At 66.8% G+C, this 57298-nt stretch carries 55 protein-coding genes (2 of these 55 only partly in view); 20 read left to right on the top strand and 35 right to left on the bottom strand.

The window, feature by feature from the left end; genetic code table 11:
- The 3 genes from ACIHA7_RS21330 to ACIHA7_RS21320 all read right to left on the bottom strand — a co-directional run.
- Positions 1-13: the 5' portion of a hypothetical protein gene (locus ACIHA7_RS21330; RefSeq protein ID WP_397292143.1), read on the bottom strand. The gene continues 602 nt to the left of window position 1, outside the view; the window shows 13 of its 615 coding nt (coding positions 1-13); the start codon lies at positions 11-13; the stop codon falls past the left edge of the window.
- Between the two features lie 44 nt (positions 14-57).
- Positions 58-519 carry a hypothetical protein gene (locus ACIHA7_RS21325; RefSeq protein WP_397292139.1) on the bottom strand — a complete coding sequence of 154 codons (462 nt, stop codon included), beginning with the start codon at positions 517-519 and terminating at the stop codon, positions 58-60.
- A gap of 150 nt (positions 520-669) precedes the next feature.
- Entirely contained in the window at positions 670-1536 is an 867-nt protein-coding gene (locus ACIHA7_RS21320) for a MetQ/NlpA family ABC transporter substrate-binding protein (RefSeq protein WP_397292134.1), read from the bottom strand.
- A gap of 132 nt (positions 1537-1668) precedes the next feature.
- On the opposite strand from ACIHA7_RS21320, the gene ACIHA7_RS21315 reads away from it, so the two are divergent.
- Genes ACIHA7_RS21315 through ACIHA7_RS21305 form a run of 3 tightly spaced genes read left to right on the top strand, consistent with a single transcriptional unit; the run spans position 1669 to position 4246 of the window.
- Positions 1669-2544: a MetQ/NlpA family ABC transporter substrate-binding protein gene (locus tag ACIHA7_RS21315; protein ID WP_397292128.1), complete on the top strand. Its 876-nt coding sequence runs from the start codon at positions 1669-1671 to the stop codon at positions 2542-2544.
- On the top strand, positions 2541-3572 hold the full coding sequence (locus ACIHA7_RS21310) for a methionine ABC transporter ATP-binding protein (RefSeq protein ID WP_397292124.1): 1032 nt from the start codon (positions 2541-2543) through the stop codon (positions 3570-3572). The genes ACIHA7_RS21315 and ACIHA7_RS21310 overlap by 4 nt, the downstream gene beginning before the upstream one ends.
- Positions 3573-3583: 11 nt before the next feature.
- Complete coding sequence (locus ACIHA7_RS21305) at positions 3584-4246, top strand: methionine ABC transporter permease (protein WP_397292120.1); 663 nt, start codon at positions 3584-3586, stop codon at positions 4244-4246.
- Between the two features lie 49 nt (positions 4247-4295).
- On the opposite strand, the gene ACIHA7_RS21300 is transcribed toward ACIHA7_RS21305, so the two are convergent.
- The 17 genes from ACIHA7_RS21300 to ACIHA7_RS21220 all read right to left on the bottom strand — a co-directional run bounded on the left by ACIHA7_RS21300 (position 4296) and on the right by ACIHA7_RS21220 (position 21468).
- A complete protein-coding gene (locus tag ACIHA7_RS21300) occupies positions 4296-4736 on the bottom strand; it encodes a DUF4189 domain-containing protein (protein ID WP_397292116.1) in 441 nt (146 codons plus the stop codon).
- A gap of 126 nt (positions 4737-4862) precedes the next feature.
- Complete coding sequence (locus tag ACIHA7_RS21295) at positions 4863-5249, bottom strand: DUF4189 domain-containing protein (protein ID WP_397292112.1); 387 nt, start codon at positions 5247-5249, stop codon at positions 4863-4865.
- A 194-nt stretch (positions 5250-5443) separates the two neighbouring features.
- A complete protein-coding gene (locus ACIHA7_RS21290) occupies positions 5444-6229 on the bottom strand; it encodes an ESX secretion-associated protein EspG (protein WP_397292108.1) in 786 nt (261 codons plus the stop codon).
- Positions 6216-7547 carry a hypothetical protein gene (locus tag ACIHA7_RS21285; RefSeq protein ID WP_397292105.1) on the bottom strand — a complete coding sequence of 444 codons (1332 nt, stop codon included), beginning with the start codon at positions 7545-7547 and terminating at the stop codon, positions 6216-6218. The genes ACIHA7_RS21290 and ACIHA7_RS21285 overlap by 14 nt, the downstream gene beginning before the upstream one ends.
- A complete protein-coding gene (locus tag ACIHA7_RS21280; RefSeq protein WP_397292101.1) occupies positions 7544-7918 on the bottom strand; it encodes a hypothetical protein in 375 nt (124 codons plus the stop codon). The genes ACIHA7_RS21285 and ACIHA7_RS21280 overlap by 4 nt, the downstream gene beginning before the upstream one ends.
- Positions 7919-7933: 15 nt before the next feature.
- A complete protein-coding gene (locus tag ACIHA7_RS21275; protein ID WP_397293116.1) occupies positions 7934-8461 on the bottom strand; it encodes a DUF3558 domain-containing protein in 528 nt (175 codons plus the stop codon).
- Positions 8462-10051: 1590 nt separating this feature from the next.
- Entirely contained in the window at positions 10052-12514 is a 2463-nt protein-coding gene (locus ACIHA7_RS21270) for a hypothetical protein (RefSeq protein ID WP_397292098.1), read from the bottom strand.
- Positions 12507-12773, bottom strand: coding sequence for a hypothetical protein (locus tag ACIHA7_RS21265; RefSeq protein WP_397292095.1), 267 nt, complete (start codon positions 12771-12773; stop codon positions 12507-12509). Before ACIHA7_RS21265 ends, ACIHA7_RS21270 begins: the two co-directional genes overlap by 8 nt.
- A gap of 194 nt (positions 12774-12967) precedes the next feature.
- Positions 12968-13336, bottom strand: a complete 369-nt coding sequence (locus ACIHA7_RS21260) for a metal-sulfur cluster assembly factor (protein WP_397292093.1) — start codon at positions 13334-13336, stop codon at positions 12968-12970.
- The gene (gene sufU, locus ACIHA7_RS21255; RefSeq protein WP_397292090.1) at positions 13333-13800 is read right to left on the bottom strand and encodes a Fe-S cluster assembly sulfur transfer protein SufU; all 468 of its coding nucleotides are present in this window, start codon (positions 13798-13800) and stop codon (positions 13333-13335) included. The genes ACIHA7_RS21260 and sufU overlap by 4 nt, the downstream gene beginning before the upstream one ends.
- A 3-nt stretch (positions 13801-13803) precedes the next feature.
- On the bottom strand, positions 13804-15057 hold the full coding sequence (locus tag ACIHA7_RS21250) for a cysteine desulfurase (protein WP_397292088.1): 1254 nt from the start codon (positions 15055-15057) through the stop codon (positions 13804-13806).
- A 2-nt stretch (positions 15058-15059) separates the two neighbouring features.
- A complete protein-coding gene (gene sufC, locus ACIHA7_RS21245) occupies positions 15060-15836 on the bottom strand; it encodes a Fe-S cluster assembly ATPase SufC (RefSeq protein ID WP_397292086.1) in 777 nt (258 codons plus the stop codon).
- A gap of 36 nt (positions 15837-15872) precedes the next feature.
- Entirely contained in the window at positions 15873-17081 is a 1209-nt protein-coding gene (gene sufD, locus ACIHA7_RS21240; RefSeq protein WP_397292084.1) for a Fe-S cluster assembly protein SufD, read from the bottom strand.
- Positions 17081-18517: a Fe-S cluster assembly protein SufB gene (gene sufB / locus ACIHA7_RS21235; protein ID WP_397292082.1), complete on the bottom strand. Its 1437-nt coding sequence runs from the start codon at positions 18515-18517 to the stop codon at positions 17081-17083. Before sufB ends, sufD begins: the two co-directional genes overlap by 1 nt.
- The gene (locus ACIHA7_RS21230) at positions 18514-19317 is read right to left on the bottom strand and encodes a helix-turn-helix transcriptional regulator (protein WP_397292079.1); all 804 of its coding nucleotides are present in this window, start codon (positions 19315-19317) and stop codon (positions 18514-18516) included. The genes sufB and ACIHA7_RS21230 overlap by 4 nt, the downstream gene beginning before the upstream one ends.
- Positions 19318-19671: 354 nt before the next feature.
- Positions 19672-20691 (bottom strand): zinc-binding dehydrogenase, encoded by a 1020-nt coding sequence (locus ACIHA7_RS21225; RefSeq protein WP_397292074.1) that lies wholly within the window; start codon positions 20689-20691, stop codon positions 19672-19674.
- A 27-nt stretch (positions 20692-20718) separates the two neighbouring features.
- Positions 20719-21468 (bottom strand): TetR/AcrR family transcriptional regulator, encoded by a 750-nt coding sequence (locus tag ACIHA7_RS21220; RefSeq protein WP_397292071.1) that lies wholly within the window; start codon positions 21466-21468, stop codon positions 20719-20721.
- 105 nt (positions 21469-21573) lie between these two features.
- On the opposite strand from ACIHA7_RS21220, the gene mptB reads away from it, so the two are divergent.
- The 5 genes from mptB to pip all read left to right on the top strand — a co-directional run bounded on the left by mptB (position 21574) and on the right by pip (position 27324).
- A complete protein-coding gene (gene mptB / locus ACIHA7_RS21215) occupies positions 21574-23256 on the top strand; it encodes a polyprenol phosphomannose-dependent alpha 1,6 mannosyltransferase MptB (protein WP_397292067.1) in 1683 nt (560 codons plus the stop codon).
- Positions 23253-24182: an ABC transporter ATP-binding protein gene (locus ACIHA7_RS21210; RefSeq protein ID WP_397292064.1), complete on the top strand. Its 930-nt coding sequence runs from the start codon at positions 23253-23255 to the stop codon at positions 24180-24182. Before mptB ends, ACIHA7_RS21210 begins: the two co-directional genes overlap by 4 nt.
- Positions 24179-24970, top strand: a complete 792-nt coding sequence (locus ACIHA7_RS21205; protein WP_397292060.1) for an ABC transporter permease — start codon at positions 24179-24181, stop codon at positions 24968-24970. Before ACIHA7_RS21210 ends, ACIHA7_RS21205 begins: the two co-directional genes overlap by 4 nt.
- A gap of 166 nt (positions 24971-25136) precedes the next feature.
- Positions 25137-26096, top strand: coding sequence for a heme A synthase (locus tag ACIHA7_RS21200; RefSeq protein ID WP_397292056.1), 960 nt, complete (start codon positions 25137-25139; stop codon positions 26094-26096).
- 241 nt (positions 26097-26337) lie between these two features.
- Positions 26338-27324, top strand: coding sequence for a prolyl aminopeptidase (gene pip, locus ACIHA7_RS21195; RefSeq protein WP_397292052.1), 987 nt, complete (start codon positions 26338-26340; stop codon positions 27322-27324).
- A gap of 11 nt (positions 27325-27335) precedes the next feature.
- Here the strand turns inward: pip and ACIHA7_RS21190 are convergent, their stop codons facing one another.
- The 11 genes from ACIHA7_RS21190 to ACIHA7_RS21140 are packed head-to-tail and all read right to left on the bottom strand — an operon-like array spanning position 27336 to position 37129.
- On the bottom strand, positions 27336-27947 hold the full coding sequence (locus tag ACIHA7_RS21190; protein WP_397292048.1) for a TetR/AcrR family transcriptional regulator: 612 nt from the start codon (positions 27945-27947) through the stop codon (positions 27336-27338).
- A complete protein-coding gene (locus tag ACIHA7_RS21185; RefSeq protein WP_397292043.1) occupies positions 27944-28618 on the bottom strand; it encodes a TetR/AcrR family transcriptional regulator in 675 nt (224 codons plus the stop codon). Before ACIHA7_RS21185 ends, ACIHA7_RS21190 begins: the two co-directional genes overlap by 4 nt.
- A gap of 45 nt (positions 28619-28663) precedes the next feature.
- A complete protein-coding gene (locus ACIHA7_RS21180) occupies positions 28664-29254 on the bottom strand; it encodes a hypothetical protein (RefSeq protein ID WP_397292039.1) in 591 nt (196 codons plus the stop codon).
- A gap of 15 nt (positions 29255-29269) precedes the next feature.
- Positions 29270-30214, bottom strand: a complete 945-nt coding sequence (locus ACIHA7_RS21175) for an MlaD family protein (RefSeq protein WP_397292036.1) — start codon at positions 30212-30214, stop codon at positions 29270-29272.
- Complete coding sequence (locus tag ACIHA7_RS21170) at positions 30211-31230, bottom strand: MlaD family protein (RefSeq protein ID WP_397292034.1); 1020 nt, start codon at positions 31228-31230, stop codon at positions 30211-30213. Before ACIHA7_RS21170 ends, ACIHA7_RS21175 begins: the two co-directional genes overlap by 4 nt.
- Entirely contained in the window at positions 31227-32276 is a 1050-nt protein-coding gene (locus ACIHA7_RS21165) for an MCE family protein (RefSeq protein ID WP_397292031.1), read from the bottom strand. Before ACIHA7_RS21165 ends, ACIHA7_RS21170 begins: the two co-directional genes overlap by 4 nt.
- Complete coding sequence (locus ACIHA7_RS21160) at positions 32276-33322, bottom strand: MlaD family protein (RefSeq protein WP_397292029.1); 1047 nt, start codon at positions 33320-33322, stop codon at positions 32276-32278. The genes ACIHA7_RS21165 and ACIHA7_RS21160 overlap by 1 nt, the downstream gene beginning before the upstream one ends.
- Positions 33319-34326 carry an MlaD family protein gene (locus tag ACIHA7_RS21155; RefSeq protein WP_397292027.1) on the bottom strand — a complete coding sequence of 336 codons (1008 nt, stop codon included), beginning with the start codon at positions 34324-34326 and terminating at the stop codon, positions 33319-33321. The genes ACIHA7_RS21160 and ACIHA7_RS21155 overlap by 4 nt, the downstream gene beginning before the upstream one ends.
- On the bottom strand, positions 34323-35351 hold the full coding sequence (locus tag ACIHA7_RS21150) for an MlaD family protein (RefSeq protein ID WP_397292025.1): 1029 nt from the start codon (positions 35349-35351) through the stop codon (positions 34323-34325). Before ACIHA7_RS21150 ends, ACIHA7_RS21155 begins: the two co-directional genes overlap by 4 nt.
- 3 nt (positions 35352-35354) lie before the next feature.
- Entirely contained in the window at positions 35355-36224 is an 870-nt protein-coding gene (locus ACIHA7_RS21145; RefSeq protein ID WP_397292023.1) for an MlaE family ABC transporter permease, read from the bottom strand.
- Positions 36224-37129, bottom strand: a complete 906-nt coding sequence (locus ACIHA7_RS21140) for an MlaE family ABC transporter permease (RefSeq protein WP_397293115.1) — start codon at positions 37127-37129, stop codon at positions 36224-36226. The genes ACIHA7_RS21145 and ACIHA7_RS21140 overlap by 1 nt, the downstream gene beginning before the upstream one ends.
- A 126-nt stretch (positions 37130-37255) precedes the next feature.
- On the opposite strand from ACIHA7_RS21140, the gene ACIHA7_RS21135 reads away from it, so the two are divergent.
- The 4 genes from ACIHA7_RS21135 (at position 37256) to ACIHA7_RS21120 (ending at position 42464) form a co-directional block, all read left to right on the top strand.
- Positions 37256-38167: a 2-hydroxyacid dehydrogenase gene (locus ACIHA7_RS21135; protein WP_397292021.1), complete on the top strand. Its 912-nt coding sequence runs from the start codon at positions 37256-37258 to the stop codon at positions 38165-38167.
- 140 nt (positions 38168-38307) lie between these two features.
- A complete protein-coding gene (locus ACIHA7_RS21130; protein ID WP_397292018.1) occupies positions 38308-39012 on the top strand; it encodes a TetR/AcrR family transcriptional regulator in 705 nt (234 codons plus the stop codon).
- Positions 39012-41624: a PEP/pyruvate-binding domain-containing protein gene (locus tag ACIHA7_RS21125; protein ID WP_397292014.1), complete on the top strand. Its 2613-nt coding sequence runs from the start codon at positions 39012-39014 to the stop codon at positions 41622-41624. The genes ACIHA7_RS21130 and ACIHA7_RS21125 overlap by 1 nt, the downstream gene beginning before the upstream one ends.
- A gap of 12 nt (positions 41625-41636) precedes the next feature.
- Positions 41637-42464, top strand: coding sequence for an alpha/beta hydrolase (locus ACIHA7_RS21120; RefSeq protein WP_397292010.1), 828 nt, complete (start codon positions 41637-41639; stop codon positions 42462-42464).
- Here ACIHA7_RS21120 and ACIHA7_RS21115 read toward each other — a convergent pair.
- Positions 42461-43255, bottom strand: a complete 795-nt coding sequence (locus tag ACIHA7_RS21115; protein WP_397292006.1) for a transporter substrate-binding domain-containing protein — start codon at positions 43253-43255, stop codon at positions 42461-42463. The genes ACIHA7_RS21120 and ACIHA7_RS21115 overlap by 4 nt on opposite strands.
- Positions 43256-43258: 3 nt before the next feature.
- Positions 43259-43609 carry a hypothetical protein gene (locus tag ACIHA7_RS21110; protein ID WP_397292003.1) on the bottom strand — a complete coding sequence of 117 codons (351 nt, stop codon included), beginning with the start codon at positions 43607-43609 and terminating at the stop codon, positions 43259-43261.
- Positions 43610-43714: 105 nt separating this feature from the next.
- Between ACIHA7_RS21110 and ACIHA7_RS21105 the strand changes: the two genes are divergently transcribed.
- Complete coding sequence (locus tag ACIHA7_RS21105; protein WP_397291999.1) at positions 43715-44686, top strand: quinone oxidoreductase family protein; 972 nt, start codon at positions 43715-43717, stop codon at positions 44684-44686.
- A 6-nt stretch (positions 44687-44692) separates the two neighbouring features.
- On the opposite strand, the gene ACIHA7_RS21100 is transcribed toward ACIHA7_RS21105, so the two are convergent.
- Positions 44693-45289, bottom strand: a complete 597-nt coding sequence (locus ACIHA7_RS21100) for a TetR/AcrR family transcriptional regulator (protein ID WP_397293114.1) — start codon at positions 45287-45289, stop codon at positions 44693-44695.
- Between the two features lie 87 nt (positions 45290-45376).
- On the opposite strand from ACIHA7_RS21100, the gene ACIHA7_RS21095 reads away from it, so the two are divergent.
- Positions 45377-46798, top strand: a complete 1422-nt coding sequence (locus ACIHA7_RS21095) for an FAD-dependent monooxygenase (protein WP_397291995.1) — start codon at positions 45377-45379, stop codon at positions 46796-46798.
- Positions 46799-46805: 7 nt separating this feature from the next.
- On the opposite strand, the gene ACIHA7_RS21090 is transcribed toward ACIHA7_RS21095, so the two are convergent.
- Positions 46806-47828: a heme o synthase gene (locus ACIHA7_RS21090; RefSeq protein ID WP_397291991.1), complete on the bottom strand. Its 1023-nt coding sequence runs from the start codon at positions 47826-47828 to the stop codon at positions 46806-46808.
- Between the two features lie 384 nt (positions 47829-48212).
- On the opposite strand from ACIHA7_RS21090, the gene tkt reads away from it, so the two are divergent.
- The 6 genes from tkt to ACIHA7_RS21060 all read left to right on the top strand — a co-directional run.
- The gene (gene tkt / locus ACIHA7_RS21085) at positions 48213-50372 is read left to right on the top strand and encodes a transketolase (protein WP_397291987.1); all 2160 of its coding nucleotides are present in this window, start codon (positions 48213-48215) and stop codon (positions 50370-50372) included.
- Positions 50373-50378: 6 nt separating this feature from the next.
- Positions 50379-51512: a transaldolase gene (gene tal / locus ACIHA7_RS21080; protein WP_397291983.1), complete on the top strand. Its 1134-nt coding sequence runs from the start codon at positions 50379-50381 to the stop codon at positions 51510-51512.
- Positions 51513-51517: 5 nt separating this feature from the next.
- The gene (zwf, locus tag ACIHA7_RS21075; RefSeq protein ID WP_397291978.1) at positions 51518-53077 is read left to right on the top strand and encodes a glucose-6-phosphate dehydrogenase; all 1560 of its coding nucleotides are present in this window, start codon (positions 51518-51520) and stop codon (positions 53075-53077) included.
- Positions 53074-53982, top strand: a complete 909-nt coding sequence (gene opcA, locus ACIHA7_RS21070; protein ID WP_397291974.1) for a glucose-6-phosphate dehydrogenase assembly protein OpcA — start codon at positions 53074-53076, stop codon at positions 53980-53982. Before zwf ends, opcA begins: the two co-directional genes overlap by 4 nt.
- The gene (gene pgl, locus ACIHA7_RS21065) at positions 53975-54724 is read left to right on the top strand and encodes a 6-phosphogluconolactonase (protein WP_397291970.1); all 750 of its coding nucleotides are present in this window, start codon (positions 53975-53977) and stop codon (positions 54722-54724) included. Before opcA ends, pgl begins: the two co-directional genes overlap by 8 nt.
- A 631-nt stretch (positions 54725-55355) precedes the next feature.
- Positions 55356-57298: the 5' portion of a thiamine pyrophosphate-dependent enzyme gene (locus ACIHA7_RS21060; RefSeq protein WP_397291967.1), read on the top strand. It continues 499 nt past the right edge of the window; the window shows 1943 of its 2442 coding nt (coding positions 1-1943); it begins with the start codon at positions 55356-55358; the stop codon falls past the right edge of the window.

The following is a 57298-nucleotide window of genomic DNA, read 5'->3' as shown; positions in this document are numbered from 1 at the left end:
TCTGCTCGTCCACACCGGCATCATTGCCGGTGTGGACGCGTCATGCAGAGGTTTCGGCTACGGCTGGGCCGCGTCCTCGGGGATCGGGATCCCGAGGTAGGTGATGATTGCCTCAATGCCTCGCTTCAATCCCGATACATCGTGTTCGAGGCCCGTCACCCGCTTCTGGGTGTCGAGAACAATCGGTTTCAGGGCAGACATGTCCCCTTTAAGACTCGAGACATCGCACCCGACGGTTGTGAACTCTTCTCGGACTTCCTGCTGGAAGGTTCCCATTCCCTCCTGGAACGCATCCATCCCTATGCCGATAGCACGGTTTTCATGGCGCAATGTCCGGAAGTCGCCCCGCAATAGGTAACCATCTTGCTTCATCTTTTTGACTGAACGATGGATCTTCTTCACCTTCCCCTTGGTCTTATAGATGGCGTCCTCGTACGCGAGCCGATCCTCGTTCAGCACTTCATGCTTCTTCTCCAAAGTGCACACACGCACATCCAGCGCTGGCAGTGTCAATGTCACGTAGAGCCCCCTGTCTTCTCGAATGGAAGCCCAAGTGTAGGTCCGAGTACCGACAGAAAACCACTCGGAAAAGGGGGCCAGAGAACGCATTTGAGCGACACGCCCGCGAATCGCCGATCTCTCGCTTTTTTGGAACGTTCGCAACTGGAACTACCTACGAAACTTGGCTTCCAATTCCGCCGCAGCGCCCTGCAGATCGGCCGGATCGTTATTCTTGAAGATCCCTTCGTACCCGGTCTCCGCACGCACCGCCGCCTCGACCTCCGGATCGTGGTACAGCCGAGCCAGTTTCAGCAGCGTCGGGTTGTCCTTGTCGGCGCCGCGTGCGGCGAAGATGTTGATGTACTGCTTCAGTTCCGGGCGTTCCGGGTCGTCGGTGTAGATCGTTTCGTTCTTCGTCAAACCGGCGGGCCTGGCGAAGGTGTCATCGACGAAGGCGGCGTCGACGCTGCTGAGAGACTGCGCGGTCAGCGTGGGGTCGATGGCGGTCAGCCGCACCTTCGACGCCGCGGTGTCCACGTCTTCCAGCTTCGAGTCCCAGCCTGCGTTGCCCCGCAACACGATCAGACCGGCCGCGGCCAGCGACAGCAGCGGCCGAACCTGATTGGCCGGGTTGTTGCTCAAGGCGATCTGGCCGCCCTGCGGGATGTCGGCGACCGACTTGTGCTTGCGCGAATACAGCGCCAGCGGGAAGATCTCGGTCGCCCCGATCGGCACCAAGGTGTCGTTGTTGCGGGCGTTGTAGTTGGCCAGGTACCGCACATGCTGGAACTTGTTGAGATCGATGCGGCGTTGCGCGAGGGCGGAGTTGGGCTGGTTGTAGTCGGTGAAGTTGACGTACTCGACGGCGATGCCCTGTTCGGCGGCCTTCTTCTTGTATACGTCCCAGTGCGGCAGTGCGACGTCGTTCACACCGATGCGGATCACGTCGTCGCGGTGTTCGATGCCACAGGAAACCGAGGCGACGGCCAGGGCGGACAGGATCGGGATCAGCAGTAACCGGTGCTTCAAGCGCATTGCGAGCAACCTAGATGCTCGGCCGATTCTTCGGAATGGTTTCGCTCATCACAATTCGAACCGTTGTCTCTCCCGCTGCCGGATCGCTTGGATTACCGGGTTCATATAGCGACAAGCATTTCGGGAGCACGAGTGAAATTCCATCGGGTACTGGCGATCCCGGTCCTGGTAGCCACCGCGGCCCTCACCCTTACGGCGTGCGGTTCTGACGACAAGGCCTCCGACGACACGGTAGTGCGGATCGGCACCACCGACAAGGACAAAGCCTGGGACGTTTTCGAGCAGCGGGCCAAGGACAAGGGCATCACGCTGAAGATCACCAACTTCTCCGACTACAAACAGCCGAATCTCGCGCTCGCGCAGAAGCAGATCGATGTGAATCTGTTCCAGCACCTGCAGTTTCTCGGCGCCTACAACGTCGCGAACAGCGACACCCTGACGCCCATCGGATCCACCTACATCGTGCCGCTCGGCCTGTATTCGAAGAAGCACAAGACCCTCGCGGATCTGCCGCAGGGTGCGGAGATCGCGATCCCGAACGACCCGACCAACCAGGCGCGGGCACTGTTCGTGTTGCAGGCGGCCGGCCTGCTGAAGCTCTCCTCGACCACCAACTCCCCCACCCCCGCCGACATCGACAAGGGTGCGTCCAAGGTCAAGGTGACCGCCGTCGACGCCGCGCAGACCGCGCTCTCACTCGCCTCGGTCGACGGCTCGATAGTCAACAACACCTTCCTCGATCGTTCCGGCATCGACCCCAATTCGGCGCTGTACAAGGATGATCCGAAGAATCCGGCGGCCGAGCCGTACATCAACGCGCTGGTGACCAGGGCCGAGGACAAGAACAATCCGAAGCTGTTGCAGCTGGTCGAGCTCTGGCACGATCCCGAGGTGCAGCAGGCGCACCACGAGGTGACCAAGGGCACCGCCGTCGAGGTGCGCCGCACGGGCCCCGAGCTGGAACAGATTCTGCAGCGGGTGCAGCAGTCCATCCGCGACGGCAAGTGAGCACGCCGGCTGCCGTCGAGTTCCGTTCGGTCACCAAGGTTTTCGGTAAAGGCGCGGACGCCCGAGTCGCGCTGGACGATATCGATCTGCGGATCGAGCAGGGCGAAATCTTCGGTGTGATCGGCTATTCCGGCGCGGGCAAGAGCACGCTGGTCCGGTTGATCAACGCGTTGGAGAAACCGACCAGCGGCACCATCGAGATCTCCGGCACCCCCATCACCGGCGTGCGGGAGCGCGAGGTGCGCAGGCTGCGCCGCGACATCGGCATGGTGTTCCAGCAGTTCAACCTGTTCCGATCACGCACGGCCGCAGGCAATATCGAGTATCCGCTCGAGGTGGCGGGATGGAAGCGGGCCGAGCGTAAGGCGCGAGTGGCGGAACTGCTGGAGTTCGTCGGGTTGTCCGACAAAGCCCGCAGCTATCCCGACCAGCTCTCCGGTGGGCAGAAGCAGCGGGTCGGCATCGCCCGCGCCCTGGCGACTTCGCCGTCGCTGCTGCTCGCGGACGAGTCGACCTCGGCGCTGGATCCCGAGACCACCGGCGAGGTGCTGCGGCTGCTGAAGAAGATCAACCGGGAGCTCGGCGTCACCATCGTGGTGATCACCCACGAGATGGACGTCATCCGCGCGGTGGCCGACCGGGTCGCCGTGCTCGCCGAGGGCCGGATCGTCGAACTCGCCAGCACCTTCGAGGTTTTCGCGACCCCGCAGGCGGCGCCGACGCGGTCTTTCGTCGCCACCGTGCTGCACAACCGGCCGTCCGAGGAGGAACAGCGCAGGCTCAGCGAACTGCACGGCGGCAGGCTCGTCACGGTCGACATCGACGACCGGCGCGGCATCGATGCGGCGCTGGCCACCGCCGCCGCGGCCGATGTCCGGTTCGAGGTGGTGTACGGCGGCGTGAGCACGTTGCAGGACAAGACCTTCGGCAGCGTCACGCTGGTGCTGCACGGGGCCGACGAGGCGATCGACAAGGTGATCGACGAGCTCGATCGTCCACCGTTGCTCGAAAAGATCCCTACGGACTGAAAGGAGTACCGATGCAGACGGATTGGGACAAACTCCGGCCGGTCCTGAACGAGGCGATCGGCACCACCATCTACCTGGTGCTGGTCGCGTTCGTGGTCGGCGGCCTGATCGGACTCTTCCTCGGCACCATGCTCTACACCACCCGCAAGGGTGGTCTGCTGGCGAACGCGCCGATCAACCTGCTACTCAACGTGATAGTGAACGTGGTGCGGCCGATCCCGTTCATCATTCTGCTCGCGGCGCTCGGCCCGGTGACGCTGCAGGTGATCGGCACCACCATCGGCACCGAGGCCGCGGCGTTCGTGATGGTTGTCGCCGCCTCGTTCGGCATCGCCAGGATCGTGGAGCAGAACTTGGTGACGGTCGACCCCGGAGTGATCGAGGCGGCCAGGGCGGTCGGCGCCGGTCCGCTGCGAATCATCGTGACGCTGTTGATCCCCGAGGCGCTCGGACCGCTGATCCTCGGCTACACCTTCGTGGTGATCGGGATCGTCGACATGTCGGCGATGGCGGGCACGGTCGGTGGCGGCGGTCTCGGCGATTTCGCGTTGGTCTACGGTTATCAGCGATTCGATTGGCAGGTCACCCTTGTCGCGACTCTGGTCATCATCGCAGGGGTGCAGGGCATCCAGTTCGCCGGCAACTGGTTGGCTCGAAAGGCCCTGCGTCGCTGAACAGTCGCTGGATGTCCGGACCCACCGTCCGGACATCCAGCGGCAGGGCCTATTCGGCGTTGGCGGTGCAGTGGGTGGTGCCCGCGATCCGCGCCGTATTCGGTGCGGAGCTGCCGAAATTCAGTGGCGGCGGACCGAATGCGGCGATGGCCGCCCGCTCCGCCTCGGCCCGGGTGGCGCCCGTGCCGCCGATATAGCGACCGTCACGCTCCGCGATGGCGCCGCATCCGTTGACGAACCGCACAATGATCGTGCAGTTCGTCGCACCGTCCGCGCGGCAGTCCGCCAGCGCGGCCGCGTCGGCCTCCGCCCAGTTCGGGTAGTCCCACGCCGTCGAGACCGACGCACCACCCGACGTCACCGAGATCGCCTTCGACCCGTAGTACGAACCATCCGAGTTGGGCTCGGCGGTGGCCGATCCCGCACTCGCCGCGACGAAAGCCGCGGCGGCGAACAGGCGGAGGGCAGCCTTGCCCGATAGAGACATCATGATCCTCCCCGAGAAGAAATAGTTTCGGCTCAGAGCATGCGGCATCGCGTCCGGTCTGTCCAAATCTTCGACGATCTGCGAGCGCCTGAAATATTCAGGCGCACAGAGCCATTCGAAATGAAACCGTCAGCTCGCGTTCTTCGTGCACGAGGACACGGCGATGCTCGCCGCCCGGGGCGAGGCGCTACCGAGATCGGGGAACGGCGGCGCACTCTCACCGAGCTTGGCGATAGCCAACCGCTCCGCCTCGGCCCGGGTCGGCGCCGAGTCCGCCGCGAACTGCCCATCGGCGCCCCGGGCCACCGCCGCACACCCATTCGAGAAGCGCACCATGATCTTGCAGTCCCACACCGCGCAATCCCGGATCGCCGCCGCATCCGCCGCCACGCGCGACGGATGATCGACCGCCTCGACGACTTTGCCGGCTCCCGGCGAAACAGCCAGCGTGCCATAGTAATTGCCCGCGGCATGCGCCGAGCCGGCGACGGTGAGCGCTGCGGCGGATGTCAGCACCGCACCCAGCGCAGCCCTATTCAGAAGTGACACAGTATCCCCGTTTCAAGAAAGTTGACGCGACGCTGATCATCGCCGAGCGCAGGCGCAGTGTCCAGTATTTCGTTGCGGCCCTTGGGGTTCGCCGTACCGGAGCACGTGATGCCCGAACTCGTAGCCCGGCACCCGCTATTCGGTAATCTCAGCCGCGCCGACTACCGTGGCTGCCGCAGCGATTCGTCGTGCTCACGGTCCTCGCGGTAGTAACGCTGCGTGAGCGCGGCCAGGCGATTGATCTCCGCCACCATGGCATCGCCGTCCATCGGGCGGGCGACGATCGGGTCACCGGTTCTGACGTAGTAGCGGCCGTCCGGGTAGTCCATCCACCAGAAGGCGCGACCGAACGTCGGACGCGAGTCGACGGCGGCTCCCGGCAACACCGTGATCTCACCGAGCCCGAGGCGTTCGCGCTTGAACAGCCGATCCAGTTGCTCGGTAAGGCCGAGCCGGTCCGACGACCGCATCGTCCGCTCCCGATCCGCCGCCACCTCGGCCCGGCGCACGTCGATCGGCGCTTCAGTGCCCGCCGGCATATTCGGCAACGCGGCGACGAGTCGCGTTGCCGCACTGCTGGCAGGACCATATCGCATGACCACATCGGCCCCGGTGTCGGCCGCCCGCCCAGGAAGCTGCGTGAGAGTGGTCGCCGCCGCGCCGTTGACCGCAGCGTGAAAACGTAGCGTCCGCGTCAGATCCGGGCCGTCGAACCCCTTCACCTCGACCCGCACCTCCGGCTCTAGCAGCACCCCCAGCGCACGTTCCAACTCCAGCGAATGCCTGCCGAGCAGCGCGTCGACCGCGGCTTCCCGCTGCCGCACGAGATCATCGAAATCGACTGCCTCCGGGCGGAACTGCAGCGGGTAAGGCAGCCGGTCCCGGCCGTAGGCGGACAGCAGTAGTTGGAACTCGAGACCGCTGAAGCGCCAATTATCCACTGTCACCGCCGATTACCGGCGGAACCGCCTTCGGAAGCGAGTCCAAGCCGGTGACCTCTTCGCCGTTTTCCCTGGTGATCAGATAATCCTTGGTGCCGGACGTCTGCTCCTCATCCTTACGCTGCCCCGCCGCACCCGGCGCCATGCCGCCCGGCGCGCCCGCCGTCCCCGGTCGCGCACTGCTCGTATTAGATGCGGCGGCGGCTGCCGGTGTGACGCCGGGTTGCTGCGGCACGCCGGGAATGCTGCGTCCTGGATTCGGTTGCGCGGTCGGAGTGCCGGGCACCCCAGTGGGGCGACCCGAGGTCGTGCCAGGTGAGCCTGGATTCGGGCGTGTCGGCGAGGTCGGCGTCCCCGTACCCGTCGGTGACGGGGTCGTGGTGCCCGGCACGTTGGTCGTCGGGTTCGTACCGGTGGGCGCCTGAGTAGCCGGGTTCGCCTGCGTCGCAGCGGGATTAGCCGCAGGCGAAGTCGTCGAAGCCGGCGTCGTCGAGTCCGGATTCACACCGGCCGGTTGCGTGCCCGGCGTCGGATCACCGGCTTCCGAAGGTTGATTGGTCGGCTGTCCACTCGGTGCCTTGTCGCTCGGCGCTGCGCTGGGGTCGCCGTTGGAATCCGTTCCCTGCGGTCCGGACGTCATCGGACCGGACGACGGCGTAACCGTCCCCGGCGAGTTGCTCACCAGGGTCGGCGCGGGCGGAATAATCGGCACACCGTGATCAGTCTGATTCGCCACCTGCCAATACACCGACTGCAGAATGCGTTTGGCCTCTTCCCTGGCCTCCTCGGCGGAGTAGTCGCCCGCCTTCATCACGCCATCCTGCGGAAGAGTCTTGCCTTTCGGATCAGGTGCCTCGGCGACCCCGGGCATCAGCGTCTGCGTTTGATGCAGACCGGTATACATCTCTGTTAGCTTGAAATACAGCAGATGCGCTGCGGTAGTGAGCTGCCCTGCGCCTTCGCTGTATCTTTGAACCGCCTCAGCGGCCTTGCTCGCAGCTTGCCCGGACCACCCGCCGGCGATGGTCCGTTGCACGCTCGCATTGAACGTATCGGTCGTATCCCGAAAAGCTGTACCAATCTTGAACCACGCCTCGGCCGCCTGCAGAACGTTACCCGGCTTCATCGCCGCCACCCGCTGAACCAAATCCTCCAGCGGCAGCGTCTCGAACAGCGCAAGATCCTCATTCGTGATCTTCGGCGGCTCGAACCCCCCGCTGAACTGCTCGTTCCCGATGTTCGCCACCGTATAGATCGCCGCACGATCCTTGTTCCACTGCTCCTGCGCGGCAATGATCCTGGCGCGATACTCGTCGTAGGTCATGACGGGAAGTCGATTCCGGTGAGGTTGTCGGCGTTGGATTGGTCGACGGAGTGGTAGTTCTCGATGGCTTTGGCGAAGACTTGCTTCATGAGCATCACTTCATCGATGTGCTCTTTGATGCGGGTCTGGATCGAGTCCTCCCCAGTCGAGCCTTTGAGCAAGAATTTTTCTTGCAACACCTCACCAGAAGGGAATCCACCAAATCCAGTGACATAGCGGACCTCTCGTGTCATCTCCAGGATCTTCTCGAGGTTCGCCAAGTTCCGGTCGCAATCTTGCGCCAGGTCGCTACCGACAGCAGGATCCAGGACTAGCTCGCCCGCGTTGGCGGAGTTGAGCAGCCCCTGCCAGTGCGATGAGTTCTCAGTCATGATGCCCCCTAGCAACTATGGCAAATACTTAGCCAGATCAGTGGCGTGCCTTAAAGCCACGGTGCAGGGCTCTTCTTGACGCGGTTCGCTATACCGGCCGAGCGCGTCGAAGGCGACGGTTCCTCCAGGAACCTCGACAGCAACCGTGCAGCCGAGGCGCTCCGGATCGCCCGCTTGCCCAAACTGGAGCGCAGGCCGATTTCCAATTGTCACGGACTTGAAATCGTTAAAATCCTTCCGCTCCCGTACATCTTTCAACGACGGAGTTCCGCTCAGGATGCCAAGGCTGTACCACCCTGCCTGCGCACGCCAACGGCATACTTTCCATCCGTCGAACTCGACTCCCGCGGCCCCCGTCCTCTTGCTGTCCGGGTCTAACCCGGTCGCTCGCAAAGCATCCGACGAGAGGGAGCAAGGGTCCCAGGGGGCAGCGTCCTTGGCAGGCGACATCTGTGCCGACGTACCAGCGCCGACCGACGTGCTCGGAGCACCAGCACTGGTAGGCGTCCCATTCGAACTGTCCTGACAACCAGCCAGCACCATCACAACGCCAACCGCAAGCCCCACGGCACGGCCAACATGCCCCCTGCTCGTCATCGCACCCTTCCCAAACCAGAGTTCAACACTGGAATGTCCCAGTTGAGCCTGGACGATCTGGACTCCCCCGCGACCTGCCCAAACCTTACCGTCCACCGACAACCACCCGCAACGGCCACCGACCGCCTAGTCACCACCTTCGACCGTGGCCAAAAAGACAGCACGAGGCCGCTGGGGCAAAACAGGTCAAGGCCCGGCGAGTCAACCAGCGCCCTCCGGCGCGAATGCCACCTACCAGTTCCCATTCTCGAATGACGAGCTCGACCAGACGTTCCCACGACACTCGTCCGGCGACGATGGCCTACCACCATCGAGTTGTTCGCTCGAACACAGCACCCGCCAGCTGCTCCGCGATAGCCAGCAATGATCGAGGCCGACGCCCGCGCCGCTGGCGTCGGTCTCAGCCGAATACCGAGCTCCCGGTGCTGACACCCGTCCCACACAGGTCGCGAAACCCGGGTCGGGCAAGGACCGGGCATCAAACGCCCCGAACTGTAGCAGGAGGTAAGATCTTTGGATTACGTATATCTACTGCAACATTATTATGAGCTACCGAACGGTGCCGAGAGACTGCAAACGATCGGTGCGTATGGAACCGAGGCCGACGCGCAACTTGCGATCGAGCGAGCGTCGATCCTGCCCGGATTTTGTGATCGCCCTGATGACTTTCATATCCTACGTCACCCACTGAACAAAGACCATTGGACGGAAGGATTCTTCACCGCATGAATCAAATTCGAAGCCGACAGGAGCATTCCATCGATTTCGTGTACCTCGTCAATCACGAGTACAGTCTCAATGAAGACGAAGTCGAAGTGAAGAGGATCGGCATATACGCATCGAAGAGGGGGCGGAGGCAGCGATAACGCGACTTCGTTTGCAACCGGGATTCCGTGATCTTCCGGAATCATTCGTTGTTCACCGTTATGAAATAGGTAAAGACTACCTGGTCGACGGTTTTGATCCTACCCTAGAAGACCAGATCGCCCCTTGACCCGGTGAGGAGCGCCGGGGTTACACCTCCCGCTCAGACGCCTGGCGGGAGGAGGGGCACCAGGTCTGCGGCCACAGCGCTGAGCGTAGGGCAGGCTTCTATAGGAATTTTGGGCGTAAGCTCGAATGCTAGCGTTCCCCCAGCGATTTCCATATCCAGATCGCAAAACCTCGTCTCGAGCGGTCGCGATTGTATCTTTGCAGCCCGACCAGCAATCCGTACAGACTGAACGGTGTGCGGCGCTAGCCGAGCAACCTCACTCAAGGGCGCATTGCTGATCAATATGGCAAAGTCATAGTCCCGTCCACGATAGACACATCCCCAATATATGTAGCCGTCGATAAGATTATCCAAGGACTTGGGCTCGGTGCCGAGGTTATGTTCGGAAAGAAACTCCCGTGGCATCTGGCGACACGGATTGAATACCTCTTCGTACAAATATTTCGTCGAGCCGGTGTCGACAGGTTTCTCTTCGTTACCGCAGCCGACCACCACCGAACATAACAAAGCAAGACACGTACATCCCCGCAGAACCCTACCGTTCACTTCGAAGACTCCGGGTGCTGGCCGGTAACCAGGTAGGTCATATCACCCGGCCGTTGGGCTGTACCGACAACTGACGTGAAGGCGTGTTCGTTGGCGTAGTTGTGAGTGAAGTCGAGAAGATTCCGGTCACTGAGAAACTGATTTAGCGTGGACTGCCGCGGCGTGCCGATGAAGGGGGCCACATCGAGCGGCCTTCCGTCGGCTCCCACAAACTCTGCCGGCAGTTGCCCATTGGCATGCAAGGTAGTGAACAACTGCTGGATAATCTGCTGGTTCGCTTCGCCTGTCGCCTGGGAGGGATTCGGGTAGGCGGGATACTCCTTCTCGGGTTCAGGATTGAACTTTTCCATTGCCGCGTCGTAACCTGCATCCTTGGCAACCTCGAGCACTTGGTTACCGATCACGCTGACCGGCGTGCGTCCAGGTACCTCCAGGTTGTCCAAAGTGAGCGATTTTACAATATCGCCCACCTTCTGTCGCATTTCGTAGGTATCTTGTTTCTCCTTGAACGCGTCATCGCTGACTTTTTCCGCTTGATAGGTGAGCGCGTTTACCGACGCGTTGGTGATTCGACCATCCAGGTTTGCCAGGTCGGGCGCATTGATACTCAACCACTTCTGAGGGTCGCCAGCACCTTCTGTGACTGCGCGCTGCAACATATCAGCCTCGTATGCTTGTCTAGCAAATTCGAGATTGAAACGTCCACCCTCGGACTGGCTGGACAGAAATAGCAGCCGGTCTGCATCCAGCCGCTCCAAACGGACGTTGGGCTGATCGCCAGGAACCAATGGATCGTCCACGATTCCCGTTTCCCTCGTCAGCGGATTTACGAAGGTCTCCACATTGTTCGCCAGCACGTGCGAAAGCCCCTCTGCAAGCTTCGGATTGGTGACAAATGCTTTTGCATTGTCTTCGAAGACCGTGCTGCCGTCACCTTCCTTCAGCGTCGATCGCCCCGAATTCTCATCCTGCTCCTCCGGCGCGAACACATTCGGCAACTCCGCCAACGCCTGCTTTGCCAGCACCCCATCCTGCCCCGGCTTATCAGTCCCGTCCGCGATCCACTCATACAGCCCCGCAGCAGTCTTACCCTCGTCAGCCCACTCGTGCTGGAAGATCGACGCCGTGAACTTGTCCCGGTCGAAGGGCTCTGGGTTGTAGCGATCACCCCCTGCCCCGAAGGACAGGTCGGCTGGAATGTCCTGGCCGGTAACGGGATCCCTCCCCGTCAACAGTGCATAGCTGGATTCGGTGTTGCGAGTGCTCGTTTCGAGGAACTGCCGGCTCGCGCTCTCCACCTTGTCGAGGTCGCCTTCGTTGAAACCGGGTGGATAACCATTCCAGTCCCTGTTGCCGAATTCCACGTACTCGGCGAGGCTGGCGCTCTGCCTGCCCAGTTCGATTCCCATGGTCTGGCCGGGCTCGTAACCGGGATTGGCTTGGGTCAGCAGTTCGGCGAGTGCGGCTTGTTGGAGCAGCTGATCACGGACGGGAAGCTGCCCGTCGATGACCAAGTCGTCGCGCTCCTCGAAGCGACCGGAGATCAGCTCACGTAGCCCGTCTGGAAGATTGGCGTACGACCCCTTTTTATCACCGGAGCCGATGCGCTCGTTCGATACGACCATCAGCGAGTTGGCGAGGTTGTCTCGTTTCTGCGCCGCGACGGGGTCGCCGGCTTGTTCGCGGGCAGCGAGGCGTTCGTTCAACGCGAGGATGCCGTCCTTGCCGGCTTCCTGGTAAAGCGCCTTGTAGTAGTCCTGCACGCTGGCGGGGACTGTGCTGACCTCTTCACCGGCGGCTAGTCGCCGCAATTCGTCGGGGCTGAGTACGTGTTCGGGCATGTCGCCCGCGATCTGGTCGAGCAACGCCATATCCCTGGTGCGAGCCGCTTCCGACAGCGCCTTGCCGTCTTGGCGGCCGAAACGGGAGGCCTGGTTGTCGGCGTCGGCGACGTCGAGACTCGAGCCGAGCAGGTCGCCGGCCGACCTGATTTCCAGTGCTTGGTCGCCGACCTGTTTGGCCAGGTTCTCGACGGCGTCGCGGAACGGGAAGAACGCACCGTTGAGGGATTCCTGGTACGCGCGAATGACGTCGGCTTCGACGCCTTCTTTGTCCAGCACCTTCCAGGCATCGTCGACGATCAGCTGGGCTGCGCGCGCATCGTTCAACCGTGCCAGCAGAGTGGCGTGATACGCCGCTACCGTGCTGGCGCCGTTGGTCGCGATATCGATCAGCTCATCGATCTCGTATCCGAGCTTCTTACCTTGCTCGTGATCCTGACCGACCCGGTTGTACGCGGCGTCGTAGGCGACACCCTGCCAGTCCTGACGGACTTCGTCGAAGTGGCGGCGGGCGAAATCCAGTCGCTCCATCATGAGTGTCCGCGACTGACCGAGCTGGGTGACCCATGCGGTCAGTGCGCCGAGATCCCATCGTTCGACCTCACTGGGGCTAAGCACGGTGCACGTCCATGCCGTGCAGCAGGTCGGCGAATTGGGTGTCGGTGACCTGGAGGTTGTTGGCCGCGTCCGTGGATTTGGTCGCGACGTCGCGCATGCGTTCGGCGACGCGCAGATACGCGCCCTCGACGAACTCGGCCGCCAATTCGATGGCACGGGGAATGTCCGACCCGGGCAGGGCGGCGTTCAACCCCGCGGCCCCGGTGCGGACGTCGATATTGTCGATCTCGGTGCCCACGCGCGCCAGTTTGTCTGCCATGGCACGGATCTGGTCTACGTCAGCTTTTAACAACCCCCGACCCCTCTGCTCAGCGAACTGGGTTGGATCGTAACAGGATTGGGGTACAGCCAGACCTAACGGAGCTCGGTCCGACAGTGACAGAAACGGCCGCCTCGATGACGGCCCCTTTTTCCAAGAGCGTCTCGATCGGCGGCCGTCCGTAAATCGTACGGTCAGACGGTGAATCCAAGAGCGCGGAGCTGCTCGCGACCATCTTCGGTGATCTTGTCCGGACCCCACGGCGGCATCCACACCCAGTTGATCTTGAGATCGTCGACGAGTCCGCTGCGGACCAGCGCGTTGCGGGACTGGTCTTCGATGACGTCGGTGAGGGGGCAGGCGGCGGAGGTGAGGGTCATGTCCAGGATGGCGACCTCGTCCTGCACGGACAGGCCGTAGACCAGGCCCAGGTCGACGACGTTGATGCCGAGTTCGGGGTCGACGACGTCACGCATCGCCTCCTCGAGGTCCTCCAGGCGCTTGATGTCTTCGGCCGACAGCTCGACCTGTTCGGCTGCCTCGGTTGCCGGTGTGTCTGTCATGGCTGGTCCCCATTCTTGGATTCTTCTGCCGAGGTTATCCGGACCACCGCGTCTTTGAACGCCATCCACCCGAGCAATGCGCATTTGACCCGCGCGGGGTATTTGGAGACGCCGGCGAAGGCGATACCGTCGCCGATCATGTCCTCGTCGCCCTCGATGGTGCCGCGGCTTGAGATCATCTCGTTGTAGGAGTCGACCACCTTCAGCGCCTGCTGCACGGGCAGGCCGATCACCTGGTCGGCGAGGACCGAGGTGGCGGCCTGGCTGATCGAGCAGCCCTGGCCGTCGTAGGAGACGTCGGCGACGTCGCCCTTGTCGTCGAGCTGGACGCGCAGGGTGACCTCGTCGCCGCAGGTCGGGTTCACGTGGTGCACTTCGGCACCGAACGGCTCCCGCAGCCCGCGGTGGTGCGGGTGCTTGTAGTGGTCCAGGATCACTTCCTGGTACATCTGCTCCATGCGCATGTCTTATGCAACTCCGAAGAAGCTCTGAGCCTTCCGCACGGCCGCGACCAGTGCGTCGACCTCGTCGAGGGTGTTGTATGCGGCGAACGAGGCACGAGCGGTGGCCGGCACGCCCAATCGGCGCATCAGCGGCCACGCACAGTGGTGGCCGACGCGCACCGCGACACCTTCGTCGTCGAGAATCTGCCCGACGTCGTGGGCGTGAATCCCGTCCACCACGAACGACACCGCGCCACCGCGGTCCACGTTGTCGGTGGGCCCGACGATCCGAACGCCGTCGATCGCACCCAAACCGGCGAGCGCGGCCTCGACCAGTGTGTGTTCGTGGTCCGCGACGACTTGCATGCCGAGCGCTTGGAGATACCGCACGGCCGCACCGAGCCCGACCACCTGCGAGGTCATCGGCACGCCGGCCTCGAACCGCTGCGGCGGGGCGGCGTAGGTGCTGCCCTCCATGGTGACGGTCTCGATCATCGAGCCACCGGTGATGAACGGCGGCGTCTCCGCGAGGATCGCGCGACGGCCGTACAGCACGCCGACACCGGACGGGCCGAACATCTTGTGTCCGGAGAAGGCGGCGAAATCGACGCCGAGCGCACGGAAGTCCACCGGCATGTGCGGCACCGACTGGCAGGCGTCGAGCACGGTCAGCGCGCCGACCGCCGTTGCGCGGCGCACGATTTCGGCGACATCGGTAATCGCGCCGGTCACGTTGGACTGGTGAGTGAACGCGACAACTTTTGTGGCAGGCGACAATTCGAGCGAGTCGAGGTCGATCCGGCCGTCGTCGGTCACGCCGTACCACTTGAGCGTCGCGCCGGTGCGGCGCGCGAGCTCCTGCCACGGAACGAGGTTCGCGTGGTGTTCGAGCTCGGTGATGACGATCTCGTCGCCCGGGCCCACGTGGTACGGGAACCGGTCGTCGGCGAACGAGTAGGTCACCAGGTTCAGCGACTCGGTCGCGTTTTTGGTGAACACGATCTCGTCGGCGTCCACCCCGACGAACCGGCCGATGACGGCGCGCGCGTCCTCGTAGGCGTCGGTCGCCTCCTCGGCGAGCTGGTGCGCGCCGCGGTGTACCGCCGAGTTGTGCGTGGTCAGGAACTCGCGTTCCGCGTCGAGCACGGCGAGGGGTCGCTGCGAGGTGGCGCCGGAGTCCAGGTACACCAACGGTTTCCCGTCCCGAACCGTGCGGCTCAGGATCGGGAAGTCGGCCCGGACGCGGGCCACGTCGAGTGCGGGGACCGTGGCGGTCATAGTCAGGCTCCTGCGGTCGCAGACTGAGTGAAACGGACGTAGCCGTTGGCGTCGAGTTCGTCGGCGAGCTCCGAGCCGCCCTCGGCGACGATGCGGCCCGCTACGAAGACGTGCACGAATTCCGGCTGGATGTAGCGCAGGATGCGGGTGTAGTGCGTGATCAGCAGCACGCCACCGTTCTCCCGCTCCTTGTAGCGGTTCACACCCCCGGAGACGATGCGCAGCGCGTCGACGTCCAGCCCGGAGTCGGTCTCGTCCAGGATGGCGATCTTCGGCTTGAGCAGGCCGAGCTGCAGGATCTCGTGCCGCTTCTTCTCGCCGCCGGAGAAGCCTTCGTTGACGTTGCGCTCGGCGAAGGCGGGGTCGATCTCCAGCTCGGCCATCGACTCCTTGACTTCCTTGACCCAGTGCCGCAGCTTGGGCGCCTCGCCGCGCACGGCGGTGGCGGCGGTCCGCAGGAAGTTGGAGGTCGAGACGCCGGGGACCTCGACCGGGTACTGCATGGCCAGGAACAGGCCCGCGCGCGCCCGCTCGTCGACCGACATCGCGAGGACGTCCTCGCCGTCAAGGGTGATCGAGCCGGAGGTCACCGTGTACTTGGGGTGGCCGGCGATCGCGTACGACAGGGTCGACTTGCCGGAGCCGTTGGGGCCCATGATGGCGTGCGTCTCACCGGATTTGATGGTGAGGTTCACGCCCTTCAGGATCTTGATGGGCTCGCCGGACTCGTCCGGGTTGGCGACCTCGACGTGCAGGTCCTTGATCTCCAGGGTGGTCATCGAATTCGAGTTCCTTTGTGGGGGTAAGTGATGGGTTCAGACGCCGACAGCGGCGAGTTCGGCCTCGATGGCCGACTCCAGCCGCTCCCGGATCTCCGGGACCGCGATCTTCTGGATGATCTCCTGGAAGAAGCCGCGCACTACGAGGCGTCGCGCCACGTCCTCCGGAATGCCACGGGCACGCAGGTAGAACAGCTGCTCGTCGTCGAAGCGTCCGGTCGCCGAGGCGTGTCCGGCGCCGGCGATCTCGCCGGTCTCGATCTCCAGATTCGGCACCGAGTCGGCGCGGGCGCCGTCGGTGAGCACCAGGTTGCGGTTCACCTCGAAGGTGTCGGTGCCTTCGGCGGCGGCACGGATCAGCACGTCGCCGACCCATACGGTGCGCGCGTCACCCTTCGGGGAGTCCGGATCGCCTTGCAGCGCACCCTTATACAGCACGTTCGACTTGCAGTTCGGCTGCGAGTGGTCGACGAGCAGCCGCTGCTCGAAGTGCTGCCCCGCGTCGGCGAAGTAGAGTCCGAGCAGTTCGGCGTCGCCGCCGGGGCCCGCGTAGCGGACGGTTCCGGTGAGGCGAACCAGGTCGCCGCCGAGGGTGACGGCGATGTGGCGCAGCGTGGCGTCGCGGCCGAGCAGCGCGTGGTGCGCGGTGGCGTTCACCGTGTCGTCGGCCCAGTCCTGGACCGCGACGACGGTGAGCTTCGCGCTGTCCCCGAGCACGAACTCCACGTTCTCGGCGTAGGTTCCGCTGCCGCGCTGGTCGATGACCACGGTGGCGGCGGCGAAGTTGCCGAGCCGGATCTGCAGGTGGCCGTAGGCGGTCTTGCCCTCGCCGGGGCCGGTGACCGTGACGACGACCGGTTCGGCGACCTCGGTCTCCGCGCCAACCGACACCACGGTGGCCGACTCGAAGCCCGAGTACGCCTGCGCCGCAACACGATCCGCGGGCGTGCCCGCGGTCCCGAGGCGTGCGTCGTCGCGCCCGACGGTCTCCACCTGGATACCCTCGACCGAGCTGACCGCTACCGTGGCTTGCCCGTCACGCACCGCGGAACCGTCGTGCAGACCGCGCAAACGGCGCAGCGGCGTGAACCGCCACTCCTCGTCCCGGCCGGATGGAATCTCGAAGGCGTTCACATCGAACGAGGTGAACACCTCGCCCTTGTTGATCGCGGCGCCCGCGCCGGGGTTCTGAATCGGCTTCGAGGGGTTCTCGCCCTCGACCGCGCCAATGACACCTGTCGCCATCAGCCGACGGCTCCTTCCATCTGCAGCTCGATGAGCCGGTTCAGTTCCAACGCGTACTCCATCGGCAGTTCCTTGGCGATGGGCTCGACGAAGCCGCGCACCACCATGGCCATGGCCTCGTCCTCGGTCATGCCGCGGCTCATCAGGTAGAACAGCTGGTCTTCGGAGACCTTCGAGACGGTCGCCTCGTGCCCCATCGTCACGTCGTCCTCGCGGATGTCGACGTAGGGGTAGGTGTCCGAGCGGCTGATCGTATCGACGAGCAGCGCATCGCATTTCACGGTCGACTTCGAGCCGTGCGCGCCCTTGTTCACCTGAACCAGGCCGCGGTAGGAGGCCCGGCCACCGCCGCGCGCCACCGACTTGCTGATGATGTTCGAGGAGGTGTGCGGCGCCAGGTGCAGCATCTTCGCGCCGGTGTCCTGGTGCTGCCCCTCGCCGGCGAACGCCACCGAGAGCACCTCGCCGCGGGCGTACTCGCCGGTCATCCAGACCGCCGGGTACTTCATGGTGACCTTGGAGCCGATGTTGCCGTCGACCCACTCCATGGTCGCGCCCGCCTCCGCCTTGGCCCGCTTGGTGACCAGGTTGTAGACGTTGTTCGACCAGTTCTGGATGGTGGTGTAGCGGCAGCGGCCGCCCTTCTTCACGATGATCTCGACCACCGCGGAGTGCAGCGAGTCGGACTTGTAGATCGGCGCGGTGCAGCCCTCGACGTAGTGCACGTAGGCGTTCTCGTCGACGATGATCAGGGTCCGCTCGAACTGGCCCATGTTCTCGGTGTTGATCCGGAAGTAGGCCTGCAGCGGAATGTCGACGTGCACGCCCGGCGGCACGTAGATGAACGAGCCACCCGACCATACGGCGGTGTTCAGCGCGGAGAACTTGTTGTCGCCCGCGGGGATCACCGAGCCGAAGTACTGCTGGAAGATCTCCGGGTGCTCCTTCAACGCCGTGTCGGTGTCGAGGAAGATGACGCCCTGCTTCTCCAGATCCTCACGGATGGAGTGGTAGACGACCTCGGACTCGTACTGCGCCGCGACACCGGAGACCAAGCGCTGCTTCTCCGCCTCAGGGATGCCGAGCTTGTCGTAGGTGTTCTTGATGTCTTCGGGCAGGTCGTCCCAGGTGGCTGCCTGCTTCTCGCTGGAGCGCACGAAGTACTTGATGTTGTCGAAGTCGATGCCGTCGAGGTTGGAGCCCCAGTTCGGCATCGGCTTGCGATCGAAGATGCGCAGGGCCTTGAGGCGGATGTCGAGCATCCAGTCCGGCTCACTCTTCTTGGCCGAGATGTCGCGGACAACCGCCTCGGACAGGCCTCGTTGCGCGCTGGCTCCGGCCACATCCGAATCGGCCCAGCCGTAGCCGTATTTACCCAGTGACGCGATGGTCTCTTCCTGAGTGAGCGGCTGCACCTGGTCGGTGGTTGTCGTCATTCGGCACTCCTTCCGGAGTCGTTCGTTCGAATTGCTGCGGGCTGTGCAGCGTTTTCTGGTGAAGTTTTTTTGGTGATCGGTAGTACGAGCAGCGGCACGTGCGTGGTGCACGCGCAGTCGCCGTTGGCGATCGTGGCCAGGCGCTGCACGTGGGTGCCGAGCAGGTCACGGAACGCCTCGAGCTCCGCCTCGCACAACTGCGGGAACTCCTCCGCGACGTGTGCGACCGGGCAGTGGTGCTGGCAGATCTGCACGCCGGTGCCCACCTTGCGGGTGGAGGCGGCGAATCCGGCGTCGGTGAACGCGTCCGCGATCTCCTCGGCCTTGGCCTCGGTGCGCTGCGGCGTGTGCTCCTCGACCGGTGCGATCCCGGCCACGATAGTCCTGGCCCGTTTCCTGGCGAACTCGGTGATGGCCTGTTCGCCGCCGATCTCGCCGAGCTGGCGGATCGCCGCGCCTGCCAGATCGTCGTAGGCGTGACCCAGCTGGCCGCGGCCCGCGGCGGTGAGCTGGTACTGCTTGGCGGGACGACCGCGACCCTTCTGCTGCCACGGCGCGGACCGGCTGGCCCGAGCCTGACCGGAGTCGATCAGGGCGTCGAGGTGGCGCCGCACACCGGCCGGGGCGAGCCCCAGCGTTGTTCCGATGGCCGTCGCGGTGATCGGACCCTCCGCCAGCAGCAGCTGAACGATGGCCGCCCGAGTGTGCCCCTCCGCGACGGTCGTGGACGCAGCAGACGACCCGGTACCGGCCTTACGACCAGCCCTTTCGTCTTCGCTCCGCAAACCCACGGTTTTCACAACATCAGTGTGGCGGAATTCGTTCCCGAAATCTAATAAGGGTGCCCTGAGTTCTCGGGCCTCGTGACCTGCGTAGACCGCCGATCACGGGTGCGGGCCAGCGCGATGCGCGGTGCCGAGATGTTGCGAATCGGGCGTACCTCAGGTCCATATTTAAGCTGAGTCTTCACACGGCCGAAAATATGGCGTCTGACCTGCGGAATCACCGCACACCCCGCGAACGCCGCAGCACGCGAGTAGTTCGCTTCGCACCAACCGGTCCCCGATGGGCCGCACGCTCCGATGATCTTCTCGGCACGCATCAGGTCCAGTGTGTTACATCACATATGTCGATCCGACTATCCCGCCGAACCTTCAGCGGACGGCAACGAGCTTCATCGGCGTCTCCACCAGAGCCGCCACCGCCTCGTCCCAGTTTGCTGTCCGGGTGGTGACCAGCGACGGGTCGAACCGTCCAGCGGCGACCAACTCCAGCACCTCGGGGATCACCGGACGGACATGTGCGCGCCCGGTGTGGAACGTGCAGCAGCGCGAATACATCTGAAAGATCGGCAGCGGCACCTCGGTGAGCTGGACGCTGACGCTGGTGCACCAGCCGTCGTAGGTGGTGGCGTCGATCGCGGCCCGCAGCGCCGTGGCACCGCCCGCGGATTCGACCGTGATCGGGAACCGGCCGACGCGGGCATCGCGTGGACCTTCGATCGCCTCGGCCCCCAACGACTTCGCGATCTCCAACCGCTCGACGGAGTTGTCCAGGTAGACGACCCGGGCAGCGTGCAGCGCGACCGCCAGTCCCGCGGCGTACAAGCCGATGGATGGCGCCGCGGGGCCACCGATGACCAGCACCTCGGCACCGGGATGGTCGGCGAGCTGCGGGCCGACGGCCCGATAACCGTCCGGGATGTTGTCGCTGGCACTGGCGACGGCGACCGGATCGACACCGGGTGGCAGCGGAACGAGCATGGCGTCCGCATGCGGGATCAGCGTGAGGTCGGCCCAGAGCCCGCCCCAGTCCAGGCCGCCGAGCTGGCCGAGCCCGAAGGTGGACAGCGGCGGATGGCTGGTGCAGTTGCCGGTGCGCCCGCGCAGGCAGGCGGCGCATGTGCCGCAGGAGATCTGGAACGGCACCACCACTCGATCGCCCACCGCGACGGCACGCACGTCGTCCCCGATCGCGACCACCTCGGCGACCCCTTCGTGCCCGAAGGGGTACGGGCCGGGCAGCGGAAAGGTGCCGCGGAGCACGGCCGGATCGATATCGCAGGTGGCCAGGGCGATCGGGCGGACCAGCGCCTGATCCGGCTGCGTGAGCACGGGTTCCGGGTGCTCCTCCCAGCGCAGTTCGCCGGGACCGGTCAACATCAGACGCTGCACCCCTCCAGTGTCGATAGAACGTTCTTTCTAGTCAATGCCCGGCGCGGGATTTTGTTGCTCGGCAACGACTTCCGGAATATTTTCGGTCGCCGCCGCCGCGGCCACCACGCTCGCGTCGATGTCCGGTTGCGCGGACTCCACCGCGGGCATGCCCGCGTCGACATCCGACGAACCCGTGCCCGTCGAACCCGTGGTCGTCTTCGGCAGCCCGGCCTCGGTGAAGGTCACCCGGATCAGCCGTTCCATCGCCGCCGCCACCGTGTGCAGCGGCGCGTCCGAGCGCCGCACCCTGGCCAGCATGGTCGCGCCCTCGTACGCGGCGACCACCGTCACGGCCAGTTCCCCCGCCTGCTGGGCGGACAGCCCCAACTCGGCGAGCATGCCTGCGAACGCCTGCTCCATCGCGTCGAAGGCGGTCGCGCAGGCGGCGCGGATCGCCTCGACGTCGCTGGCACCGTCCAGCGCGGGGGTGCCGATCGGGCAGCCGTCGTCCCAGTCCGAGCGCGCCAGTTTGCCAACCATGAAGTCGAACAGGGTTGCCGTGGTGGCGAACACATCGGTCGGCGCCTGCCGGATCATCCGCCCGGCCGCCGTGCCCGTTCCGGTGATGGCGGCGACCGCGATCTCCTCCTTGCCGCCTGGAAAGTGGTGGTAGATAGAGCCGTACGGCAACCCCGCCGCCTCGCTCAACGCCTTGAGACCGAACCCGTGATACCCGTGCTGTGCGAGCAGCCCGCACGCGGCGAGCTCGATCCGCCGCCTGGACTCCGAAACCATATGTCCGATTGTGCCCTCGGTCGGCGACGCTTCCGATCGGAACGAGCAGGCCCGTCTCGGGCTGTGACAGGACCGTGGCGGGTGGCGCACACTACGCTTCGTCTCGTGGCGGTACTGGAGGGCGCGCGGCGCAGAACACTGGCATTCGGGCGCCGAGCACTCGGGTTGGACGCACCGGCCGCCGATCACACGATCGCGGTCCTGCACCAGGACGAATCCGAGGTGCCCGGACTCGACCGCAAAGAGCTGATCCAGCTCGACCGGATCCGGCTGATGGGTGCCACCGGGACGGTGCTGATGGCGATCAGCGCGCTCGGCATCGGCGCGCAGCCGGTGCACCAGAACCCGACCTCGGGTGTCCGGGTGCTCGGCATCTTCGCCCGCGCGCACACCGGCTCGCTCGCCATGTGCATGACCGGCACGGTCGTGGTGGTGCTGGCCTGGCTGCTGCTCGGCCGCTTCGCGGTCGGCGGCTTCGGCGGCGCGCCACGCCACCGGCTCAGCCGCTCCCAGCTCGACCGCACCCTGCTGGTCTGGATCATTCCGCTCAGCGTCGCGCCGCCGCTGTTCAGCAACGACGTGTACTCCTATCTGGCGCAGAGCGAGATCGCGGCTCGCGGCATCGACCCCTATCAGGAGGGGCCGGTCGACGGGCTCGGCATCGACAACGTCTTGACCAACAACGTGCCGACCATCTGGCAGAAAACACCGGCCCCTTACGGTCCGTTGTTCCTATGGATAGGTCGCGGTATCGCCGAACTCACCGGCGACAACATCATTCTCGGTGTCTGGGTGCATCGCGCGCTCGCGATCGCAGGCGTCGCGCTGATCGTGTGGGCGCTGCCGCGGTTGTCCCAGCGCTGCGGGGTCGCGCCGGTGAGCGCGCTGTGGCTCGGCGCGGCCAACCCGCTGGTGCTGTTCCACCTCGTGGGCGGGGTGCACAACGACGCGTTGATGCTCGGCCTGATGCTGGCGGGCATGGAGCTGTGCCTGCGCGCCATCGAGGACATCCATCCGTTCGACGGGCGGGCCTACGCCTGGTTGATCGGCGGAGCCATCCTCATATCGCTGTCGTCGGCGGTCAAACTCACCTCGATTATCGCGCTCGGTTTCGTCGGCATGGCGTTGGCCCGCCGGTGGGGGTTCAGTCTGCGCACCGTCGCCGTGTCCGCCGCGCTACTCGGCGCGATCGCGCTCAGCACAACGCTTTTCATCGGTTCGGTGAGCGGGCTCGGCTTCGGATGGATCCACACCTTGAACGTCGCCAACGCCGTGCGCAGCTGGATGTCGGTGCCGACCGTGCTCGGCATCATCACCGGATTCGGCGGTGTGCTGCTCGGGCTCGGCGACCACACCACCGCACTGCTCAGCATCACCCGGCCGATCGCCGCGGTGGTCGCCGGGTTCCTCGCCCTGCGCATGCTCGTCGCGACCGGCATCGGACGGCTGCACGCGGTCGGCGCGCTCGGTGTCGCGCTCGGCGCCATCGTGCTGCTGTTCCCGGTGGTCCAACCCTGGTATCTGCTGTGGGCGATCGTGCCGCTGGCCGCCTGGGCCACCCGGCCCATCTTCCGCGTTCCCGCCGTGACGTTCTCGGCGATCGTCAGCGTCATCCTCATGCCGCGCGGCGCCGACCTGGAGGTCTTCCAGATCGTCGGCGCCGCCATCGCCACCGTGATCGTCGCCGTGCTGTTCATCGTGATCACCCGTAACAAACTGCCGTGGCGTGGCCAAGAGGGGGTGTCGGCTCCGTCACAGGTGGCTACCTCTTACGGTGTGAGGTCGTGACCGCTACCGGACCTGCCGTTCGCGTCGAGGGTGTCGTCAAGCGCTACGACGAGACCACGGCGGTCGACGGTTTGAGCTTCGATGTCGAACGGGCTCAGGTGCTCGCGCTGCTCGGTCCGAACGGGGCGGGCAAAACCACCACGGTCGAGATGTGCGAGGGGTTCGTGACTCCCGACGCCGGATCGGTGCGGGTGCTCGGCCTGGATCCGATCGCCGACTCCGATCGGCTGCGGCCGCGCATCGGGGTGATGCTGCAGGGCGGTGGCGCGTATCCGGGCGCGAAGGCGGGCGAGATGCTCGATCTGGTCGCCGCCTACTCGGCCGATCCGCTGGATCCGGACTGGTTGTTGCGCACGCTCGGGCTGCAGGACAACCGGGGCACGCCGTATCGCAGGCTCTCCGGTGGCCAGCAGCAGCGGCTCGCGTTGGCGTGCGCGCTGGTCGGCAAGCCCGAGATCGTGTTCTTGGACGAGCCGACCGCCGGGTTGGACGCGCAGGCCCGGCTCATCGTGTGGGAGCTGATCGACGCGTTGCGCCGCGACGGCGTGACCGTTGTGCTCACCACGCACCTGATGGACGAGGCCGAACAGCTCGCCGATCAGTTGGTGATCATCGACCACGGCCGGATCGTCGCCTCCGGCACGCCCGCCGAGGTGACCGCGCACGGCGCGGCCGGGCAGCTACGGTTCTGTGCCCCACCGAAACTCGATCTGGAGCTGCTGAAATCGGCGCTACCGGAAGGCTTCTCGCCACGAGAGACCACACCCGGCACGTATCTGGTCGAGGGCGAGATCAATCCGCAGGTGCTTGCCACGGTGACCGCGTGGTGTGCGCGAGTGAACGTGCTGGCCACCGATATTCGGATCGATCAGCGCAGGCTCGAAGACGTCTTCCTGGAACTCACCGGACGGGATCTACGCGGATGACTCAGCCCGAACCGACCGCCAACCGCTTCACCCCTGGCACCTTCGCGCCCGACCCGCGGCCGAGCTCGCGCGCCGCGATGATGCTCGCGCAGACGCGGCTCGAGCTGATCCTGTTGCTGCGCAACGGGGAACAGCTGCTGCTCACCATGTTCATCCCGATCACGCTGCTGGTCGGCCTGACCCTGTTGCCGTTCGGCGATCTCGGTAACGACCGGGTGGACAAGATCGTGCCCGCGGTGATGATGGTGGCGGTGATGTCGACCGCGTTCACCGGGCAGGCCATCGCCGTCGGCTTCGACCGCCGCTACGGCGCGCTGAAGCGGCTCGGCGCCACCGCGCTCCCCCGCTGGGGCATCATCGCGGGCAAGAGCGCGGCGGTGCTCATCGTCGTTGTGCTGCAAGCGATCCTGCTCGGCGCCATCGGCTTCGCGCTCGGCTGGCGGCCCGAGCCTGCCGGGCTGGCGCTGGGCGCGCTCGTGATCGCGCTCGGCACCGCCACTTTCGCGGCCATGGGCCTGTTGCTCGGTGGCACGTTGAAGGCGGAGGTCGTGCTGGCACTGGCGAACATCCTGTGGTTCGTCATGCTCGGCATCGCCAGCATCGTGTTCGCCTCCGACGATCTGCCCGCCGCGGTGAATGTGCTTGCCCGCCTGGTCCCCTCCGGTGCGCTCGCGGTCGGCCTGGAGGACGCGATGCGCAGCACCGTCGACTGGTTCGGCATCGCCGTGCTCGCCGTGTGGGGCGCGGTTTCGGGCATCCTCGCCGCCCGCTACTTCCGGTTCCAGTAGGACCGCTGCGAACTGACGCGCCGCGAAGCTGCTGAACTACGCGACTATCCCGGCACCGATGACATCCCAGCCGCTTCCGAGCTGCGTACGGCTTCTCGCGCCTCGCCGAGTACTACTGAGCCGTACCAACGACAGCGTGTAGTTGACCGTGCTCTACCATCGTGACGTGCTGTATCGCGCCTTTCTGCGACTCGTCGACAAGCTGCCGCTGCCCTCGCTGCGGGCGCAGCGAATCATCGCCATCGCGGTGATCCTCTCGCAGGCGGGCATCGCGGTCACCGGCGCCGTCGTGCGGGTCACCGCCTCCGGTCTCGGCTGCCCCACCTGGCCGCAGTGCTTCCCGGGCAGCTTCACCCCGATCGGAGTCTCCGAGGTGCCGGTACTGCACCAGACCGTCGAGTTCGGCAACCGGCTGCTCACCTTCGTCGTCTCGCTGTGTGCCGCGCTGATCGTGCTCGCGGTGACCCGCGCCCGGCGCCGCAACGACGTCCTGCGCTACGCGTGGCTGATGCCCGGCGGCACGCTGCTGCAAGGCATCATCGGCGGCATCACCGTGCGCACCGGCCTGCTGTGGTGGACCGTCGCCGTGCACCTGCTGGCGTCGATGCTGATGGTCTGGCTGTCGGTGGTGCTCTACGCGAAGATCAACGAACCCGACGACGGCATCGACGTCGTCCGCGCGCCCGCCCCCCTGCGCTGGCTCACCGGCCTCAGCGCTGTGGCGTTGAGTGGCGTGCTGATCGCAGGCACCCTGGTGACCGCCGCCGGACCGCACGCGGGCGACAAGAGTATCGAGCGTCCGGTCGCGCGCCTGGAGGTCGAGATCGTCACCCTGGTGCACCTGCATTCCCAACTGCTCGTCGGTTACCTGGCGCTGTTGATCGGCTTGGCATTCGGCCTGTTCGCGGTCGGCATCACCCCGCCAATCCGCAAACGCGTATTCGTCCTGCTCGCCATCGTCTGCGCACAGGCCCTGGTCGGCGTCGTCCAGTACTTCACCGACGTCCCCGCCGCCTTGGTCGTCATCCACGTCGGCGGAGCAGCCGCCTGCGTAGCCGCCACCGCCGCCCTCTGGGCCTCGCTGCGCCCCAGGGAAATCCAAACCCCCACATCCCAACCCGCCTGAACCACACCCAGCAAAATCCGCACCCACTCTCGAGATCCGCACTCCTCCCGGGTACCCGTAGCGAGTGCTGATCCCGAGAGCCGGTGCAGGTCACCAACCACAGCCAGACGATCGCGCTGGACCTGAGCGCCGCGTGACCGACGGCTGAGGTAGGCCGGTACTCATTTGGTCATGGTCGGCTCGGGATGGCTACGCTCGGAGGGCATCGGCGTGGGGCCGGTCGTCGAGGAGGGGTTCAGCGATGAGTTCGAGTCAGCCGGGACATGTTGCGGCGCAGCCGTTTCCTGAGATCGAGCCGTACGCGCACGGACTGCTGGAAGTCGGGGACGGGAACCGGATCTACTGGGAGACCAGCGGTAACCACGACGGTAAGCCTGCCTTGGTGGTGCACGGCGGGCCGGGGAGCGGGGGCCGGCGCGGTTCACGGAAGAACTTCGATCCGGCGATCTATCGCACCGTGCTGTTCGATCAGCGCGGCTGTGGTGAGAGTCTGCCGCATGCCTCGGATCCGGCGGTCGACATGGCGCACAACACAACCGAACACCTGATCGCCGATATGGAGAGGCTGCGGGAACACCTCGGCATCGAGAAGTGGCTGCTGTACGGCGGTTCCTGGGGATCGACGCTGATTCTCGCCTACGCCGAACGGTTTCCCGAGCGGGTCTCCGAGATCGTTCTGGTGGGGGTGACGATGACTCGGCCGGAAGAGACGGAATGGCTCTATCGCGGTGTCGCCCGCTTCCTGCCTGGTCCGTGGGAAGCGTTCCGCGACGCGCTGCCGGAATCCGAGCGCGACGGCAATCTCGTTGCCGCATACAGCCGTTTGATGAACAACCCCGATCCGGCGGTACGCGCGGCGGCGGCGCGCAACTGGTGTGCCTGGGAGGACGCCGTCATCGCGCACGAAACTCTCGGCAGCCCAGGCCAATACAGCGACAAACCCGACGCGGCGCTACTCGCCTTCGTCCGGATCTGCACACACTACTTCGCCAACGACGCCTGGTTGCCGGATGGACAGCTACTCGCCGACGCACACAAACTCGCGGGCATCCCCGGCGTACTGATCCACGGTCGGCTCGATCTCGGCAGCCCCTTGCAGACCGCCTGGCAGTTGGCGCAGGCCTGGCCCGACGCCGAACTGCACGTCATCGACGAGTCCGGCCACACCGGCAGCCCCGCGATGGTGACGACGATCCTCGAAGCCATCGCCCGTTTCGGCCGCCGCTGAACCGGCGCACGTCAGGGTTCGAGCACCGCCCGGACGAACGCGACGAGGTCGTTGCGGACCCGTTCCTGGTCCAGCCCGTCGGCACCGGCCCGAATCGCGGACAACAAGGCGGACAACAGAATCGACAGCAGGATCTCTCCGGTCAAGCGCGGATCGAGGTCCGGGTCCAGATACCCGAGCGTCATCCCCTTCTTGAGCCGGGAGGTGGCCTCGTCGCCGTAGACGGTCAGGTTCCGGATCGATCGCTCGGTCACCTGATCATCGATCGAGGTCGCCTCGAACAGAATGAAGGACACCAAACCCGGCTCGTCCGCGACCAACTCGTAGCAATGGTCGACGACGCGACCGAACAGCGCACAGAATTCGTCGAGGGTCTGCGGGCGCTGCCCGGTCACCGCCCGGCCGAAGACCCGTTCGCGGATCAACGCGAAGTAGTGGTCGATGACGGCGTCGAGCACATCACGTTTGTTGGTGAAGTAGTTGTAGAAGGTGCCGTGACTCACGCCGGCCCTGGCGACGATGTCGGCGACGACGACGTTGCGATACCCCTTGTCGACGAACAGCTCGTACGCGGCGAAGACGAGTTCGGCGCGGCGTTTGGCGCTGCGGTCGGCGGCATTCACCGAGCCGACCCGTCCGCGACGGGAGCACGCGGCCGCAAGGCCTTTTCGAGCACGGTGAGCACACCGGCGGTGGCCCGTTCCCGCGCCTGTGGCGTGTTGTCGCCGCGCATCTCCTGCAACACTCCGGGCACCACCAGGGTGAGTGTAGTGTGCGCGGTCACCTCGACGTCGATGTCGGCCCGGATCCAGCCCGCCGCGACACCACGCCGAAGTTCTTGCGCCACAAAGGTACTGACGAGCAGCTCCAGACCGAGCAGTCGGTCGCTGAGCTCCTTGTCGATGGCGCTTGCCTCGACGAGCACCAGGCGAACGAAGTTCGGGTCGTGTTCGAGCATCGCGTACAACCGCGCGATGGCCGACCGGACACCGGCGAGCATCTCCCCGGTCGATGTCGGACGGCTCAGCAGGGTGTGCGGTTGCAGCACATCGACGAGCTTCTCGACGCCGAAATCGACCACGTGGTCCAGGATTTCGCGTTTACTCGCGAAGTACCGGTACACCGTGCCCTGCCCGATACCGGCATGCGCGGCCACATCGGAGATCGCGGTCGCCTCGTACCCGCGTTCGGCGAACACGGCGTAGGCCGACTCGATGATCTGCTGTCTGCGCCGTTCCGGCAGACCGGCGAGCGGCGGCCTGCCGCGGCGGGCCGCGCGCGACTGGTCCGGCACAGCACCCCCTCTCGACGGAACCGGGACAAATAGCGCGTCAGCTTATCAACGCCCCGGCGCCTCACCCTTCGGACCGTAGTCCACCACCTGCCAGTCGCCGCCGTTCTTGGCCACGGTCACCACCAGCAGGTTGGGCACGGTGGCCGGTGTCGGCTGCTGGATGTTCTGCGTCTTCTGGGTGGCGAGCACCGTCACCGAGTACTGGTCGTTGCCCTGGGTGTCCACCGTGGTGCCCAGCACCTGCCCGGTGGCGACCACCTGCGCCTCGGTCATGATCTTGGCCAGCGTGTCGTGCACCTCGTCGTAGCGCTTGCGTAGCGCGTCGGAGGTGCCGCGCTGTACGCCGTCGAAGAACGCGGGCAGGTTCTTGTGGTCGTAGGTGAGCGAGCGCAGCGTGTAGTCCTCGGCGACCTCGGCGGCCTTGGCGCGGTCCGCATTCTGCTGGCGTAGCGCGCTGAGATCGTCGGCGGCCGACTGCCAGGACAGGCCGAGCACGACGGCGAGCACCGTGAGCAGTACCGCCAGGCCGCCGAGCAGATAGCCGATACTGTTGCGCCGCGGCGAATTCGATGTCTCGCTCGGCGGCGCGGCTGTCACGTCGGTGCCGGCTTCGGCCGCGGGATCGGGCGTGGTCATGATGGCCTCAACTCTCTACTTCGGAATGTCGAGCGTGATTCGGGCGGTACCGTGCTCCGGGAAGGTCGCCGACAGCAGGTGGATGATCGAGCCAGCGTCCACCCGAACGGGTTTCAGCACACTCGTGGACGGCCGCAACGCGGTGGCGATGTGCGCCAGGTCCGGTCCCAGCACGGTGAGGTACTGGTCGATCTTGCGCACCAGCGGCCCGAGCGGTTCGTCCCAGACATGTTCGCCCGCATAGGAATAGCCGCGGAACGCCTCGATCAGGTGCACCACCTCGGGCAGCAGGTCGGTGAAATCGTCGGCCCAGCCGCCGATCACCGGCCCGTAACCGTCGAAGTTCTGGGCGAGATCCTGCCCGTTCAGGTACAGCCGGGTGATGGCCTCGCGCTTGTCGTGCAGTAGCTGCGCCGTCATGGTCAGCGTCCGGGTGAGGTTGGCGATCTCGCGCTCCCGGCCCGCGTAACCCTGCGACAGAATGGCGGCGAGCTGTTCGATCTTCACCGGATCGATCTGCGCGTTCAGCACGTCCAGCTTGGCCAGCGCCTCGCTGACCGTCGTCGCGATACGCACCTGATGGGCCGGCACGACGCTGCCGTCGGTGAGGTACGGGCCCGCCGTGCCGGTCGGGCGGAAGTCCATGAACTGCTCGCCCGCCGCCGACAGATTGCTGACGTGCACCTCGCTGCCGAGCGGCACCCGATACTTCGCGTCCAGCTCGATCCGCACCGCGAGCCCGGTGCCGGTGGCGGTGATGGCGCGCACCTTGCCGATCCGCATACCGCGCAGGTCGACCTGGGAGGTCTCCATCAGACCACCGGACGAATCCATCAGCACGGTCACGGTATTCGTGCTGCGGCGCGGATCGATGTCGAGCACCCCGACGGCCAGGTACGCCGCGCACACCACGGTCAGCACGAGCAGCAGCACCAGCGAGACCGGACCGGAGAGCTTCATCGGACCATTCCTATCGACCGGAGCACCTGGATCATCTCGTCCGAGCGGGCCGCGGCGTCGGCGGCGACCGCCTCGGGCGTCACCCGCTGCACCCGAATGTTGGGCGGCGCACTGAAGAACGGGATCAGCTTGTCGCGCAACAACCGGTTCATCGCGGCGACGTTCATCGGCACCGTGGTGTCGGCGCTGCCGATGGTGCGGGCCGCGGGTGCCAGGATGCCGATGATGTCGTGCAGGTCGCCGCGCAGCGGGAGCGCGAGATCGCCCACGTACGTGGCCAATTCGCCGCCGTCGATGATCAACTGGACCAGGCCGAACAGCACCTCCGACAGGCCGGCGGCGCGGCCGGGCCCGAGGGTGAGCGTGCGGTCGACATTATTCTTGTTCGCCTCGAGTGTCGTCGTCACGCTGGCGGCGGCGGCCAGGATGCGGTCGAGTTCGCCGGTGTGCGTGGCGAGGTCGTGCAGCGCGTTGCGGCCGCCGGCCAGGATGCGGGACAGATCCGCCGGGTCGGTCGGGAAGGCGGCGTTGACGCCGGCGACGAGCTCCTGCATCTCACCGAAGCGGCCGCCGGTGACGATGTTCGACATCGCTCGCAGGATGTCCTCCACATTGGCGGCGGGCACCGTGCGGCTGCGCGGGATGACATCACCGTTCACCAGGAACGGTGGACCGGCGTTCGCCGGTGCCTGCAACGCGATGTGGATGTCACCGAGGATGGTGCTCTGCCGCAGTTCCGCGGTGGTCGACTTGGGCAGTCGCACATCGGCTTTCAAATCCACCGTGGCGACCGCGGTATCCCCGACGAGCTCGATCCGGTCGAGCATGCCCACCTCGACGCCCTCGGCGATGATCTTGGCCCGGTCCGGCAGGTTGAGCACCGAGCCGAATTCGATCCGGATCGCGAAGGTGTCGCCCGCCAGATACGTGCCGGGGATAGGTACGTCGGTCGCGCGCACGCCACAGCCGGTCAGCACCAGGACCACCGCGGCGAGCGCCGGAATCAGCCGTTTCATGGCGCCCCCAGCGAGCCGAGGATGACCCGGACCAGACCGGGTTGACTGCCGTCGGCCGACTCGTAGTGCGGCGGACGGTAATTCACCCGCACCGCACCGGCGGCCGGGTCGTACACCTGGGCCAGCCGACCGGCCAGCGGCGGCAGCTGCACCAGCAGATCGACGATGCTGCCCGCCAGCACCGCATAGCGATGCACCTCCGGCACGATCCGATCCAGGAATTCGAAGGACTGCTGGTCGTACTTGCCGACATTGCGGGCGAGCACCGGCAGGAACTCGAGCGCCAGATCCACCGCCCTGGACAGTTCCGCGGAGAAGCCGTGGACCAAGGCGATGCCGTTGTTCAGGTTGCCCAGCAGCGCTTGCATATCCGGCCAGTTGGTGATGAACATCGTGGTGAGCAGGTCGAGATTGTCGACGAGCTTGCGGATCACCACGTCGCGGTCGGCCGGATCGCCGATCACCTGGGACAGCCGCTGGAGCAGCGAATTCCACTGTGGGCCAGTGCCGTCGAGGGTACGGACCGCGCCGGTGAGGGTGTCGTCGAGCAGCGTGTCCGATGGTGCGCCCGGTGTCGGTGACCGCTGCGCGCCGAGCAGATCGCCGGACAGCTTGCCGAGCGCGTCCAACGCCTCGCTGATGCCGACCGGCGTCTTGGTGCGTGCCAACGGAACACAGCGCGCGGTATCGAATGTCGGGCCGCCGGTGTAGGTCTTGGTCAGCTCGACGCGCCGGTCGGTGACGATCGAGCTCGACATGGTGACCGCCTCGACGTCGGCGGGCAACGTCAGCTTGCCGTCGATCGTCATGGTCACGCGCATCCGGTCGCCGAGTGCTTCGATGCGGGAGACGGTGCCGACCTCCACGCCGAGCATCGTGACGCTGTTGCCCTCGTAAAGCCCGACGGTGTTGGTGAATTCGGCACACACACGCTGCTCGGCGGGCTGTACCCGATCCAGCCAGGACGCTCCGCTCACGCCGACCACCACCGCGACGGTGACCAGCATCGCGCCGACGACCACGCCCGCTCGTATCCACGCACGCATCAGCAAGCCCTCCCCTCGAACGGAATGCACAGTGCCGGACCGCGTATCACGCTGGCGGACTGGTCGATGGTCACACCGTCCACGCCGAGCATCGCGGAGATCTTGCCGATGAAGTCCTTGATCCCCGCGATGACCGTGTCGAGCCGGCCGGGATCCTGCACGAGTTTGTTGAACAGCTGCTCGAACTCGGCGACCGACGGCTCGATCGAGTCGCCGTAGGCCATGACCGGCCGGTGCAGCACCGCGAAGAACCGCTTCAACAGTTCGAAGACCTGCACGACCTCGCCCCTGCGCTGCCCGAGCACCACGGCGACGCCACCGAGTTCGCGCACGAAGTCGGCCAGCACCGCCCGGTCGGTCGCGATCGCGCCGATGTATTCGTCGGACACCCGCACCGCGGAGTCCAGCTGGGTCGACCGCTCGGCCAGCACGCCGGTCAGGTCGTTGAAGTTGCCGATGATCGAGCGCACCGCGTCGGGCTGACCGGCCAGCGCCGCGTTCACCTCGGCAATGGTGCTGCGCAGGGTGGTTCCGTCGACCTGGCTGAGCACCGGAGTGGCGACGTCGATGATGTCGGTCAGTTCGAACGGGGTGGTGGTCCGTTCCGGTGGAATGTGCTTGCCACCCAGCGCTCGCTCCCCCTGCGGAGCGAGCGAGAGGTAGTGTCCGCCGATCGGCGTCAGCATCTTCACCGCCACCGACGAGGCGTCACCGACCCGGACCTCGCGGTCCACGCCGAAGCGCACCTCCACGTGGTCGCCGACCAGCTCCACCGAGCGGACCTGGCCCACCTTGATGCCCGCGATCCGCACCTCGTCGCCGGTGCGGGCGCCGCCCGAGTTACGGAAGTCCGCCGTATAGGACTGCTCACCGAAGGGCACCACGTACAGCACCGCGGCGGCGAGCAGACCGAGCACGCTCACCAGCACACCGGCTATCCCCCACCGCATCTGCGACCAGGATTCCGACTTCTCCGCGCGTAACTGTTTCACCTCGCCGAACAGCCGCCACGGCAGCCCGATGAGTTGCCTTGCCACACCGATCATTTGCACACCACCAGCTTCTGATTGCCGAGTACGACATCGCCGATGCCAGGCAGCCCGAGCTCGCCCCCGGCGCAGGAGTACGTCTTCGCGGTGCCGCCGACGGGAATGTTCTGGTTCAGCCCGGCGATCAACGACGGCACCAGCGACAGGATTTCGACCAGCTGATCGGTCTGCGGCAGCAACCTGCGCAGCAGTCCGTCCAACGGCGGGTAACTGTCGTCGTAGGCTCCTTGCAGCTCCTCGAGCAGCGGAATGAGCGGCACCAGAGTGCGATTCGCCTGCTCGACGGCGTGCACGATCATCGCGGTCCGGCTGCCGAACTGGTTGAGCACGCCGTTCAACTGTTTGACGAGATCGCCTACCGCCGCGGACTTTCCGCCGATCGAGCGGGAGATCGCGCCGAGGTTGTTGATCAACAGCACCACCACCGCCTCGCTGCTCTTGGCGTGCTTGGTGAGCCGGTCGAGATCGGCCAGCGCGGGCCCGATGCCGCTGCCATCGCCCTGCAGCACCCGCAGAATGTTCGTGCCGAACTGGTTGAGCTGTGCGGTGTCCAGCGTGTCGAACAGCGGCTTGAAGCCGTTGAACAGGGTGGACACATCGAAACTCGGGATGGTGCGCTGCACCGGGATAGTGCCACCCGGCGCGAGGCGCACGCCGCCCGATTTCGCGGTCAACACCTCGAGGTAGCGCTGTCCGATCAGATCCTGGTAGCGCACAGCGGCTTCGGTGTTGTCGTAGAGCGGGCGCTTGCGGTCCACGGTGAACCGGACGCGGGCGTGCGCGCCGTCCAATTCGACGCTGTCGACCTTTCCGACGGCCACGCCCGACATGCGCACCACGTCCCCGGCGTACAACCCCGAGACATCGGTGAAGACAGCGTCGTAGGAGACCTTGTCGTCGGGCACCGGCGTATTCAGCGCGGCCACGATGAATGCCGAGCACACCGCGACGATCGCGACGAAAACGCCGAGCTTCACCGCAGCGGCGGTCACACTGTTCATCGCGGTACCCCGATTATCGAGTCGGCCAGGTAGGGCATGTTTTTCACGATCACCTCGAGCTGCAGCTGCACCCGGCCGTCGACCACCGGGAACGCGCTGTCGATCCGGGCGAGCAAGGCGGGCAGCCGGTGGTACGCGGGCGCGACCGTGCCGATCGACGCGCTGATCGGCACGACCAGATCCAGGACGCCGCCGAGGGTGACGGCCAGGTCCGGGTTGTTCCTGCGCAGCAGATCGGTGACCGGTAGCAGCAGCTCGGTGTCCAGGCCGGACAGCGATTGCTTGGTCCGCTCGCGGTTTTCGAGGCTGCCGAAGTATTCGCTGCTGTCGAGCACCCCGAGGATCACCTCGACCACCGGTGACGTGGTCTGCGCGACGCCCGCGCCGACGTCGGCGCCGATATCCAGGTAATGCCCCAGCGGGGCACGCTGGTTCATGGCCAGCACCCGGGCGGTGGCGAAGAACGACCGCACCGCAGGACCCATCGACGCGGTGTTGTCCAGCAGCAGATCGAACAGCGCGCGCACCGTGTCGGAGTCGAGCACCTGGGTCAGGCGCGCCGCCCGGCGGAACACGCTCGACACCGTCGCGTTGGACGCGTTGGCGCCGATGAACAGCGTGGTGTTCTCCGGCAGCCGCCCGCCCTTGCCGGTGTTCACCAACTCGATTGCGCTGGAACCGAAGATATTCGACGAGGTGAACCGCGCCGACACATCATCGGTCAACGCACCGGCCTGGTGCCGATTCAGCGCCAGCTCGATGCGCTGGTGCCCGTAGTCGACGGTGCGCACCGTGCGCACCGTGCCGATCGCGAAGCCGCGGAACTTCACCTCCGCGCCCGGCGCGAGCCCCTCACCGAGGGTGGCCGCATCGATGGTGAGGGTGAACCGGTCCGCGAATTTTCCCTGGGCGTACTGCGTGGTGACCACCGCGACCACCAGGATGACGGCGGCGACGACCAGCCCACGGAGCCGCAGCATCCACCGCCCGGCGGCCCGGCCGGAAAGATCAACGAATATCGGCATCAGTCACCCCGAAATCTTGATTCCGACATCGAGCCCCCAGAAGACGATCGTCATGATCATGTCCGCGACCACCACCAGCACCAGGCTCGCGCGGATCGCCCGGCCGGAGGCCCGCCCGACGCCCTCCGGCCCGCCGGTCGCGTAAAACCCTTGATAGCCGTGGATCAGGATGATCATCACCACGAACACCGTCGCCTTGATCAGCGAGGCGACCACGTCGCCGGGCTGCAGGAAGGCGTCGAAGTAGTGGTAGTAGGTGCCCGAGGACTGGCCGTGCAGCACATTCACCACCACCGCGCAGGAGAGGTAGCTGAGGATCAGCGTCAGCAGGTACAGCGGGACGATCGTGATCATGCCCGCGATCACCCTGGTGCTCACCACGAACGGAATCGGCCGGATACCAATGGCTTCCAGTGCGTCGATCTCCTCGGAGATGCGCATCGCGCCGATCTCGGCGGTCATCCGGCAGCCCGCCTGGGCCGCGAATCCGATCGCGGCCACCATCGGCGCCATCTCCCTGGTGTTGGCGTAGGCGGAGACGAAGCCGGTGAGCGGCCCCATGCCGACCATGTTCAGTGCGGTGAAACCCTCCACGCCGATCGAGCCGCCGACCGCGACGCCGAGGAAGACCAGCACCGCCACCGTGCCGCCGCCGACGATGATGTTGCCGCTGCCCCAGGTGATGTCGGTGAGCGTCACCATGGTCTGGCGCCGGTACGCGCGCAAGGTATGCGGTATCGCGGCGAGCACCTGAACCACGAAAGTCAGCTGGTGGCCCAAGGATTCGAACAGCGTCAGCGGTACGCGCGTACCGCGCTCGACAAGGCGACCTGCGCGGCCGAACGGCCGATACTGGGCCGGGATTTCCGTCATCAGCCCACCTTCTGCGGCAGGAACATCGAAACCAGCTGCGTGATCACGAGATTCACGCCGAACGCGGCGATCACCCCGATCACCACCGCGGCGTTGACCGCGTTGGCGACACCCTTGGGCCCGTGCGTCGCTTCGAGCCCGCGCTGGCAGGCGACGATCAGCACGATCACGCCGAAGATGACCGACTTGCCGATCGCCACCGCGAGATCGGCCATGGTCGCGAAGGCCGCGAAGGAGGATAGATAGCTGCCCGGCGTCACCCCTTGGAACCCGACCGCCACCACATATCCGGTGAACACGCCCATGAAGATGACCAGCAGGCACAGTAGCGGCGTCAGCACGATCATGGCCGCCAGCCGCGGGGCGACCAGCCGCCGCACCGGGTCGATGCCCATGGTGCGCAACGCGTCTACTTCCTCGCGGATCGTGCGTGCTCCCAGGTCCGACGCGATGGCCGATCCGGCCGCGCCGCCGAGCAGCAGCGCGGTCACCATCGGCGCGCCCTGCCGGATGACGCCGAGCCCGCCCGCCGCGCCCGCCACCGAGGTCGCGCCCACCTGCTGAGTCAGGCTGCCGACCTGCACCGAGACGATCACGCCGAACGGAATCGCCACCAGCACTGCGGGAATCGCGGTGACGCTGACGATGAACCAGCCCTGCTGCAGCGTGTCCCGCCAGGGATGTCGCAGCCCGAGGATGTCGCCGACGAGATAGCTGAACGCGGCGACGGCGAGCTGGAGGGTCCGGCCGAAGGTCCGCAGACTCGTCAGAACCAGCTCGAATCCCCACCGCACCAGTGGCTCGGACACCCGAGCGACCCTGTCGACCACCACTACCTCGATTCCGCCGGCTCCACCCCCGACCGGGCTCAATTTAGCCGACTGATATGTCACTCTGCGGCAAATCGGCCCGATTCGACCAACTGACCCAGACAGTACAGGCCTCAGCGGACTATTGCGCTTCCGCACCGCGGTGTACCGGAAAAAGTCCAGCCGGCTGCGCGCCCGGCCGGGACCGCTAACCTGGCCAGCATGGCGGTCATTGTTCTGGTGCCGGACGACTACGGCTTCGAGGTTCTGTCCGGAATCGACGACATCCAGCCGTTGCGCTACGAAGCGGGCGAGCCGCTGCCCGACGGCGCCGAACACGCGGAAGTGCTGGTGCCCAAGTTCCTTTCCCGCGCCGACACCGTCGACCTGACCCGGCTGCCCAAGCTGCGACTGGTGCAGATGATGACCGCGGGCGCCGAGGGCTGGATCAGCCGGTTACCCGACGGCGTGCGCCTGTCCACCGGACGCGGTGCGCACGGCGGCAGCTCGGCCGAGTGGGTGATGGCCGCGCTGCTGCACATCTACCGCGAGCTCGGCGGCTTCGCCGACGCGCAGCGCGCCCAGCAGTGGACCTTCCATCAGACCGGAACATTGGCAGGCAAGCGGATTCTGGTGGTCGGCGCCGGCGATCTCGCCGCCGAGCTCGTCCGCAGGCTCGACGGCTTCGACACCGAGGTGACCCTGGTCGGCACCCGGGCCCGCGACGGGGTGCACAGCGTCGACGAACTACCCGCGCTGCTCCCCGGAAAAGACGTCGTCGTCCTGACTGTCCCGGTCACCACGCGCACCACCGGTATGGTCGACGCCGCCTTCCTCGCCGCGATGGACGACAACGCCATTCTCGTCAACATCGCCCGCGGGCCGATCGTCCGGACCGATGCCCTACTGGCCGAGCTGCGATCAGGCCGGCTCCGCGCGGCACTGGACGTCACCGACCCCGAGCCACTGCCACCGGGCCACCCCCTCTGGACCGCCCCGAACCTCCTGCTCACCCCGCACGTCGGCGGGAACAGCACCGGCAGCTACGAACGCGGCTACGCGGTGGTCCGCGCGGAGATCCTCCGCTTCGTGGCCGGTGCAGAGCCACGGAACCTGGTGCGCGGGGAGTATTGAGCACGCACCCCGCCGAATCCCTTGCCGCAAGGATCTTTACGTAACCGGTAAGAGTCCGCTCGACAACCCGTTGACGCGTGCCCAGGGCAGGCGTACGGTCGCTTTTGACAACTTCTCAAAATATGTCAAGGTGACAAAAAATGAGTGTCAACGAATTCGAACGCGAGCAGGCCATCCTCGACGCGGCGGCCGACCTGCTGTGCCGGATCGGCTACAACAAGCTGACGATGGGTGATGTCGCCGATGCCGTCGCCCTGCACCGGGGTTTGGTGTATTTGCAGTTCAAGTCGAAAGACGAGCTCGTCGAGGCGACGGTGCGACGTGAGTTGAGCCGATACGCGGACATGTGGCGGGCGCAGCTGGAGGCGGACCCGCAGGCTGGCAGTGTGGCCAGCGTCTACCGGGCGATGGTGCACACGCTCACCCGGCTGCCGCTCGCCGCCGCGGTCGTCGCGCGCGACGAAGACATCCTGGGCAAGTACCTGCGCAAGCCGGGCAACGTCTTCGACCGGCTGCCGAAACTCGGCACCGGCGACTTCCTGCTCGCCATGCAGGAGGCGGGCACGGTTCGCTCCGACGTCGATATCCGTACGGCCGCTTTCATTCTCGACGCATTGACCCCCGCTATCCGGCGCACCTTGCCATCGGATCGGGCCGAACCCGCCGACCCGGACCAGCCGTCCGCCGATGAACTGCTCACCACACTGGCCGACCTGCTCGAACGGGCGCTGACCCCGTCCGAGGGCGCCGACCTCGCCCGTGGCAAAGCGCTGCTGCTCGACCAGCTGGCGCGCGCCGGCGCGAATTTCGGCGCCGAGCCGGCCCCGCAGGAAGGAAAGATCTGATGACCACCAGCGATCCACTCGTCCTCGACTTGGACGACACCCGGGCCACATTGGAGGTGGCCGGTGGCAAGGGCGCTTCACTCGCCCGAATGGCCGCAGCGGAACTGCCGGTGCCACCGGGGTTTCACGTCACCACGGCCGCGTATCGGCACTTCGTCGAACGCGCGAATCTGCGCGAAAAGATCCTTCGGACGGTCGCCGCGGCGGACCCGGATCGGCCCGCCTCCATCGAAGCCGCAGCGGCGGAGATCGCCGGGCTGTTCGCCGAACAGCCTGTGCCGGAGGAGATCACCGCGGCCGTGCGCGTCGCCTACGCCCAGCTCGGGGACGAGGTCGCGGTAGCGGTGCGTTCCTCGGCCACCGCCGAGGATCTGCCGGAGTTGTCCTTCGCCGGGCAACAGGAGACCTATCTCAATATCCGCGGCGCCGACCAGGTCTTGGCCGCGGTGCAACGCTGCTGGGCGTCGCTGTGGACCGCGCGGGCCATCGATTACCGCGCCCGCCAAGGCATAGAGTCCGACGAGGTGAGCTTGGCGGTGGTCGTGCAGGAGCTCGTTCCCGCCGACGCCGCCGGAGTGCTGTTCACCGCGGACCCGCTGACCGGTGCGCGGGACCGGGTGATGATCAACGCGGCCTGGGGTCTCGGGGAGGCCATCGTCAGCGGAAACGTCACGCCCGACACGCTTCTCGTCGCGAAGTCCGACGGGCAGATCCTGCGCGAGGACATCAGTGACAAGCGCCTGATGACCGTGCGCACGGCAGCGGGCACCGAGGACATCGCGGTACCCGAGGAGCAAAGGAACGCGCGGGTGCTCGATTCCGATCGAGCCGCCGAGCTGACCGCGCTCGCCGTGCGGATCGAAGAGCTGTACGGGCAGCCCATGGATCTCGAGTGGGCGGTGCACGAGGACGAGTTGTTCATCGTGCAGGCACGGCCGATCACCGTGCTGCCCGACGTACTCGAGCCGCCGACCGAGTGGGAGCTGCCCGACCGCAAGGGCAAGTACATGCGGGCCAGCGTGCTGGAACTACTGCCGGAGCCACTGTCGCCGCTGTTCGCCACGCTGGGCCTGCCTGCGTTCGGCAAGGCCACCAAGGACCGGTATCGCGACCTCGGGCTGCCCTACTTCGACGATCCGTTGGTGGTGATCAACGGCTACGGCTACTACGACATCACCTACACACCGGGGATGCTCGCTCGAATGTTGGTGGCGCAGCCCCGATTTCTGGCGTCGACCTTGCCCCGTGCACTACGCACCGCGCCACAGCGGTGGCGAGCAGGGCACGCACGGTATACCGAGGTCACCGCGGAGAAGAACGGGCTGAATCCGGCCAAGGCATCCGCCACCGAGTTGTTGGAGGCCGCCAGGGCGGTCGTCGAGGAGGCGGCGCGTTACTACCTCACGCTGCAAGGGGGTGTGCTGCCGGCGACGTACATCAGCGAGGGCCTGTTCTCGGCGGCGTACAAGACGATGAAGCGGCGCGACGACCCGGCCGCGCTCACCTTTCTGCTCGGCTTCGACAGCAAGCCGTTGCGCGCGGAGAAGTCGCTCTATGAACTGGCTCGCTGGATCCACACGCAGCCGGGCCTGCCCGACCGAGTCGAGAACCTCTCGGGCACAGACCTTCTCGCGCTGCTGCACGACAAGGACGCGAGCAGTGGCAACCAGGCGTGGCACGAGTTCCTCAGCCGGTTCGCCGACCACCTGGCAACCTACGGCGATACCGTCTACGACCTCGACTTCGCCGCACCACTGCCCGTAGACGATCCGGCACCGATGTTGCAGACGCTCGCATTCTTCGGTACCCCGGCGGCACACGATCCGCGCGACCGTCAGCGCAACGCACAGCTGATGCGGGAGCAGGCGATGCGCGCCCTCCAGGCGAGGCGGCCGGGTGTACGGCGTTGGCTGACACTGCGTTTGCTGCGCTGGGCGCAGACCATGAGCCCGTTGCGCGAGAACGGTCTCGCGGATGTCGGCCTCGGCTGGCCGACCGTGCGTCGCCTGCTGCGCGAGCTCGGTCGACGTCTTGTGGCCGCCGGCGCACTCGGCACGGATGAGGACGTTTTCTGGCTGCGTGTCGACGAACTACAGGAGGCGGCGCAGGCACTGGATAACGCTCGCCCAGTGAAAGATTCACGCGCCTTGGTGGCTGAGCGCAGGGCAACCGCGGCGGCGCAGCGGATGGTGACCCCGCCGCATGCGCTACCGGCAGGCGGCGGCGCGAAGCTCCTCGGCCTCGACTTCTCCAAGCTGCTGCCCGCGGGCGCTGACCAGGATTCCGGCGCAATGGTCAAGGGCGTGCCCGGCAGTCCCGGCCGCGTGACGGCGCCTGCGCGAATAGTCCACGGCCCCAGTGATTTCAGCCGCCTCCGCCCCGGCGACGTGCTGGTCGCCAAGATCACCACACCGGCCTGGACGCCGCTGTTCGCCCTGGCTTCCGCAGTCGTCACCGACGTCGGCGGGCCGCTGAGCCACAGTTCGATCGTGGCCCGCGAGTATCACATTCCCGCCGTGCTCGGCACCGGCGTGGCCACCGAGCGGCTGCCCGACGGCGCACCGGTCACCGTCGACGGTGACGCAGGCACGGTCACCGTGGCCACCAGCTGAAACGGAACCCACATGAACACAACGACATCCGAAGAGATCATCCCGCTGTGGCCGGGCTCGAGTCCACGCCTGCCGTCACCGTACGGCCAGGTGACCACCGTCCCCGGCTTGTCGGACGGCAAGGCGGTCACGCTGATTCGCAATGTCACCGAACCGGCACTGACCGTCCACCGGCCGGATCCGGCGCGCGCGACCGGAACCGCCGTCATCGTCTGTCCCGGCGGTAGCTTCATCACGCTCACCACAGGGACCGGCGCCGATGTCGCCGATGCCCTTGCCGCACAAGGCTGCACCGCATTCGTGCTGCGCTATCGCCTGCTGCCCTCGACGCCACGCGATGAGGACTTCCACCGGCACTGGGCCACCGACTACACGATGGCCGATATCGAGGCGCAGTCCTATCCGGCGGCCACCGACGCGCGCCGAGCAGTCCAGTTCGTCCGCGAGCGCGCCGCCACCTGGAAGGTCGATCCACGGCACATCGGCATCCTCGGTTTCTCCGCGGGCGGGCAACTGTCCTGCAGTGCCGCAGCAGATTACGACCAGCAAAGCCGCCCCGACCACGCCGCCGCGCTGTACGCCCCGGCATGGCACGACTACACCGTCCCGGCCGACGCACCGCCGCTGTTCCTCGCCCTCGCCGGCGACGACCCCGACGATAACGTCGTGCCCGGGAATCTGGCCCGCTACCAAGCATGGCGATCCGCAGGCCACGCCGCGGAGCTGCACGTTTACGCCGACGGTGGCCACGGTTTCGCCATGGAGCCGCGCGGCCTGCCCTGCGACAGCTGGATGGACCGCTACCTCGAGTGGCTCGCCACCACGAGACCGTCGGACTAGATCGGGACCGTCGCGTCGGGTCCGATCCACTGGTCGAACAGGCGATCCACCGCGCCGGTGGCGAGCTGGGTGGTCAGGTACGCGTTGAGCAGCGTGGCCAGCATCGGGTCGTCCTTGCGGATCAGCAGTACCTTGCCGAACGAGTCGAACGGCTCGTCCGGGTGCAGAACCTGCAGGCCCGGGTGCTGGCGGACGCGGTAGCGGCCCTCGACGGCGTCGGTGACGAAGACGTCGGCCCTGCCTTGTTCGACCTCGTCGAAGATGGTGAGATTCTCCGGCCAGAGGGTCAGTTGGGCGTCGGGGAAGTTCTTGCGGGCGAACTCCTCGTTCGTGCCACCGCGATTCGCGATCACCCGCACCTCGGGGCGGTTGATCTGCTCGATCGTCGCGTAGTCGGCGCCGCTGGTGCGGCGCGTGATCGGCGTCTTGCCGTCGGTGCCGTAGACGATCGAGAAGTCGGCGAAGACGCGGCGCGCGGGCTGGTCGGAGATGCCACCGACCGCGATATCGCAGTGGCGCTCAGCGAAATCCGTCTTCAGCGTCGCCCAGGTGATCGGAACGAATTGGATCGGCCTGCGGAGCAGCTCGGCGAAGCCGCGCGCCAGTTCGATGTCCACGCCGCGATATTCGCCGGAGCCCTCGGCGATCGAGTACGGCGGATAGTCGCCGGGCGTACACACTCGCAGCGCGTTGCTCTGCTGCGCGGTCGCCGGAGTCGCCGGAGCCACCAGCACCGTCCACCCGGCAAGCAGTGCCGCACCGAGGCGGCCGAACAGCCGCGTCCCGCGCATCGCTCAGTTCTCGTTGCGCGCCTTGGGGAATCGCTTCTGTTTGGCCACCCAACCGGCCATCTGCGCCCAGTGCGACTTGCGCGGGGTGACGATCGAGGTCAGTTCCCGGTCCCACTCGTCGGCCTCGGTGAGACCGTCGATCGTAGCGACGAGCTCCTTCGCGGTGGCCATATCGGTGACGACCCGGTCGCCGAGGATGCCGTCGGCACCGACCAGCGTCACCCGGACGCCGGCGCGGCCGAGCGGCTGCAGCACGGCCGTGGCCGAACCGTCGTGCTCGGCGACGAAACCCTTGACGGACTCCACGAGGGCGCCCGACAACTTCACCGGGGCCGTGGCGGCTTCAGCACTCATGGCACGGAGTTTACCGGCCAGTAGCAAACGGTCCAGTCCCCGTGCCGGAATTGTCCGCCACCGCCGGGTCCGACGGGTCGATCGGGAAGGTGTAGAACAGATCTCATGCGTGCGATTCAGGTGTCCGAACACGGTGGTCCCGAAGTCCTGCGGTACGTCGAGGTGCCGGACCCGCGGATCGGACCCGATCAGCTGCTCGTCGACGTCCAGGCCGTCGGCATCAACTTCATCGACACCTATATCCGCACCGGTCGCTATCCGCAGGACGTGCCCTATGTGCCCGGCGCCGAGGGCTCCGGCGTGGTCGCCGAGGTCGGCGCGAACGTCACCGAGTTCGCCGTCGGCGACCGCGTCGCGTGGGCGGCCGGGCCGGGCAGCTACGCCGAGCGGGTCGCGGTGAACGCCGCGGTGGCCGTCAAGGTGCCCGGCGAGGTCGACCCGAAGGTGGCCGCGTCCGCGCTCCTGCAAGGCATGACCGCGCACTATCTACTCGAATCGATCTATACCCCGCAGCCGGGCGAGTCGGTGCTGGTGCACGCGGGTGCGGGCGGTGTCGGCCTGGCGCTGACCCAGCTCGCCGCGGCCCGCGGCGCCCGGGTGATCACCACCGTGTCCACCGATGCGAAGGAGAAGCTGTCCCGCGAGGCCGGCGCGGCCGAGGTGCTGCGTTACGGCGACGACCTCGCCGACCAGGTACGCGCGCTCACCGACGGGGTGGGCGTGGCCGCGGTGTACGACGGCGTCGGCGCGGCCACCTTCGAGGCCAGCCTCGCCGCGCTGCGGGTCCGCGGCATGCTCGCACTCTTCGGTGGCGCCAGCGGCGCGGTTCCCCCGTTCGACCTCCAGCGCCTGGCCGGCTCGGGCTCGTTGTTCGTCACCCGGCCGACGCTCGCCCATTACACCCGTGATCGCGCCGAACTGCTCTGGCGCGCAACGGACATCCTCAACGCCATCGGCGACGGCACGCTGCGGATCCGGATCGGCGCGACCTACCCGCTCGCCGAGGCCGAGCAGGCGCACCGCGATCTCGAGGCGCGCAAGACCACCGGCTCCATCGTCCTGCTGCCCGGTTCCTGAACCGGCTCAGTAGTCGCGTCCGGTCAGGCCGCGATAGATGAACCGCGTCAGGCCGTCCACCGCCTGCTTGTCGGTCAACTCGATCGCGCCCTCCTCGACCGCCTGCACCATGCCCGTGGTGAGCAGGAACATCATCGCCAGGCTGGCGTCGGGCGTGCTCGGCAGCGTGGGTCCGCCCGGACCGAAACCGTCCAGATGGTTGGCGATGTCGCGCCGCTGCCGCATCGCGAACTGCCCGGCCTGTCTGGCGAATTCGTCGTTGACCAGCGCCGCCTGCTGGATCGACCGGAACACCGCCCAGTGCTGCCGCGCCGAGATCCAGTAGTGCTCCACGTGGAAGCGGATCGCCGCGGGATCGGTGAAGTCCGGGTTGTGATCCGGCCCCTCCGCGGTCACATCGCCCGCCGCCGCGACATCGTCCAGCAGCGCCTGGAGTAGCTCTTCCTTGCCCGCGAAATGGTTGTAGAACGACCCGGCCGCGCGGCCCGCCGCCGTCGTGATGTCGACAATCTTGGTGTTCAGGTAGCCGCGCTCGGCGAATAGGCGCAGCGCCGCCGCCTTCAGCGCGTGCTCGGTTTCGGCCGACTTCTCCTTGCGACTCATCGACACCCGCACCCACCTCCTTGACAGGCAAGGTACCAACTCCAATACTGAATCAGTATTCATTGAATTTAAATTCAGGAGCTGAACATGCACGAGCAGGTACTTGTCGCGGGCGCCGGACCCACCGGTTTGACCCTCGCCCTCGACCTGGCCCGCCGGGACATCCCGGTGCGAATCGTCGATCAGGCCACCGAGTTCTTCGCGGGCTCGCGCGGTGACGGCATCCAACCCCGCACCCTCGAAGTGTTCGACGACCTCGGTGTGCTCGACGCGGTGCTGGCGGCGGGCATCCCGGTGCCGATCATGCGGGCCTACCTCGACGGCGAGTTCGTCGGCGAGCACCGGATGGGGGAACCGATCGAGCCGACGCCCGCGCTCCCCTACCCGAACCCGTGGATGCTCGGGCAGTCCGATACCGAGGCGATCCTGCGGGCACGGCTCGCGGAATTCGGCGTGCGGGTCGAGCTCGGCACCGCGCTGCGCACGTTCACCCAGGACGCGACCGGGGTCACCGCGACCTTGACGCGCGGGGACGCCGAGGAGACGGTCCGCGCCGCGTACTTGGTCGGCGCCGACGGTGGCCGCAGCACGGTGCGCAAGACGCTCGGTATCGCGTTCGAGGGCAGCACCGACGAGTCGCTGCGAATGCTGCTCGGTGACGTCCGGGCCGACGCCCTCGACCACACCGTCGGCTACTGGTTCGCCGGGTCCGATCGGCCGATGGAGGGAATCGCCATGTCCCCCTTGCCCGGCGGCCGCCAGTTCCAGTTCGCGGCGCCACTGACCGACGATGCCGAGCCGACCCTCGCGGTACTGCAGGAGTACCTCGACCGGTACTCCGGCCGCACCGACATCACGCTGTCCGAGCTCACCTGGGTGACGGTGTGGCGGCCGAATATCCGCCTGGCCGAACGGTTCCGCGACAGGCGCGTCTTCCTCGCCGGTGACGCCGCGCACGTCCACCCGCCGACCGGCGGGCAGGGCATGAACACCGGTATCCAGGACGCGTACAACCTCGGCTGGAAGCTGGCCGCCGCGCTGCACGGGGACGAATCACTGCTGGACAGTTACGAATCCGAGCGCAGGGCGGTCGCCGCCCGCGTGCTCGGTATCAGCACTGCGCTGCTGGACAAGCTGGTCGACGGCGCCGAGGACGCGATGCGGCGCGGCCCGGAAACCCAGCAGTTGGACATCAGCTACCGCGACCCCGGCGACCGTGGGCCACTCGTGGCGGGTGACCGCGCCCCCGACGCCCCGCTGAAAGACATGGCAGACAACCCGATCCGCCTGTTCGACCTGTTCCGCGGCCCGCACGCAACACTGCTGTGCTTCGGCGAAACCGGCGAACTACCCACCGGCATCGAGGCCTACGCCGTGGTCCGGCCCGGCACCACGGCAGCCGGGCGGCACGTCATCGATGTCGAGGGCCATGCGTTCGCCGCGTACCACGCGGTCGACGGCACCCGGGTCGCGATCAGGCCCGACGGCTACCTGGCCCACCGCGACTGACGGTGGATCAGAAGAAGCTGCCGACGGTGTCCCAGCCGAGCACGGAATCGACCGCCAGGCCGCAGAACACCACGGCGAGATAGTTGTTCGACTGCAGGAACAGCCGCAGCGGCTTCACCGATTCGCCGCGCCGCACGCCGGAGTACAGCTGGTGCGCCATGAGCAGGAACCACGCTCCGGCCACCAGCGCCACGGCCGCGTAGACCACGCCGGTCGCGGGGACCAGCGCTAAGGTGGCGAGCACGGTGAGCCAGGTGTAGATGACGATCTGCTTGGTCACCACCTGCTCGGTGGCCACAACCGGCAGCATCGGCACGCCGGCCGCGCGGTAATCCTCCTTGTAGCGCATGGCCAGCGCCCAGGTGTGCGGCGGCGTCCAGAAGAAGATGACGCCGAACAGCACGACGGCGGGCCAGCCGATGCCGCCGGTCACCGCGGACCAGCCGACCAGGGCGGGCATGCAGCCCGCGGCACCGCCCCACACCACGTTCTGCGAGGTGCGACGCTTGAGACCGAGGGTGTAGACGAAGACGTAGAACAGGATCGTCGCGACAACGAGGACGCCGCTGAGCAGGTTCGCCTGCCACCACAGCCAGGCGAACGAGCCGAGGCCGAGCACCACACCGAACACGAAGGCGTGCGAGGTGGGCACCGCCTCCCTGGCCAGCGGGCGCTTCGCGGTCCGCTTCATCACCTTGTCGATGTCGGCGTCGGCGACGCAGTTCAGCGTGTTCGCGCTGGCCGCGCCCATCCAGCCACCGAAGAGGGTGACCAGGATGAGGCGGATGTCGATGTGCCCCCGATCGGCGAGCAGCATCGTCGGAATCGTCGCGACGAGCAGCAATTCGATGACCCGCGGCTTGGTGAGCGCGATGTACGCGAGCACTCGTCGCAGTAGTCGGGACGGCAGCCCTGGCCCGGCGAACCGGTCCGCCAGCGCCGTCGGAGCGGAGCCGTGCGCGCCATTGCCACCCGGCTGTTGCCCAATCCGCACTGTTTCTCCTCGCACGCTGTGCATCGCATCCGGCATGGACCAAGCAGCACGCTCGGTCCCGCTGAGCTGGATGCGCGAGAGCTGGACCTTCGCCCGCCTCGGCGCCTCTTCAGCCGTGCGGCGCGGCTACTACTACAGAGGATGGTAGACCCCGCCGAGCGCGCTCCTCGCATAGCCCCACGCAACAACATTGGGAATGTGACCCAGCTGACGGCGCGCCACGGCTCCGGAGAACCCCGGCCGCACGCGGGTTTCGAGCGCCGTGCGCGGGGCAAATAAAGACAGGGTTCCCCGCACCCCGCTCAATGGGCACATCTAGGGTGGTTGGGTACACACCCGGTATGCACGCGCCGCTGCCGTGCGTTCATCGCCGCCAGTAAAGCCGCCGTCGACGAAACCAATGTCAGGAGAACCTCGGTCGTGTCAGTCACAGACGACATCCGCGCCCTCACTCAGCCGAATCACCCGGACGACTGGACGGATCTGGACACCAAGGCCGTCGACACGATCCGGGTGCTCGCCGCCGACGCGGTGCAGAACGCAGGCAACGGCCACCCTGGCACCGCGATGAGCCTGGCGCCGCTGGCGTACTCCCTCTACCAGCGCACCATGCGGATCGACCCGAGCGACCCGAGCTGGGTGGGCCGGGACCGCTTCGTGCTGTCCTGCGGTCACTCCAGCATCACCCAGTACATCCAGCTCTACCTGGCCGGTTACGGTCTGGAACTGGACGATCTGAAGAACCTGCGCAAGTGGGGCTCGCTCACCCCGGGCCACCCCGAGTTCCGGCACACCGACGGCGTCGAGATCACCACCGGGCCGCTCGGCCAGGGCCTGGCCTCCGCGGTCGGCATGGCGATGGCCGCCCGCCGCGAGCGCGGCCTGTTCGACCCGAACGCCGCGCCGGGCACCAGCCCGTTCGACCACTTCATCTACGTGATCGCCTCCGACGGCGACATGGAGGAGGGCGTCACCTCCGAGGCGTCCTCGCTCGCCGGCACCCAGCAGCTCGGCAACCTCGTGCTGATCTACGACGACAACAAGATCTCCATCGAGGACGACACCACCATCGCCTTCGACGAGGACGTCGCCAAGCGCTACGCGGCCTACGGCTGGCACGTGCAGGTCGTCGAGGGTGGCGAGGACGTCGTCGCCATCGAGTCGGCGCTGGCCGCCGCCAAGGCGGAGACCGGCAAGCCGTCGATCATCGTGCTGCGCACCATCATCGGCTACCCCGCGCCCAACAAGATGAACACCGGCGCCGCGCACGGTGCCGCCCTCGGCGCGGACGAGGTGGCCGCCACCAAGAAGATCCTCGGCTTCGACCCGGAGCACACCTTCGAGGTCGACGACGCGGTGATCGCGCACACCCGCAAGGCCATCGATCGCGGCAAGCAGGCGCACGCGCAGTGGCAGCAGCAGTTCGACGCGTGGGCGCAGGCCAACCCGGACAACAAGGCCCTGTTCGACCGGCTCGCCAAGCGCGACCTGCCGCTGGGCTGGGCCGACAACCTGCCGACCTACGAGCCGGACCCGAAGGGCGTCGCCACCCGCAAGGCCTCCGGCAAGGTGCTCGCCGCGCTGGCGCCGGTGCTGCCGGAGCTGTGGGGCGGCTCGGCCGACCTCGCGGAGTCCAACAACACCACCATGTCCGGCGAGGCGAGCTTCGGCCCCGAGTCGATCTCGACCGGCATGTGGAAGGCCAACCCGTACGGACGCACCCTGCACTTCGGTGTGCGCGAGCACGCCATGGGCGCGATCCTCAACGGCATCGCGCTGCACGGCCCGACCCGCCCGTACGGCGGCACCTTCCTGGTGTTCAGCGATTACATGCGTCCCGCGGTGCGCCTGGCCGCGCTGATGCGCGTGCCCGCCATCTACGTCTGGACGCACGACTCCATCGGCCTCGGCGAGGACGGCCCGACGCACCAGCCGATCGAGCACCTCGCCGCGCTGCGCGCCATCCCCGGCCTCAACGTGGTCCGCCCCGGCGACGCCAATGAGACCACCTACGCGTGGCGCACCATCCTCGAGCGCGACAGCAGCGAGCACACCTCGCACTTCTCGGTCTCGGAGATGCCGCACCAGGACGGGCCGTCGGCGCTCGCGCTGACCCGCCAGGATCTGCCGATCCAGGAGGGCACCAGCTACGAGGGCGTGAAGAAGGGCGGCTACATCCTGGCCGAATCCTCCACCGACACCCCGCAGGTGATCCTCATCGCTACCGGTTCGGAGCTCCAGCTCGCGGTCGGCGCGCGGATTAGCCTGGAGGAGCGTGGCATCGGAACCCGGGTGGTGTCGATGCCGTGCGTGGAGTGGTTCGATGCGCAGGACCAGGCTTACCGCAACGAGGTACTGCCGCCGTCGATCACCGCGCGCGTGGTGGTCGAGGCCGGTATCGCGATGCCGTGGCACCGGTTCGCCGGTGACGCGGGCGAGATCGTCTCGATCGAGCACTTCGGTGCGTCCGCCGACTACAAGACCCTGTTCCGCGAGTTCGGAATCACCACCGAAGCCGTGGTCGCCGCCGCGCTCACCACGTTCGAGAACAGCGGCGCCGTCGAAAACGTGAAGGGATAAGCGCTCATGACACAGAACGCGAATACCGCCGCCCTGTCCGCCGCCGGAGTCTCGGTGTGGCTCGACGACCTGTCGCGCGACCGCATCCAGTCCGGCAACCTCGCCGAGCTGATCGAGACCCGCAGCGTCGTCGGGGTGACCACCAACCCGACCATCTTCCAGGGTGCGCTGAGCAAGGGCCACGCCTACGACGGACAGCTCAAAGAGCTTGCCGCCCAGGGCGCGGACGCCGACGCCGCGATCCGCACCATCACCACCGACGACGTGCGCTCCGCCTGTGATGTCTTCGCGGGCGTGTTCGAGGCGTCCAACGGGGTGGACGGCCGCGTCTCCATCGAGGTCGACCCCCGCTTCGCCTTCGACGCGGACAAGACCATCGCGCAGGCCATCGACCTGTGGAAGACGGTGGACCGGCCCAACCTGTTCATCAAGATCCCGGCCACCGAGGCCGGCCTGCCCGCGATCACCCGGGTGATCGCCGAGGGCATCAGCGTGAACGTGACGCTGATCTTCTCCGTCGCGCGCTACCGCGCCGTGATGGGCGCCTACCTCGACGGGCTGCGCAGCGCCAAGACCGCTGGCCACGATCTGGGCAAGATCCATTCGGTCGCTTCGTTCTTCGTGTCCCGAGTAGACACCGAGATCGACAAGCGGCTCGAGGCGATCGGCTCCGAGGAGGCCCTCGCGCTGCGCGGGCAGGCCGGAATCGCCAACGCCCGCTTGGCCTACGCCGAATACCAGGACGTGTTCGACGGCGGCGCGCACACCTCCACCTACAACCACCTCGCCGCCGCGGGCGCGAATCGCCAACGCCCGCTGTGGGCTTCGACCGGCGTGAAGAACCCGGACTACTCCGACGTCATGTACGTCACCGAGCTGGTCGCGCCCAACACGGTGAACACCTTGCCGGAGAAGACACTCGAGGCCGTCGCCGACCACGCCGAGATCCGCGGCGACACGGTCAGCGGCACCGCCGCGGCCGCGCAGGAGGTCTTCGACAAGCTCTCGGCCGTCGGCATCGACCTCGACGACGTGTTCCAGGTACTCGAGCGCGAAGGCGTGGACAAGTTCGAGAAGTCGTGGGCGGAACTGATCTCCGCCACGACGGAGGAGCTGTCCGCAGCGGCCGGGAACAACTGACCCCGATGGCCGGCCCCAAGAACCCGACCTGGCAGAACCCGCTGCGCGACGAGCGGGACAAGCGGGTCCCGCGCATCGCGGGCCCGTGCAGCATGGTGATCTTCGGTGTCACCGGCGACCTGTCCCGGAAGAAGTTGATGCCGGCCATCTACGACCTCGCGAACCGGGGGCTGCTGCCCCCCGGCTTCGCGCTGGTCGGCTTCGCCCGCCGCGACTACGCGGACGAAGACTTCGCCCAGGTCGTGCTCAACGCCGTGAAGGCGCACGCCCGTACCCCCTTCCGTCAGGAGGTCTGGGACCACCTGGCCGAGGGAATCCGGTTCGTGCAGGGCAGTTTCGACGACGACAAGGCCTTCGCCACGCTCGCCGACACCCTGGCCGCGCTGGACACCGAACGCGGCACCGGCGGCAATCACGCCTTCTACCTGTCGATTCCGCCGAACATGTTCCCCGTGGTGCTCAACCAGCTCTCCGAACACGGACTCGCGCAACCGGACAGCACCGACGCCGCAGGCCGTAAGCCGTGGCGGCGGGTGGTGATCGAGAAGCCGTTCGGCCACGACCTGGAGAGCGCCCAGGAGCTCAACGCGCTGGTCAACGGGGTGTTCCCGGAGGAGACGGTCTTCCGGATCGACCACTATCTCGGCAAAGAGACGGTGCAGAACATCCTGGCGCTGCGCTTCGCCAACCAGCTCTACGACCCGATCTGGAACGCCAACTACGTCGACCATGTGCAGATCACCATGGCCGAGGACATCGGATTGGGCGGTCGCGCAGGCTATTACGACGGCATCGGCGCGGCCCGCGATGTGATCCAGAACCATCTGCTGCAGCTGCTCGCGCTCACCGCGATGGAAGAGCCGATCAGCTTCCAGCCCAAGCAGTTACAGGCCGAGAAGATCAAGGTGCTCTCGGCCACCAAGCTGGTCGAGCCGCTGGAGGAGACCACCGCGCGCGGACAGTACGCCGACGGCTGGCAGGGCGGCGAGCAGGTGGTCGGCCTGCTCAACGAGGAGGGCTTCGACCCGGAGTCGCGCACCGAGACCTACGCCGCGATCACGCTGGAGGTCGACACCCGCCGCTGGGCCGGGGTGCCGTTCTATCTGCGCACCGGAAAACGGCTCGGCCGCAGGGTCACCGAGATCGCGGTGATGTTCAAGCGGGCGCCGCACCTGCCGTTCGACCAGACCATGACCGAGGATCTCGGGCAGAACGCGCTGGTCATCCGGGTGCAGCCGGACGAGGGCATCACCACGAGGTTCGGCTCGAAGGTGCCAGGGTCGAGCATGGAAGTGCGCGACGTCAACATGGATTTCAGCTACGGCGAGGCGTTCACCGAGTCCTCCCCCGAGGCCTACGAACGCCTGATCCTCGACGTGCTGCTCGGGGTGCCGTCGCTGTTCCCGGTGAACGCGGAGGTCGAATTGTCCTGGGGCATCCTCGATCCGGTGCTCGAGCACTGGGCCACCGAAGGCAAACCCGAACCGTACGAGGCGGGCACCTGGGGGCCGTCCTCGGCCGACGAGATGCTCGCCCGCACCGGGCGCGAATGGCGGCGGCCGTGATCATCGACATTCCACACACCACCACCGGCGAGGTCACCAAGCGCATCGTGCAGCTGCGCGAGAGCAACGGCGTGATCACCATGATGCGGGTGCTCACCCTCGTCGTCTGCACGCTGGACAGCTCCGAGGCCGAGGACGCGATCGACGCCGCCAACGACGCCAGTCGCGAACATCCTTGCCGGGTGGTCGTTTTGGCGCGTGGCGATCGCGACGCCGAGACCCGCCTCGACGCCCAGATCCGGGTCGGCGGGGACGCGGGCGCGGCCGAGGTGATCGTGCTGCGGCTGCAAGGCGAGCTGATCAACCACGAGAGCAGCGTCGTCATCCCGTTCCTGCTGCCGGACACCCCCGTGGTGGCCTGGTGGCCGCGCGGCGCTCCCGAGTTCCCGTCCAAGGATTCGGTGGGCCGCTTGGCGACTCGCCGCATCACCGACGCCACGTACGCCGCCGACCCACAGGCCGCGATCAAGAAGCGGCTCGGTTCGTATGCGGCAGGCGACACCGATCTGGCGTGGAGCCGGATCACCTACTGGCGCGCCTTGCTGGCCGCCGCGCTGGACGAACCGCCCTTCGAGCCGGTGGAAAGGGTGCTGGTATCCGGACTGCGCGACGAGCCTGCACTGGACACGTTGGCCGGGTGGCTCGCGAGCCGCCTCGGCTGCCCCGTGATCCGCCGCTCCGGGGCGTTGCGAGTGGAGCTGCACCGGCCGTCGGTGTCGGTCACCATCGAGCGCCCGCAGACCGGGCGCACCGCGACGCTCACCCGCACCGGTGACCCCGACCAGCGAATCGCGCTGGCCCGCCGGGAGACTCGCGACTGCCTCGCCGAAGAACTGCGCAGGCTGGACGCCGACGAGATCTACGCCGAGGCCCTCGCCGGAATCGAGAAGGTGACCTATGAGTGAATCCGCCAGCGACACAGTAGAAGTCCACATCGACACCGACTCGCTGGTTGCCGCGGCGGCGGCCAAGTTCGTCGAGGTCGTCGTCGCCGCACAGGAAGCGCGCGGCACCGCGTCGGTCATCCTGACCGGCGGCGGCACCGGCATCGGACTGCTCGAACTGGTCCGCAAGTCTCCCGGCGACATCGACTGGTCCAACGTCGACTTCTTCTGGGGCGACGAACGTTTCGTCCCCGCGGGCGACGCCGAACGCAACGACCTCCAGGCCCGCCAGGCGCTGCTCGACCACGTCCCCGTCGACCCCGCCCGGGTACACCCGGTAGCCGCCTCCGACGGCGAATACCCCGATCCGATCGAGGCCGCCGCCGAATACTCCGCCGCCGTGCACGCCTACCTCGCCGAACACGGCTCCTTCGACCTACACCTGCTCGGCATGGGCGGCGAAGGCCACATCAACTCCCTCTTCCCGCACACCGACGCGGTCGGCGAGGAACACGAACTCGTTGTCGCCGTAACGAATTCGCCGAAACCCCCGCCGGTCCGCGTCACCCTCACCATCCCCGCCGTCCGCCGCACCCGCCACGTAGTGCTGGTCGTCGGCGGAGCGGCCAAAGCCGACGCGGTCGCCGAGGCCATCTCCGGCGCCGACCCGGTCGACATCCCCGCCGCAGGCGCGGTCGGACTGGAGTCCACCACCTGGCTACTGGACCAAGACGCGGCATCAGCCCTGCAGTTGCCGGACTGAGCGCCCTTTCACGGACCGCACGACGTCGAGCTGAACGCCGAGCAGGCACCCCTACGCCCCGTTCGGCACGCAGCAGCCAACGCCGTGCTCGCCCAGCGGGAAATGTGCGCGCAGAACATCGAGTACGCACGCCGCCATGATGGCGGGACGTGACGAGCCGAAAGCCGACAAGGCATTCGATTATCTCCCCGGCCACGCGCAGCAGGGCGTCCCCAGTGCGCGCCATACAGCGGAGCTCACGTGCACATCTCCTTATCTCGGCACACCTACCGCCACGTCTTGTCCGCCGCGCGGGACATGACGGCGCCGAACGTCGAGCGTGCACGCCACCATGTCCCGTCGGGCGCAACCGCCGCCATGTCTTGCCACCGCGTGGGACGCGATGGCAGCAAACGTCGAGTGAGCGCGCCGCCGTGTCCCGTTGGACATGCGTGCCGCCATGGCCGGGTGCTGAGGGTACATGGTGGCAGCGAACGCCAGGTGCTTGGTTCATCGTGTCCCTGCGGAATGCTGGTCGCTGGTCTAGGCGGACGCGGGTCCATATCCGGACGGTCGGGGGTTTGGCCGGAACTTATTCGGCCGAACTGGATATGGCGCGCATAATCATCGGGTTTGCCGATATGGTGGGGCGGTGAGTGAGCGGGCAGCGAACCCGGGAGCCGGCCCGGGTCAGGTTCTCGATGATCGGTTTCGGGCGGCGGTCGGTGCGTTGACACCGGCGCCGGATCGTGCGACGGCGGACGTCGCGCCCGGCATCAGCGGTGCGGTCCTGCTGGAGTTGTTCGAGGCGCAGGCGACGAGCAGGCAGTTGGATCTCGCGGCCCGGCAGTTGGGTGCGGGCAAGCGGGGGTACTACAGCATCGGGTCGTCGGGGCACGAGGGCAACGCGGCGCTGGGGGTGGCGTTGCGGGTGACCGATCCCGCGCTGCTGCACTACCGGTCCGGGGCGTTCTTCGTGCAGCGCACCCGGCAGGTGCCTGGCCTCGATCCGATCCGTGACGTGCTGCTCGGGGTCGTCGCCGCGGCGGCGGATCCGATATCCGGTGGGCGGCACAAGGTCTTCGGCAGCAAGCCGGCCGCCATCATTCCGCAAACCTCGACCATCGCCTCGCATCTCCCCCGCGCGGTCGGTCTCGCGTTCGCGATCGATCGTGCCGCGCGACTGGGTGTGTCGAGCGAGTGGCCCTCGGATGCGGTGGTGCTGTGCAGCTTCGGCGACGCCTCGGCCAACCACTCGACCGCTGCGGGCGCGATCAATGCGGCGATTCATACTGCCCGCCAAGGTGTTCCGCTGCCGATTCTGTTCCTGTGCGAGGACAACGGCATCGGCATCAGCGTCCCCACTCCGGCGGACTGGATCCAGCAGGCGTACGGCTCCCGCCCCGGACTGGAGTACTTCGGCGCCGACGGCTGCGATCCCGTTGACGCACTGACCACTTCGATCGCGGCCGCCGCGTGGGTCCGCGAACACCGCAAGCCCGCGTTCCTGCACATGCGGACGGTCCGGCTGATGGGCCACGCCGGTTCCGATGTGGAAGCCGCGTACCGCCGACCCGCCGACATCGCCGCCGACCTGCTCCGCGACCCGGTGACCGCGACCGCCCGCCTGCTGGTCGCCGCAGGTGTCGCAACGCCCACCGAAGTGCTGGAGCGTTACGACGACATCGCGCAGCGAGTCAACCGAACGGCCGAAATCGTTTGGCGCGAACCGAAATTGAACTCGGCGAGCGCGGTGATGGCGCCCCTCGCGCCGTCGCGCCCGGCGCTGGTACGCACCGATGTCCTGCGCACCGGCCAGCCCGCCGCGACCTCGGCGACCTCGGCAACCCCGGCAACCCCGGCAACCCCGGCAACCCCGGCAACCCCGGCAACCCCGGCAACCGAGATGCAAGCAGACAGCTCACCCGCCGATGTCCCACCGCCTGCCATTGCGGGGCAAAGCACTCCGACGCACGCGGGCACAGCACAGGCCGACACCTCACTGGACGCGACAACCCCGGCCGAAAGCACACCGCGTGCCGCACCTGCCACCATCAGCGCCAACCCTGGTGCAGGCAGCGATGATTCGTTGACACTGGGGCAGGCGATCAATCGCACACTGGCAAACCTGCTCGCCCGCGACCCGGACGTACTCGTCTTCGGCGAGGATGTCGGCCGGAAGGGTGGCGTGTACGGCGTGACCAAGGGTCTGCAGAAGCAGTTCGGCAAGCGTCGCGTCTTCGACACCTTGCTCGACGAGCAGAGCGTTCTCGGCACCGCCCTGGGCACCGCGCTCGCCGGTTTCGTGCCGATCCCCGAGATCCAGTATCTGGCCTACGTGCACAATGCCGCCGACCAGCTGCGTGGCGAGGCCGCCACCCTGTCGTTCTTCTCCCATGGGCGCTACCACAATCCGATGGTGGTCCGCATCGCCGGCTACGCCTACCAGAAGGGTTTCGGCGGCCACTTCCACAACGACAACTCCATCGCCGCCCTGCGCGACATCCCCGGCCTCGTCGTCGCCTCCCCCGCGCGGGCCGACGACGCCGCCGCCCTGCTGCGCACCTGCGTCTCCGCCGCCCGAGTGGACGGCCG

The organism is Nocardia sp. NPDC052316 (assembly GCF_044547795.1).
GTDB lineage: Bacteria > Actinomycetota > Actinomycetes > Mycobacteriales > Mycobacteriaceae > Nocardia.
The sequence above is the reverse complement of the archived record's forward strand: the minus strand, read 5'-3'. Positions and strand labels throughout refer to the sequence as shown.

Coding starts and splice junctions, on each gene's coding strand:
- ACIHA7_RS21320 (WP_397292134.1), bottom strand. CDS start 1,536: ATGCGCTTGAAGCACCGGTTACTGCTGATCCCGATCCTGTCCGCCCTG.
- ACIHA7_RS21305 (WP_397292120.1), top strand. CDS start 3,584: ATGCAGACGGATTGGGACAAACTCCGGCCGGTCCTGAACGAGGCGATC.
- ACIHA7_RS21300 (WP_397292116.1), bottom strand. CDS start 4,736: ATGATGTCTCTATCGGGCAAGGCTGCCCTCCGCCTGTTCGCCGCCGCG.
- ACIHA7_RS21285 (WP_397292105.1), bottom strand. CDS start 7,547: ATGACCTACGACGAGTATCGCGCCAGGATCATTGCCGCGCAGGAGCAG.
- ACIHA7_RS21280 (WP_397292101.1), bottom strand. CDS start 7,918: ATGACTGAGAACTCATCGCACTGGCAGGGGCTGCTCAACTCCGCCAAC.
- ACIHA7_RS21275 (WP_397293116.1), bottom strand. CDS start 8,461: ATGGTGCTGGCTGGTTGTCAGGACAGTTCGAATGGGACGCCTACCAGT.
- ACIHA7_RS21265 (WP_397292095.1), bottom strand. CDS start 12,773: ATGGCAGACAAACTGGCGCGCGTGGGCACCGAGATCGACAATATCGAC.
- ACIHA7_RS21260 (WP_397292093.1), bottom strand. CDS start 13,336: ATGACAGACACACCGGCAACCGAGGCAGCCGAACAGGTCGAGCTGTCG.
- sufU (WP_397292090.1), bottom strand. CDS start 13,800: ATGCGCATGGAGCAGATGTACCAGGAAGTGATCCTGGACCACTACAAG.
- ACIHA7_RS21250 (WP_397292088.1), bottom strand. CDS start 15,057: ATGACCGCCACGGTCCCCGCACTCGACGTGGCCCGCGTCCGGGCCGAC.
- sufC (WP_397292086.1), bottom strand. CDS start 15,836: ATGACCACCCTGGAGATCAAGGACCTGCACGTCGAGGTCGCCAACCCG.
- sufD (WP_397292084.1), bottom strand. CDS start 17,081: ATGGCGACAGGTGTCATTGGCGCGGTCGAGGGCGAGAACCCCTCGAAG.
- sufB (WP_397292082.1), bottom strand. CDS start 18,517: ATGACGACAACCACCGACCAGGTGCAGCCGCTCACTCAGGAAGAGACC.
- ACIHA7_RS21220 (WP_397292071.1), bottom strand. CDS start 21,468: ATGGTTTCGGAGTCCAGGCGGCGGATCGAGCTCGCCGCGTGCGGGCTG.
- ACIHA7_RS21205 (WP_397292060.1), top strand. CDS start 24,179: ATGACTCAGCCCGAACCGACCGCCAACCGCTTCACCCCTGGCACCTTC.
- pip (WP_397292052.1), top strand. CDS start 26,338: ATGAGTTCGAGTCAGCCGGGACATGTTGCGGCGCAGCCGTTTCCTGAG.
- ACIHA7_RS21180 (WP_397292039.1), bottom strand. CDS start 29,254: ATGACCACGCCCGATCCCGCGGCCGAAGCCGGCACCGACGTGACAGCC.
- ACIHA7_RS21175 (WP_397292036.1), bottom strand. CDS start 30,214: ATGAAGCTCTCCGGTCCGGTCTCGCTGGTGCTGCTGCTCGTGCTGACC.
- ACIHA7_RS21170 (WP_397292034.1), bottom strand. CDS start 31,230: ATGAAACGGCTGATTCCGGCGCTCGCCGCGGTGGTCCTGGTGCTGACC.
- ACIHA7_RS21165 (WP_397292031.1), bottom strand. CDS start 32,276: ATGCGTGCGTGGATACGAGCGGGCGTGGTCGTCGGCGCGATGCTGGTC.
- ACIHA7_RS21160 (WP_397292029.1), bottom strand. CDS start 33,322: ATGATCGGTGTGGCAAGGCAACTCATCGGGCTGCCGTGGCGGCTGTTC.
- ACIHA7_RS21155 (WP_397292027.1), bottom strand. CDS start 34,326: ATGAACAGTGTGACCGCCGCTGCGGTGAAGCTCGGCGTTTTCGTCGCG.
- ACIHA7_RS21150 (WP_397292025.1), bottom strand. CDS start 35,351: ATGCCGATATTCGTTGATCTTTCCGGCCGGGCCGCCGGGCGGTGGATG.
- ACIHA7_RS21145 (WP_397292023.1), bottom strand. CDS start 36,224: ATGACGGAAATCCCGGCCCAGTATCGGCCGTTCGGCCGCGCAGGTCGC.
- ACIHA7_RS21135 (WP_397292021.1), top strand. CDS start 37,256: ATGGCGGTCATTGTTCTGGTGCCGGACGACTACGGCTTCGAGGTTCTG.
- ACIHA7_RS21130 (WP_397292018.1), top strand. CDS start 38,308: ATGAGTGTCAACGAATTCGAACGCGAGCAGGCCATCCTCGACGCGGCG.
- ACIHA7_RS21125 (WP_397292014.1), top strand. CDS start 39,012: ATGACCACCAGCGATCCACTCGTCCTCGACTTGGACGACACCCGGGCC.
- ACIHA7_RS21120 (WP_397292010.1), top strand. CDS start 41,637: ATGAACACAACGACATCCGAAGAGATCATCCCGCTGTGGCCGGGCTCG.
- ACIHA7_RS21115 (WP_397292006.1), bottom strand. CDS start 43,255: ATGCGCGGGACGCGGCTGTTCGGCCGCCTCGGTGCGGCACTGCTTGCC.
- ACIHA7_RS21110 (WP_397292003.1), bottom strand. CDS start 43,609: ATGAGTGCTGAAGCCGCCACGGCCCCGGTGAAGTTGTCGGGCGCCCTC.
- ACIHA7_RS21105 (WP_397291999.1), top strand. CDS start 43,715: ATGCGTGCGATTCAGGTGTCCGAACACGGTGGTCCCGAAGTCCTGCGG.
- ACIHA7_RS21100 (WP_397293114.1), bottom strand. CDS start 45,289: ATGAGTCGCAAGGAGAAGTCGGCCGAAACCGAGCACGCGCTGAAGGCG.
- ACIHA7_RS21095 (WP_397291995.1), top strand. CDS start 45,377: ATGCACGAGCAGGTACTTGTCGCGGGCGCCGGACCCACCGGTTTGACC.
- ACIHA7_RS21090 (WP_397291991.1), bottom strand. CDS start 47,828: ATGCCGGATGCGATGCACAGCGTGCGAGGAGAAACAGTGCGGATTGGG.
- tal (WP_397291983.1), top strand. CDS start 50,379: ATGACACAGAACGCGAATACCGCCGCCCTGTCCGCCGCCGGAGTCTCG.
- zwf (WP_397291978.1), top strand. CDS start 51,518: ATGGCCGGCCCCAAGAACCCGACCTGGCAGAACCCGCTGCGCGACGAG.
- pgl (WP_397291970.1), top strand. CDS start 53,975: ATGAGTGAATCCGCCAGCGACACAGTAGAAGTCCACATCGACACCGAC.